The following is a 56,254-nucleotide window of genomic DNA, read 5'->3' on the forward strand; positions in this document are numbered from 1 at the left end:
GTCCTGTCCGCTTCACCGCCATCGATACCTCCAAGGCTTTGCCCTAGGGAATCACAACTGGCGGATTACGCAACAGGCCCCTTGTGGGAGAGGGCAGCGACTCCGGTGGACACAAGCTCGCTCGGGTGAGGGGTCTCTCTCCGCGAGGAACTGTCTCGCAGCAGAGCACGCGGAGAGAGACCCCTCATCCGGCGCTTCGCGCCACCTTCTCCCACAAGGGGAGAAGGGAAGGGGCGCGCGCTATTTCGGAATAATAGCATTATGTCCCTGTTTTGCCCGACAAGTCAAAGCGCGCCATGGCATGCTGGGATAAGCCATTGATTTCGCACGCCCCGGCTACTGTGCATGGGGTTGTTTTCGAGTTTTTTGTTTTGGGAGCCCCGGAACGCCGTCGCGCCGGCCGTCAGCTCTGCCGAAAACCCATCCGGAAGGCGCCCCAACGCTTGCCGCGGATCACGATCGGCGAGGACAGGTCCTTCATCAGCACGAACTGCCCGCCGCCCATGTCGCGGCGGTAGGTCTGGAGCAGGAACGGCTTGGTGTTCGCCGCGACCTTCTGCACCGCGCGATCGTTGAACAGGCGGCGGTTGCGGCAATTGGCGTTGTTCCAGACCGGGTCCTTGCCCTGCGGCAGGCGGTAGTTGGGGTTGTGGGTCGGCAGATAGCCGCCCTTGGCCCAGGCGACGCAGAACACGATGCGGGGATCGGATTTCTGGATCGGATCCTGGATCGCGGGCAGCACGCGGTCGGTGAAGTCGACGTAGTTGGTGAGGTACTGCTTTGGATCGGTGCCGGGAATTTCGCGATACGTCTCGTCCATGAGCTGGTCGAGCGTGATGTCGCCGCGATCGATCGCGGCCTCGAATTCGGTCGAGATCCGCTTCGCGGTCTCGACGACGATTCGGATCAGCGGAGCGTCCGATGTCTCCACGCCGCTGTCGGCGATCATCGCTATCAGGCCTTCGGAGGTGTCGAGCAGCTTTGTCACGCGCTGATCGGCGTTCTTGAGGTCGCGCGAGGAGAGGTCGACGCCCTTGGCGAGTTCGTTCAGCTCGCTGATGACGGTGTCGCAATGTCCGAGATTGGAGGTCGCCGCGCGCGTGACGCTGCCGATCTCCGCCTCCACGGAGGCGAAGCCCTGCTGGACCCGAGAGATGATGCCGGAGATCTGCTGGGCGCCTTCGCCGGCGGTCTTGGCGCGCTGCGAAGCGTCGCTGCTCTCGCCGATCAGGCCTTCGATCTGGCCGTCGAGATCGCGCACGGTGTCGGAGATCTGGTGGGTGGCCTGGCGGGTGGCTTCCGCGAGATTCTTCACTTCGCTTGCCACCACCGCGAAGCCGCGGCCGGCGTTGCCGGCGCGGGCGGCTTCGATGGTTGCGTTCAGCGCCAGCAGATTGGTCTGCTTCGCGATCGCCTCGATCGAGCCGGAGACTTTCGCGACCTGCGCCAGCGCCGAGCCGACGGCGCTGAGGCGCGCCTCGATGCGCTCTACCGCTGCGACGAGCTCGGAGATATGGCTGACCGCGGTGTCGACGGCGCTGCGCGATTGCGCGATCTCGCCGACCGCCGCGGACGTGGTCGTTTGCACGGCCTGCGATGCATTGGCGATATCGTGGTTGGCCGAGACCATCGTCTCGGCGGTCTCCTGGAGATGGTGGAACCGTTCCGACTGGTTTGCGACGCGGTTTGCAACTTCCTGGACGTTGCCGGCGATATCGGCGAGTTCCACGCCGAGGCCGCCGATGCGGTCGGCAAGCTGATCAATCAGCCGTTCGGCCAGCGTGCGATTGGAGCCGGTGTCCATGACTGCAAGTTGTACGACGGACATGTTCGATGAGTCCTCCAGTCAGAGCCGCAACCCGGCTCACGGCGGCATTCCCATTTCAATTCAGCTTAAAAGGATGATTCGCGGCCGGCGTCTTGCCTGAGCGTGCACTCAGGCGCAATTCGCGCCTTATTTCTCTATTCCGCTCGAAAAACTGCGGGACATTTTTTCGGACCAGGCTCTAGAGCTTGTAAGCCGTGCGGAATCCACCCCAGTGCCGGCCCTGCACGCGGATCGGAACGTCGATCTCGCGCATCATCACCGTATTCCCGTTGCCCATGTCGCGCGCATAGCTTTGCACCAGGTACGAGCGCAGGTTGCGTGCGGCCGCCAACCCCGCCGGATCGTTGAATATCCTGCGGTTGCGACTATTGGCTGTGTTCCAGGCGACGTCGCCCGGTCGCTGCGGGTGCGAATAGATCTTGTTGTGCACCGGCAGGAAGCCGTTGCGGTCGACCATGGCGCAGAACGCCATGCGCTGGTCCTTGGCCAGAAAGACCTCCTGGAACGGCGGCAGCGCGCGGTCGGCCCAGTCGAGATATTTCGTGCGGTATTGCTGCGGATTGGTCCCGGCGATTTCGGCGTAGTCGGTGTCGAAGAGGTCGTTGATCCCAACTTCGCCGCGGCCAACAGCCTGCTCGAAGATCTTGGTCAGCGCGTTGCCCGCTTCCATGGCGCGGGTGACGAACTCCGTGTTCTCTTCGTGGATCGACCAGAGCCTGTCCTCGATCTTTTCGCTGAGCCCGGCATTGGGACCAACGAATTGCGCGCGGGCCCCGGCCTTGGATTGCTCGATCACGCGCAGGCGGCAGGCGCCGACGGCTTCGAGGGTGCCTTCGATGATCGCTTGCGGTGCAAGCCGGCCCGCATCCGCGCCACCGATCAGCACGCCGTCCATCGAGATTTCATAGACCGGCATCACGCCGCGCGGGCTCTCGAACTTGAGATGGCAGGGCAGCCGTTCGGTCTTGCGGCGGTCGTCGTGCTCGCTCTGGCGGAGCAGCACGGCGCAGCGCGATTTCAGCTTCTGTGCGAAGGTGGTGACGGCTTTGCCGGCACTGGCGACGTTCTCGCCATGGCTCTCGGCCGCCTTGGTCGCGGCATCGATCTCGGCTGCGCTCTCGCCGACCGAGACGATGAACTCCGAGGCGCTGGCGGCGTTGCCGGAAACTTCGCTGGTGGTGGCGTTCTGTTCGGCGACCGCGCCGTTGACGGTCTCGAAGACCGGGCGGATCGCCTCGATCGCCTGCGAAATGCGGTGCACGGCATCCGCGGAGCCGGCGGCGTCCCGCTGCAGTGCGTCGATCTTCTTCGTAATCTCTTCCGTCGCCCCTTGCGTCTGCACCGCGAGGGCCTTGACCTCGGTTGCGACGACCGCAAAGCCTTTTCCCGCGGCGCCCGCGCGTGCGGCCTCGATCGTCGAGTTGAGCGCGAGCAGCGTCGTCTGCCGCGCGATCTGCGCGATCAGGTTGACGACATTGCCGATGGCGGCGGAGGATTCGCGCAGGCGATCGACATTGGCGCGGGCTTCCTGCGCCGCGGCGCTGGCCTCGTCGGCGAGCTTGCCGGCCTCGCGAACCTGCGCTCCGATCCCCAGCGCCGACTGGGTGAACTTGTCGGCGGCATGGGCGAAGGTGGAGGCAGTCGATTGCGCGGCATTGGTCCGGCCGGTCAGGGCGTCGGTGCGGTCGCGAATGGCGGCAAGCGTCGATGCGGTCGCTTCGGCGCCGCCCGCCACCGAATTGGCGGCGCGCTCGAGCTGGCGGATCATCGCGCCGAGCTCGAGTTCCAGCAATTCCAGGATCTCCCGCGCCGAATCACCTTCGGCTGGGGCGGGCTCGGACTGGGCCACCGGCGGCGCGGCCTCTGCGGCTGCCACGGGCGCGGCCATATCCGGCAGACGCTTCCGAAATAGTCCGAATGCCATCAGGTCTCTCTTGTCGGGGGACGCTCGGAGGTTATTTTCGCAGGCTGGAATGAAGTCAGGGTTAACGATGCTTCACCTCTAGGCAGGAGCCTGTACGGTGTTACCTTAAAGTATCCGAGACCCTTTCATTCCGGTGGGTTGGCGGCCTATAAGGCCGCGTTTCCCACCCTCATTGGCGTACGATTCCAAGAGACCCCCGAGAGACCACGCATGGCCGGACATTCCCAATTCAAGAACATCATGCACCGCAAGGGGCGGCAGGATGCCCAGAAGTCGAAGCTGTTCGGCAAGCTGGCGCGGGAAATCACCGTCGCGGCCAAACTGGGCACGCCCGACCCCAACATGAACCCCCGCCTGCGCGCCGCCATCATCGCGGCGCGCCAGGAGAACATGCCGAAGGACAATATCGAGCGCGCCGTCAAGAAAGCGCTCGGCAATGAGGGCGAGAACTATGACGAGATCCGCTACGAGGGCTATGGCCCCGGCGGCGTTGCCGTCATCGTCGAGGCGCTGACCGACAACCGTAACCGCGCCGCCTCCGACATCCGCTCCTTCTTCACCAAGTCGGGCGGCAATCTCGGCGAAACCGGCTCGGTGTCCTTCATGTTCGATCGCACCGGAATCATCGAATACGACCGCAGCGTGGCCTCCGACGACGCCGTGCTCGATGCGGCGATCGAGGCCGGCGCCGACGACGTCGTCTCCAGCGAAGCCGGCCACGAGATCTACGCCTCGACCGAAGGCTATCGCGACGTCGCCAAGGCGCTGGAAGCCAAGTTCGGCGAGCCGCGCAAGGCCGCATTGATCTGGAAGCCGCAGAACACGGTCGCCGTCGACGACGAGACCGGCGAGAAGCTGCTCAAGCTGATGGATCTGCTCAACGAGCACGACGACGTCCAGCACGTCTACGCCAATTTCGAGGTCTCGGACGCGCTGGTCGCGAAGATGGGCGGCTGAAGTCCACCGTGTCCCGGACGCGCTGCAGCGTGAACGCTGCTGCGCAGAGCCGGGACCCATGACACCTCGAGTACCGGCGACAACTGGGCCCCGGTTCAGCGCCGCACCGCTTTGCGCTGCGTCGCGCCCGGGGCACGAGACCGTCACTTCCCCTGTTTACTTCCGTTCTGTTTCTGTTTCCCCCACGGCAGCCAGCCGCTATCACTGGCCCATGACTGCGCTCCCGATTCGTGGCCCCGTTCGCATCATCGGCATCGACCCTGGCCTCCGCCGCACCGGCTGGGGCGTGATCGAGGCTGAGGGCAATCGCCTGATCTACGTCGCCTGCGGTTCGGTGGAACCGCCGGACGATTTGCCGCTGGCCAGCCGGCTGCTCGCGATCCACGAGGGGCTGGCGTCCGTCCTGTCCGACCACAAGCCGATGGAAGCCGCGGTCGAGCAGACCTTCGTCAACAAGGACGGCGTTGCGACGCTGAAACTCGGCCAGGCCCGCGGCGTCGCCATGCTGGCGCCCGCGATGTTCGGTATCTCTGTCGCCGAATACGCGCCGAACCAGGTCAAGAAGACCGTGGTCGGCGCCGGCCATGCCGACAAGCAACAGATCGCGATGATGCTGAAGATATTGCTGCCCAAGGCCGAGCCGCCGTCCGCCGACGCCGCCGACGCGCTCGCCATCGCCATCACCCACGCCCATCATCGCCAGAGCACGGCGCTCAGGCTGAAGGTGGCGGGACTATGATCGGCAAGCTCAAGGGCCTGATCGATTCCTATGGCGAGGATTTCGTGCTCCTCGACGTCGGCGGCGTCGGCTATCAGGTGCATTGCTCGGCGCGTACACTGCAGCATCTGCCCTCGCCGGGAGAGGCTGCCGTGCTGTCGATCGAGACCTATGTCCGCGAGGACCAAATAAAACTGTTCGGCTTCCGCACCGACCAGGAGCGCGAATGGTTTCGCCTGCTGCAGACCGTGCAGGGCGTCGGTGCCAAGGTCGCGCTCGCCGTGCTCGGCACGCTGGCGCCGTCCGATCTCGCCAATGCCATTGCGCTGCGCGACAAGGCGGCGGTGGCGCGCACGCCCGGGGTCGGGCCAAAGGTTGCCGAGCGCATCGTCACCGAGCTGAAGGACAAGGCGCCGGCTTTCGCCAATGTCGATCCGGCCGTGGTGCATCTCGCCGGCGCCGTCGACGACCAGCGCGCACCGCGGCCCGTTGCCGATGCGATCTCCGCGCTGGTCAATCTCGGCTATGGTCAGCCGCAAGCGGCCGCCGCCATTGCATCCGCATCGCGCAGCGCGGGTGAGAACGCCGAGACGGCGCAGCTCATTCGCCTCGGCCTGAAGGAACTGGCGAAGTGAGCGATCCCAAGGCCAACCGCATGGTCTCGCCCGAGCGCCGCAGCGACGATGTTGGCGACACCGCGCTGCGTCCGCAATCGCTGTCCGACTTCGTTGGCCAGCAGCAGGCGCGCAAGAACCTCTCCATCTTCATCGAGGCGGCGCGCAAGCGCGGCGAGGCGCTGGATCACGTGCTGTTCGTAGGTCCCCCCGGCCTCGGCAAGACCACGCTGGCGCAGATCGTGGCCAAGGAACTGGGCGTCGGCTTTCGCGCGACGTCAGGGCCGGTGATCGCCAAGGCCGGCGATCTCGCAGCTCTTCTCACCAATCTCGAAGAGCGCGACGTGCTCTTCATCGACGAGATCCATCGTCTGAGCCCGGCGGTGGAAGAGGTGCTCTATCCCGCGATGGAGGACTTTCAGCTCGACCTCATCATCGGCGAGGGCCCGGCGGCGCGCTCGGTGAAGATCGAACTGTCGAAATTCACCCTCGTCGGCGCCACCACGCGTGCCGGCCTGCTCACCAATCCCTTGCGCGATCGTTTCGGCATTCCGGTGCGGCTCAATTTCTACACGATTGAGGAGCTCGAAAGCATCGTCAGCCGCGGCGCGCGCGTGCTCAATGTCGGCATGAGCGCCGACGGCGCCAACGAGATCGCGCGCCGTGCTCGCGGCACGCCGCGTATCGCCGGCCGCCTGCTCCGCCGCGTGCGCGATTTCGCCTCGGCGGCCGATGCCGACAAGATCGACCGCAAGATCGCCGACCACGCCCTGAGCGCGCTCGAGGTCGATGCCGCGGGCCTCGACGCGATGGACCGTCGCTACCTCACGACCATCGCGATGAACTATGGCGGCGGCCCGGTTGGCGTTGAGACCATGGCCGCCGCGTTGTCCGAGCCGCGCGATGCGATCGAGGACATCATCGAGCCCTATCTGATCCAGTGCGGCTATCTCCAGCGCACCCCGCGCGGCCGGCTGCTCACCTCGCATGCCTTTCGTCATCTCGGCATCGCCGAGCCCTCGCGCGATGCGGCGGCACAATTCGGCCTGTTCGGCACGGACGAGAGCGACGACTGAGCTGCGCCAATACAGCGCGCTCCTTCTGTCATGAATTTCTGGTAATCTCGTGCAGACGGTCTGCACGAATGCACCCCAATTCCGCTCCAATCGGACCGCATCAACAAGGCGCATCTCGATCGGGTTTCCATGATCACGCGCCGTCATTTCATCCGTTCCATCGGCGGTCTGTCCGCCCTCGGCATCTCGACCGCCGCCTACGGCGTCGGCGTCGAGCCGGTGCTGCGGCTTCGTGTCACCCGCTATCATCCGAAGCCGCGGCAATGGCCGGCGGATTTCCCGCTGAAGATCGCGGCCATCGCCGACATCCACGCCTGCGATCCCTGGATGTCGCTGGAGCGGATCGAGGGCATCGTCGACCGCACCAATGCGCTGAATGCCGATCTCGTCGTGCTGCTCGGCGACTATGTCGCCGGCCTTCACCACGTCACGCGCATGATTCCGGCGAGCGAATGGGCGAGGGCGCTGGCCCGCCTGAAGGCGCCGCTTGGCGTCCATGCCGTCATGGGCAATCACGATTATTGGGACGACAGGACCGTGCAGCAGGCGGGGCACGGACCGACCATCGCGCATCGGGCGCTGGAGGCGGCCGGCATCCCGGTCTACGAGAATGACGTCGTGCGCCTCACCAAGGACGGCCGCCCGTTCTGGCTTGCCGGGCTCGGCGATCAGCTGGCCTTCCTGCCGGCGCGGCGCTTCCGCAGCATCGGCCGCTTCGGCGCCGACGATCTTGCGGGCACGCTGGCGAAGGTTACCGACGATGCGCCGGTCATCCTGCTCGCGCACGAGCCCAACATCGCGCCGCTCGTACCCGGGCGCGTCGCGCTGCAACTGTCCGGCCATACCCATGGTGGCCAGGTTCGCCTGCTCGGCTGGTCGCCGGCGGTTTCGCCCAAGAACGGCCTGCGCCTCGCCTATGGCCACTTCCGCCTGAAATGCGACCTCATTGTCTCCGGTGGCCTTGGTTGCAGCATCATGCCGGTCCGCGTCGGCGTGCCGCCCGAGATCGTCGAGGTGACGCTGGGAAGGACAGGGCTCGCTGTGTCCTAGCTACGCTTGCGCGTCCGGCCGTTTTTGCGCAAAACGGACCTATAGCGACAAGCGAAGAGGCTCGCGACGTGACAGCTCATCTCGACGGCGAGATCCGCGACGGCCGCCACCACATGCAGGTCCGCGTCTATTACGAGGACACGGATTTCTCCGGCATCGTCTATCACGCCAATTATCTGCGCTACATGGAGCGCGGCCGCACCAATCACCTCAGGCTGATGGGCGCCGAGCAGCAGGCGCTGTTCGATCAGGTGGAGACGGAAGGCGCGGGCTTCGCCTTCGTCGTGCGCTCGATGCATCTGGATTTCCTGAAACCCGCGCGGATGGACGACGTGCTCGACGTTGTGACCTGGCCGGTTGCGGTGAAGGGCGCCTCGATCATGCTGGCGCAGGAAGTGCGTCGCGGCGCGGAAGTTCTGGTGAAGGCCGAGGTCCGCGTCGCCTTCATCAGCGGCGGCCGCGCGCAGCCGATCCCGAAATCGATCCGCGCGTTGATGAAGGCCGATCTGATTTCGTGATCGCCCGATAAGTGATCGCCCGATAAGTGATCGCCCGATTTGTGATGGCCTATCGACTCCACAATTTGCGGCGATAGATTGCGGCCCCGACCTACCGATGAGGCCATCATGTCGCGCCCGCCGCTTCCGCCCTTCACCCGTGAGACCGCCGCGCAAAAGGCCCGCATGGCCGAGGACGCCTGGAATTCACGCGACCCGGTGCGCGTCTCGCTCGCCTATACCGAGGACAGCCGCTGGCGCAATCGCTCCGAGGTCTTGCAGGGCCGCGAGGCCATCGTCGCGTTCCTCACCCGCAAATGGGAGAAGGAGCAGGACTATCGCCTGATCAAGGACCTCTGGGCCTTCGACGAGAACCGCATTGCCGTGCGCTTCCAGTACGAATGGCACGACGCGGGCGGACAGTGGTATCGCTCCTACGGCAACGAGCAGTGGGAGTTCGACGAGCACGGGCTGATGAAGCGCCGCGAAGCGTCGATCAACGATATCGCGATTGCGGAGAAGGACCGCCGCTTTCACTGGACCGCGCCCGGGCCGCGGCCGGCGGATGTGGCGGGACTGGGGACGGATCCGTTCTGATGTTCGCGAGATAGCACGGCGAGCGCGTTGCACCCTCTCCCCTTGTGGGAGAGGGTGGCTCGCCGCATAGCGGCGAGACGGGTGAGGGGTATCTCTCCGCGACTCCAACTCTTATTGAATGCGCTGAGACAGACCCCTCATCCGGCGCTTCGCGCCACCTTCTCCCACAAGGGGAGAAGGGAAGAAGAGCAGCCGCGAGTTTCGTCGACTACGGCGCCGTGCGCCTTGCCAGAAACCTCGTAATTGCCCCACCGACCTTCGCATTATCCATCGGCTCGGCCAGCGATGCGCGCGCCGTCGCCACCACGTCATCCGGCGCCTTGCCGTCACGCAGCTCGCAGCACACTTGCGCGAACGCCACGTCGAACTCCGGATGCGGCTGCACCGTCAGCGTGGCGCCGTTGGCGTAGAGCAGCCCGGCATGCGGGGTGAAGTCGGACGACAGGATCGTCAGCGCATCGTTCGGGGGCTCGATCACCTGGTCCTGATGCGAGGCGGCGATGGCGACCGCTTCGCCCTCGACGACGCCGTTCTCAGGCAGCACCTGATAGACGTGCCGGCCGATGCCCCAGCCTTTCTCCGACTTACGCACGGTGCCGCCGAGCGCCTGCGCGATCAGCTGATGGCCGAAGCAGATTCCGACCATCGGCGTCTTGTTGGCGTAAGCGGTGCGGACAAAATCTTCCAGCGGCGCGATCCAGTCGAGCCCGTCATAGACGCCGGCCGCCGCGCCGGTGATCAGCACGGCCTCGAGCTTGCCCGGATCGGGAAGCGCGTCGCCATTCGGGATGCTGACGACGTCCACCGTAGCCGTCGGGTCCTCGGTGCGGACCATGCGTTCGAACATATCCGGGAACGAGCCGTGCTGCTCCCGATATTTTTGCGGGACCTGTCCGGTCTCGATGATGGTGATGCGTGCCATGTGCCCCCAAGAAGGTTGCGAAGCCTCAGTCGCTTTCTGCCCGATATTGCTGGTGTGACGCTGTGCGCTCCAGCAGTGCACTTTCCTTGCGGACCTCGTTGAGAAAGGCCTTGGCCAGGCGCGACAGCGGCTCGGCCTCCGACCATAGCATATAGGCGACCGCGTGCGTCGTCGGCGTGAACGGCCGTACGACAAGGCCGTGGCCACCGTTCTGGCGCGGCGAGAAGGGGTCGACGACGGCGGCGCCGACGCCAGCGGCGGCGAGCACACAGGCCGTGTTGCAGTAGCGCACCTCGACGGTCGGCTGAAACGGCGCGCCGGCGCGGGCAAAACTGTCGCGCACGGCTTCACCCAGCCGCGTGCCGCGTTCGAGCCCGATGAAAGGCAGGCCGGACAGATCCGAAGCCGAGATCATGGGCCTTTCGGCGAGCGGGTGCTGCGGCGGCAGCACGCACACCATCTCGCCGGTGTGCACCACCTCGTGCGCGATGCCGGGATGATGCGTCAGCCCGAGCGCGAAGCCGAGCTCGGCGACGCGGCTGAGCACGCCCTCGATGATGCCCTCGTAGCGGCGCACGTCGAAGAACACGCGCGTTTCCGGGCGGCGGCGCAGGAATCCTGATAGCGCGGTCGGGATGATGCTGTAGGCGAGCGGCGGCGTCGCCACGATGGCAAGATGCCCGGAGCGGTTCTCGCGCAGATCGCGCACGCGACTCTCGAGCTTTGCGTGCAGCGCGAAGATCGCCTCGCTCTCCTTGTACAGCGCCATCGCTTCTGCGGTTGGAAACAGCCGGTTGTTGACGCGCTCGAACAAGGCGAAGCCCGCCTGCGCCTCCATCGTCTTCAGCGCATTGCTGACCGCGGGTTGTGACAGGGCCAGTTCGTCCGCTGCCGCGACTGTGGTGCGATGGCGGATGACGGCGCGCAGGATTTCGAGCTGACGCAGGTTCATATCACTGCCGATTATACTCAGGGCCAAAACATCATAGCAGAACGAATTGATTTTGCAGCCCCGCTCGCCCGTAATGGCAGCGGATTTGCACGTCGCATCAAAGGGTTCATTCGCCCATTGAGGCAGCACTGCGCACAGATTGGAGGCAATCTTGGTTCGTGTCCTTCGCGCCGCCGCAGCTCAAATGGGGCCGACGCAAAAAGCCGATACGCGCGAGCATACGCTGTCGCGGATGCTTGCGCTGCTGGAGGAGGCGGCCGGCCGCGGCGCCAGCCTCGTGGTGTTCCCCGAGCTCGCCTTCACCACCTTCTTCCCGCGCTGGCTGCTCGAGGGTGAGGCGCTCGACCGTTATTTCGAGCGCGGAATGCCGAACCCGGCCGTGGCCAAACTGTTCGATCGTGCGCGGGCGCTGCGCGTCGGCTTCTATGTGGGTTATGCCGAGCAGACCGCGGACGGCCGCCGCTACAATTGCGCCATCCTGGTCGATCGCGACGGCGAGATTCTGGGCCGCTATCGCAAGGTGCACCTGCCTGGTTCGGTGGAGCCGCGGCCGGGCGCACGCTACCAGCAACTCGAGAAACGCTATTTCGAATATGGCGATCTCGGCTTTCCCGCCTTCCGCGCCGGCTCGGCCTGGGCCCACGCCATCATGGGCATGATGATCTGCAACGATCGGCGCTGGCCGGAATCCTGGCGCGTGCTCGGTCTGCAGGGCGTCGAGCTCGTCTGTATCGGCTACAATTCGGCTGCCTACGATCCCAATGGCGGCACCACCGAAGACGGCGCCTTGCGCACCTTCCACTCGACACTGGTGACGCAGGCCAACGCCTACATGAACGCGACCTGGGCGATCTCGGTGGCGAAGGCGGGCGAGGAGGACGGCTCCGGACTGATCGGCGGCTCCTGCATCGTCGATCCCAATGGGCGCATCGTCGCGCAGGCGCAGACGCTCGCCGACGAGGTGATCGTCGCCGACATCGATCTCGATCTGTGCCGCCAGGGCAAGGACAAGATGTTCAACTTCGCCGCCCACCGGCGGCCGGAGCAATACAGGGTGATCACTGAACGTGCCGGCGTCATCGAGCCGGCCGTTCTCGACGCGGATTGAATTCAAACGGCCGGTCGCGGCGCCAGCCAAAGGAGCTGACATGACACGCCTTTCGCATTTCCTCGCCCTTGCAACCCTGGCTGCCGCGACGTCGGCACAGGCGGCCGAGCTTCCCGCGGAGATCAAGCAGGCGGGCACGCTGAAGCTCACGGTCAACTCCACCTACGCGCCGATGGAATATCGCGATCCCGCGACCAATGAGCTCGTCGGGCTCGACATCGATCTGGCGAACGAGCTCGCCAAGCGGCTCGGCGGCCTCAAGATCGTCTGGAGCGAGACGCCGTTCGCCGAGCTGATTCCTTCGCTCCAGACCAAGCGCGCAGATTTCATCATCTCCGGCATCTCGGACCGCGCCTCGCGGCGCGAGACCGCCGATTTCGTCGATTACCTCCAGACCGGCCCGCAATTCTTCGTCATGGCGGACAATGGAGCCAAGGATGCGACCGATCTCTGCGGCAAGAAGGTCGGAACCACCCGCAGTACCAGCTTCCCGGTCGAGATCGAGAAGTGGAGCAAGCAGAATTGCGAGCCGGCCGGCAAGCCTGCCATCCAGTACGTTCCGGGCGAGAACTCGATCGACGTCCGCAACCAGCTCAAGCAAGGCCGCATCCATGCCGCCGTGCAGGGCAGCGAGACGCTGCCTTATGCGCAAACGCAGGAGCCCGGCAAATACCGTGTCGTCGGCGAGCCCTTCGCCAAAGGCTATCAAGGCATCATGTTCCGCAAGGACGATGCCGCCCTGCGCGAGGTCGTGACTGAAAAGCTCGCCGCCATGATCGCCGACGGCTCCTATAAGGCTGTTCTCGATAAATGGGGCTTAGGTGCGAACGCTGTGGCCCAGCCCATGCTCAACGCGGCGCTGCAATGAAGCCGGCGCCGGCACTCGCGGAAGGTTTCCCTGATCTGTCGGGGATGAGCATCGCGCGCGAGCCGCATTGGTTTCGCTGGCTCAGCGCCGCACTGATCATTCTGGTGCTCGCGGCCATTGCGCGCGCGTTTGCGAACGGCCAGATCGAATGGTCCTATGTCAGCCGCTTCCTGACCGCAAAAGTCATTCTCGAAGGCATCGTCAACACCATGGTGATGGCGGTGCTGGCGATGGCGCTCGGCATTGTCCTGGGCATCGTCGTCGCGATCATGCGGCTGTCGCCCAATCCGGTGCTGAAGACGGTGGCCGCCGGCTACACCTGGCTGTTCCGCGGCACGCCGCTGATCCTGCAGCTGCTGCTCTGGTTTAACCTCGCGCTGGTGTTCCCGACCATCGGCATTCCCGGCGTGTGGAGCGCGCGCGCCGTTGACGTCATGACGCCCTTCCTTGCCGCGCTGCTCGGGCTCGGCATCAACCAGGGCGCCTACACCTCCGAGGTGATGCGCGCCGGCATGCTGTCGGTCGACATCGGGCAGTATGAGGCGGCGCAGGCGATCGGCATGGGACGGCTGCGCGCGCTGCGCCGGATCGTGCTGCCGCAGGCGATGCGGGTGGTGATCCCGCCGCTCGGCAACGAGTTCATCGGCATGGTGAAGGCGACCTCGCTCGCGAGTGTCATCCAGTATCCGGAACTGCTGCACAACGCCGAAAACATCTATTACGCCAATTCCCGCGTGATCGAGCTCTTGATTGTCGCCGGGCTCTGGTACCTGCTCGTGGTCTCGATCCTGACGCCGCTCCAGATGCTGCTCGAACGCCGTTTTGCGCGCGGCACATTGCGGCTCGCGCAATGACAAAGCCCCTCGTCGCGATCCGCTCCGTCGCCAAGAACTTTGGTGAGTTCCAGGCTCTCAAAAGCGTCTCGCTCGACGTCTGGCCCGGCGAGGTGATGTGCCTGATCGGCGCCTCCGGCTCCGGCAAGACCACGCTGCTCCGCTGCATCAACCAGCTGGCCACGATCGATGCCGGCGGCATCTGGCTCGACGGCGAATTGCTCGGGGTGCGCGAGCAGGGCGGGCGGCTGCATCGGCTCGGCGAGCGCGAGATCGGGCGGCAGAGGCTGAAGACTGGTATGGTGTTCCAGCGCTTCAATTTGTTTCCGCACAAGACGGCGCTGGAGAACATCACCGAAGGCCCGGTCCAGGTGCAGGGACGCAAGGCCGACGAGGTGCGCACGGAAGCGCTCGAGCTTCTGCGCCGTGTCGGATTGTCCGCGAAGGCGGACTCGTATCCCGCACAGCTCTCGGGCGGCCAGCAGCAGCGCGTCGCCATTGCCCGCGCGCTGGCGATGAAGCCGATGCTGATGCTGTTTGATGAACCGACCAGCGCGCTCGATCCCGAGCTCGTCGGCGAGGTGCTCGCGGTCATGAAGGAGCTGGCGCGGAGCGGCATGACCATGATGGTGGTGACGCACGAGCTCGGCTTCGCGCGCGAGGTTGCTGATCGCGTCGTCTACATGGACCAGGGCGCGATCGTCGAACAGGGCCGCGCATCGGACGTATTGGGCGCCCCGCGCGAGGAGCGCACCAGGGCTTTTCTTTCCGCTGTGATCTGAATGGGAGCGTGTTGATGAAGAGACTTTTGGTTGCGGCGGCGTTCCTCGGCGTCATGAACGCGTCGGTGATGGCGATCGATCTGCCCGCGGAGATCGCCAAGCGGGGCAGCATCAAGGTGGCGTTGGTGCCGAACTATCCGCCGATGGAGTTCCGCGATCCCGCTACCAACGCGCTATCCGGCTTCGACATCGATCTCGGCGAAGCCATCGGCCGCAAGCTCGGCGTCAAGATCGAATGGACCGAGACCAGCTTTGCCGAGTTCATGCCGTCGATCTCGACGGGGCGGGTGGACGCCATCCTGTCCGGCTTCACCGACTATGCCAGCCGGCACGAGATCGCGTCCTTCGTCGATTATCTGCGCAGCGGTCCGCAGTTCTTCGTGCAGCAGTCGCGCAAGGCGGAATTCAAGGACGCCGCATCGCTCTGCGGCAAGAAGGTCGGCGCCAGCCGCCGCACCATGTTCCCGGCGCAGATCGCGGCTTGGAGCGAGAAGAATTGCGGCAGCAGTCCGATTCAGTTCGTCGGCACCGACGGCTCAGCCGACGCCCGCACCCAGCTCAGGCAGGGCCGCATCGATGCCGCCGCCCAGGGCAACGAGACGCTGCCTTACATCATGGACCTTGAGCCCGGCACCTATGCAACTGTGGGCGAGCCCATCGCACAGCAATTCACCGGCATCGCGCTGCCGGTCAAGGAAAAGGCACTGCAGCAGGCCATGCTGGAGGCGGTCGACGCGCTGATCGCGGACGGCACCTATCGCACCCTGCTTGCCAAGTGGAAACTGACGGACAACGCACTCGAGAAGGCGACCATCAATGCTGGACAGTAAAGCACTCCAGAGCATCCCGCTCGTCCCGGCCAACACCGCAGATCCTGCGCCGGACCATCCGTGGCCGAAGCCGTACAAGTCGGCGATGTTCCTGTCGTTCGACGTGGACGCTGAGAGCGCGTGGACCAGCAAGGACGCAAGTCACGCCCAGCGGCTCATCACCATGAGCTATGGCGGTTATGAGGCCCGCGTTGGCACGCCAAAACTGCTGGAGCTGCTCGACCAGCTCGATCTGAAGGCCACCTTCTTCGTCACGGGATGGTCGGTCGATGCGCATCCCGCGATGGCCGAGTCCATCCTCAAGGCCGGCCACGAGATCGGACATCACGGCTATCATCATCTGCTGCCCGATCCCGGCGATCCCTGGATCGAGGAGGAGCTTGAACGCGGTTTCGAGGCGCTCAAGCGTCGGCTCGGCGTGAAGCCGACCGGCTATCGCGCGCCCTATGGCGAGTTCACCGAGGAGCTGCGCGTCGCGCTGGTGCGTCACGGCATCGTCTACACCTCCTCGTTCCGCGACGACGTGCGGCCCTATCGCCATCGTCTTGCCGACGGCAAGCCCGGCACGATCGAGCTGCCGGTGACCGCGAGCTATGACGACTGGATGCATGGTCTCTCCGCCCGCTTCAGCCCGCGCTCGATCTTCCCCAAGGAGCACGTGCTCTCGATCTGGAAGGACGAGCTCGACGAGGTCCGCGACTGGGGCGCGATGGTGACGACGGTGCTGCATCCGCAGTGCAGCGGCCGCCCGATGCGGCTGCGCCTGCTGCGCGAATTTCTGACTTACGCAAAGTCATGCCCTGATGTCTGGATCACGACCGGCGAGAAGATCGCGGAGAACTTTTTGCGCCACGAGGCCGGTAACCGCTAGGGAGCGCCATGACCCGCATCCTTGTCATCAACCCGAACTCCTCGGCGTCGGTAACGGCGGCGATCGACGAGGCGGTCGCGCCGCTGCGGATCGCCGGCGGGCCTGACATCGAAGTGGTCGGCCTTGCCGAGGGCCCGCCCGGCATCTCGTCGCAGCGCGATGCCGACAGCGTCGTCATGCCGCTGGTGAATCGTGTGTCGCGCGACGACGCCGATGCCTTCGTGCTCGCTTGCTTCAGCGATCCCGGTCTGCATGCGGTGCGCGAGGCTGCCGGCGGCCGCCCGGTGCTGGGCATCGCCGAGTGCGGCATTTTTCGCGCGCTGATGCTCGGCGAACGTTTCGGCATCATCGCGCTGTCGCCGTCGAGCATCCGGCGCCAGCAACGGATGGTGCGGGTCATGGGCGTCGACGGCCGCTATGCCGGAAGCTGGTCGGTCGGCGCGAGCGCAGCCGAGACCGCAGCTGCAGATATCCGCGGCCGACTGATCGACGCCGGCCGCGCGCTGGTGACGCAATGCCGCGCCGATGTCGTGGTGATGGGCTGCGCCGGCATGGCCTCGCATCGCGCGGCGATTGCGGAGGCGATACGCGTGCCGGTGGTCGAGCCGGCGCAGCAGGCAGTCGCAGCCGCGATCGGCGCGGTCTTGCTCAACACGTAGAGCGCAATTATGGGACCCCGCTTTTGTGAAACCGCTCTGGCCCCGCGCTCCCTGCAACCTCTCCCGCTTGCGGGGGAGGTCGACGCGCGAAGCGCGGCGGGTGGGGGCTCTCTCCTCTTGGGAGTCCTCGCCTGCGGAGACACCCCACCCCAGCCCTCCCCCGCAAGCGGGAGAGGGAGCAAACTGCCGTTGCGGCAGCCTATGACTACACTTAGGAGCCTCTCGTAATGTCTCTCTCCCGCCGTTCGCTCCTTAGGGCTGCCGCAGCCCTGCCGGCGCTTTCGCTGCCGGGCATCGTGCGCGCCGAATCGCAAAGCACGCTCCGCTTCATCCCCGTGATCGATCTCGCCTTCGTCGATCCCATCTATTCGACCGCGCAGGTGTCGCGGAACCACGGCTTCATGGTCTATGACACGCTCTATGGCATGAGTGCCTCGCTCCAGGTCTCGCCGCAGATGCTGTCGGGCCACGTCATCTCCGGTGATGGGCTGCAATGGGACCTCAGCTTGCGCGACGGCATGTTCTGGCACGATGGCGAGCGCGTGCTCGCGCGCGACTGCGTGGCGAGCATTCGTCGCTGGGCTGCGCGCGACGGCTTTGGCGCTGAGCTGATGGAGGCAGCCGATGAGCTGACCGCCGCCGACGACCGCACCATCCGCTTCCGTCTCAAGCGTCCGTTCCCGCTGCTGCCGCAGGCGCTCGGCAAGGCCGCGATCAATGCCTGCTTCATGATGCCGGAGCGGCTGGCGAGCCAGGATCCGTTCAAGCCGTTGACCGAGGTGATCGGCAGCGGCCCGTTCCGCTACCTCGCCGACGAGCGCGTGCAGGGGGCGCGCAATGCCTACGCCAAGTTCGAGCGCTATCAGCCGCGCACCGACGGCAAGCCGGATTGGACCGCGGGGCCGAAGATCGTGCACTACGACCGCGTGGTCTGGACCACCACGCCCGATGCGGGCACCGGCGTCGCCGCGCTGCAGACCGGCGAGCAGGACTGGCAGGAGACCACGCCGCACGATCTGTTGCCGGTGATCAAGGCTGCCGGTGACATCGAGACGCGCATCCTCGATCCCAGAGGTTACGCCTGCATGCTGCGCCTCAATCACCTGCAGCCGCCGTTCGACAATCCCGCCGTCCGCCGCGCACTGCTCGGTGCGATCGACCAGTCCGCGTTCATGACGGCGGTCGCCGGTGTCGATCCCGCTTTTCAGGTTTCGCCGATCGGTTACTTTGCGCCCGGCACGCCGATGGCGAGCGAGGTCGGGCTCGACGTGTTCCGCGGTCCGCGCGACTACGCCAAGGTCAAGGCCGACCTGAAAGCTGCCGGCTACAATGGCGAGAAGATCGTGGTGCTCGTGCCCACCAATTCGCTGGCGCAGAAGCCGCTCGGCGAGATCGCGGTCGATAGCTTGCGCAAGGCCGGCATGAACGTCGAATATGCCGGGCTCGATTTTGCCGTCGTGTTGCAGCGCCAGCTCAAGAAGGACCCGATCGGGCAGGGCGGCTGGAGCGCGGCGGTCGGCAACTGGCAGGGCATCGACTGGCTCAACCCGGCCGGCAACACCAACATCCGCGGCGAAGGCAAGGTCGCCGGCTGGTATGCGAGCGAGAAGATGGGGGCCTTGCGCAGCCAGTGGCTGGCCGCTTCCGAGCTCGCCGAGCAGCAGCGCATCTGCCGCCAGGTCCAGGCGGTCGCGTTCGAGGAAATTCCCTACATCCCGATCGGCCTGTACAAGCAGCCGACCGCCTATCGCAAAGCCATCACCGGCATTCTCGACGGCACGGCCGTCTTCTGGAACGTGCGCCCCGCATGAGTACGATCGCAATCTTCGGCAGCTATGTGCTGTCACGCAAAGACGGCGCGCAGGATGTGCTGCGCGACCATTGGGTCCTGGTCGAAGGCAAGAAGATCGCCGCGATCACGCGCGACAAGCCGCGCGCGGACGAGGTCTACGACCGCCCCGGCCGCTTCGTTCTGCCGGGTCTCCTCAACCTGCACAATCACTGCTTCAGCGAGGCGGTGGCACGCAGCCATACCGAGGACGGCAACGGCCGCAAGAACAGCCAGAGCATCGTCTACACGGTGCTGCTGCCGCTGACCAAGCGCGGCGCCGATCTGCTGTCGGCGGAGGAACGCATGGCGGTGGCGCGGCTCGGCATCCTCCAGCTTCTCAAGGGCGGCGCCACCACGGTGATGGAGCCGTTCCGCAATTCGATCCCTGAAATGTTCGACGCCGCCGAGGAGATGGGCATTCGCTTTTATGGCGCGCCCTATCTGTTCTCGACGTCGGACGCAAAGGCCGGCCCCGACGGCGTGGTGCAATATTCCGGCGATGACGGCGCCGCCGACATGGCGACGTGGGATGCGCTCTACCAGCGCTGGAACAATCGGGGCGACGGCCGCATCGGCCTCGCCATGAGCCCGCACGCCACCGACACCTGCGGCCCCGATCTCCTGAAAGCTTGCGCCGCGCGGGCGCGCGAGCTCGGCGTGCCCATCACGACGCATATGGCGCAGAGTCGCGCCGAAGTCGAGACCATCGGCAAGCGCTATGGCGGGCGCACGCCGGCGCAATATCTGGATTGGCTCGGCCTGCTCGCGCCCGATTTGATGGCGGCGCATTGCATGTTCAGCAGCGACGACGATCTCAAGCTGATGGCCGCGCGCGGCATGACCGTTCTGAACTGCCCGCGCGTGTTCGCGCGCGCCGGCGTCACCGCGGCCTTCAGCCGGTTCGCCGAGCATGGCGTGCGCACCGTGGTCGGCACCGACGGCTACAACATGGACCTGCTCGGTGAGCTCAATGCGGCGTCGCTGATCTCCAAGACGACGTCGCAGCGCGCCGATGTCGCCAATTCGCCCGAGCTGATCGAAGCGAACACGACTGTCGCCGCCGACGTCATCAAGCGGCCCGATCTCGGCCGGATCGAGCCGGGCGCGACCGCCGATCTGACCGTGGTCGATCTCACCCATCCGCATCTCCAGCCGCTGTTCGATCCCCGCCGCGCGCTGATCGCGCTCGCCAACCGCGCCAATATCGATCAGGTGATCGTCGATGGCCGCGTGCTGATCGATGCCGGGCTCTATCTCGGCGCCGACGAAGCGGCGATCATCGCAGCAGGCAGCGCCGCGATCGGCAAGATCTGGGATCTGCCGGAAGCGCAGGCCGCGTTCAATGGCTGAGGCCAGCGTCGCCCTCGAACTCCATCAGCGCCTTGCGCATGGTCTCCACCAGATCCAGCGCCACCGGCGACGGACTGCGCTGCGCCGGGAAGACGGCGGAGAATTCGAAGTCGATGCGCGGAAGGAAGCGCCGCACGACGACGCCGCGCGTCGCAAATTCCTGTGCGGTGAAGGGATCGCAGATCGAGACCCCGAGCCCTGATGACACCATGCCGCACATGATCTCCGACAGCGTGGTCTCGACCCTGAGCACGCGGCGGACGTCGCTGCGGTGAAAGACCTGGTCGACGAGGTGCCGGCTCGACGATCCCGCCGACAGCGAGATGAACGTCTCGCCCTCGAAATCGCGCGGCTCCAGCACTTCCTTCTCCGCGAGGCGATGTCCGGTCGGCAGCACCGCGACGCGCGCCAGCGCCGGCAGCCGCAGGCTCGGCAGGCCGGAATGGGCAATCGGCACCTCGGCAAAACCGATGTCGCATTGATTGTTCAAGACCCAGTCGACCACGATCGGCGAGATCACGCCGAAGAAGGCCAGGTTGAGGTTGGGCCGTTCCATCAGGAAATGCCCGGCAAGTCGTGGCAGATAGCCGTTCGCCAGCGCCGGCAGCGCGGCGATGCGCAGCGAGCCGGTGCGGCGGCCACGGATTTCTTCGGCCGCAGCCGTGATGCGTTCGAGACCGACGAAGGACCGTTCGACCTCGGTGTAGAGCGCCATTGCCGCGGCAGTCGGCACGAGGCCGGTGCCGCGCCGCTCGAACAGCTCCATTTTCAAGAGCGCCTGGAGATCGCGCAGCAACCGGCTGACAGCGGGCTGCGTCACCACCATCAGCCTCGCGGCCTCGGTGACGCTGCCGGTCAACATCATCGCGCGGAAGGCCTCTATCTGCCGCGAATTGATACGCGCCATTCCAAACCCATCCATAACATTTAGGCATACAGAGGTTGCCATTATTCATTGGACGATGGAAGTATAGGTTGCGATCTTTTTCATCAGGACTGGAGACAGCCCGCTTTTTCGGCAGATTGGAGGGGTTCAAGCCTCCAGATCGCGCCAAAACCCGCCGAATGGGCGCCGGAGCCTGCTTGGAGACGGGATTGCGCGGAAGGAAATGCGGAAGAGGCTTCAGCCAGCGAGACTCGTCGGCACGTCACCTCATTCCGGTATGGAGATCGGTCCACATGAAGACTCTTCGCCTTCTGACCGCGGTCAGCATCGCAGCGCTCATTGCCGCCACCTCAGTCGCTTCGGCCCAGCAAAAGACGCTCTACGTCGCCGGCTATGGCGGCTCGTTCGAGAAGACGATCCGCGACGAGGTGATCCCTGCCTTTGAGAAGGAGAACGGCGTCAAGGTCGAATACGTCGCCGGCAACTCCACCGACACGCTGGCCAAGCTCCAGGCGCAGAAGGGCAATCAGCAGATCGACGTCGCCATCGTCGATGACGGCCCGATGTACCAGGCGATCCAGCTTGGCTTCTGCGGTAAGCTCGAGGGACTGCCGGCCGATCTCTACGACACCGCGCGCTTCAAGGACGATCGCGCCGTCGCCATCGGCATCGTCGCGACAGGGCTGATGTACAACACCAAGGTGTTCAAGGAGAAAGGCTGGGCGCCGCCGACCTCGTGGAATGACCTGAAGGACACGAAATACGCAAAGCAGCTGGTGATCCCGCCGATCAACAACACCTACGGTCTCGAAGCGCTGGTGATGCTGTCGAAGATGAACGGCGGCGGCGAGACCAATGTCGATTCCGGTTTCAAGATCTTCAAGGAACAGATCAATCCGAACGTGCTCGCCTACGAGCCGTCGCCGGGCAAGATGACCGAGCTGTTCCAGTCCGGCCAGGCCGTGATCGCGGTGTGGGGCACCGGTCGCGTGCAGAGCTTTGCCAACACCGGCTTCCCCGTCGACTTCATCTACCCGAAGGAAGGAGCCGCGACGCTGCTGACGACGGCGTGTCCGATCACCAAGCCCAACGCTTCGCCGCTGGCGTCAAGCTTCGTCAAGATGCTGCTCGACCCCAAGATCCAGCTCGTGATGCTGAAGGATTACGGCTACGGCCCGGTGCTGAAGTCGCTGGTGATCCCGCCGGAGCTCGGCAAGATGGCGCCGATCGGCGAGCGTGCGGCCAAGCTCTATAATCCGGACTGGACCGTCATCAACGAGAAGCGCGAGGAGTGGACCAAGCGCTGGAATCGCGAGGTCGAGCGTTGATCTGATCGTCGCAGCGGAGACAGCGTATGGCCTATCTCGAGCTCGATCGGGTCGCCAAGCAATTCGGGGCGCAGACTGTGGTCGACGACTTCAGTCTCGCCGTGGGGAAGGGGGAGTTCATCTCCTTCCTCGGCCCCTCCGGCTGCGGCAAGACCACGACCCTGCAGATGATCGCGGGTTTCCTCGATCCCACCCGCGGCGCCATCCGCCTGGAGGACAAGGATCTGACCGCGATCCATCCGGCCAAGCGTGGCCTCGGCATCGTGTTCCAGAGCTACGCGCTGTTTCCGCACATGACCGCGGCGGAGAACGTCGCCTTCGGTCTCGAGATGCGCAACGTGCCGCGCACTGAAAGGGCCGAGCGCGTTCGTGCCGCGCTCGCGATGGTCGGCCTTGCCGGCTTTGAGGACCGCCATCCCCGCCGCATGTCCGGCGGCCAGCAGCAGCGCGTGGCACTCGCCCGCGCGCTGGTGATCAAGCCGAGCGTGCTCCTGCTCGACGAGCCGCTGTCCAATCTCGACGCCAAGTTGCGCGAGGAGATGCAGATCGAGCTGCGCCAGATCCAGCGTACCATCGGCACCACCACGATCCTCGTCACCCACGACCAGAACGAGGCGATGTCGCTGTCCGACCGCATCGTGGTGATGAGCCAGGGGCGCATCGAACAGATCGGCTCGCCGCAGGAGACCTATGAGAAGCCGGCCTCGGCCTTCGTCTCGCAATTTCTCGGCAAGACCAACGATTTTGCCGCGGCGGTCGATCGGAGCGCCACGTCAGCGCGGGTGACGGCGGGCTCCTGGAGTGCGCCGGCCCCGGCGGGCCTCAGCGGTGCCGTCACCGTCAGCATTCGCCCTGAAAGAATCGGCTTCGGCGATGCCGGCCTGAGCGCAAAAATCGTCACGCGCATCTTCCAGGGCAATCACTGGCTGTTCCAGTGCGACAGCGAATGCGGCCCGGCGATCGTGATCCGCCAGAATGACGGCAAGGCGCAGCCGACCGAGGGCGAGACGGTTCGCCTGACCTGGCGGCCCGAGGACATGAGCGTCCGCGCGAGGGCTGTCGCATGAGCGCGGCCGCCGAGGAGCGCCGCGCGCGTGCGCCCTGGGCGCTGACGGCGCCCGCCCTGATGCTGTTCGTCGGCGTGCTGCTGATTCCGCTGGCGATGACGGTGATGCTGTCGTTCCACGATTGGGGCCAGTACAAGGGCATCGAGCCGGTCTTCATCCTCAAGAACTGGCACGAGATCGCGACCGATCCCTATTACGCCGAGATGTTCTGGCGCACCTTTCGCATCGCGATGCTGACCACGCTGCTCACCGCGCTGCTCGGGGCGCCAGAAGCCTACATCCTCAATCGAATGAGCGGGCGTTGGAAAAGCTTCTTCCTGCTCGTCATCCTCGGGCCGCTTCTGATCTCCGTGGTGGCTCGCACGCTTGGCTGGGCGCTGCTGTTCGGCGGCAACAACGGCCTCGTCAACAAGCTCTTGATGTCGCTCGGGGTGATTAGCTCGCCCATTCCCTTCATGTTCACCGAGACCGGCATGGTCATCGCGCTCGCGCATGTGATGATGCCGTTCATGGTGCTCTCGGTGTGGGCGGCGCTGCAGCGGCTCGATCCGCAGATCGAGAATGCCGCGATGTCGCTCGGCGCCGGCCCCGCGACCATCATACGCCGCATCATCATGCCGCAGATCATGCCGGGTGTACTGTCGGGTGCGATCATCGTGTTTTCGCTCTCGGCCAGCGCGTTTGCGACGCCCGCGATCATCGGCGGCCGCCGGCTCAAGGTCGCAGCGACGCTCGCCTATGACGAGTTCCTCAACACGCTCAACTGGCCGCTGGGCGCGGCGGTCGCGACGCTGCTACTGGTCGCGCTGGTGCTGATCGTCGTCGGCAGCAACGTGCTGATCGAGCGGCGCTACGCGGAGGTGTTCCGATGAGACGGAACGGCCCGCTGGCGCTGATCTTCCATACCTTCTTCGTCATCGTCATGGTGGCGCCGATCCTGGTGGTCTGTCTCGTCGCCTTCACGCCCGAGGGCTTCCTGTCGCTGCCGACCAACGGCTTTTCGCTGCGCTGGTTCAGGACGATCGCGAACTATCCCGAATTCATCCACGCCTTCTGGGTCAGCCTTGGCCTCGGCGCGCTGTCATCGTTCGTGGCGCTCCTGTTCGCAGTGCCGGCGGCACTGGCGATCGCGCGCTATCGATTCCGCGGCCGCGATGCGCTGGCCGCGCTGTTCCTCTCGCCGTTGATGATCCCGCATGTCGTGCTCGGCATCGCTTTCCTGCGCTTCTTCACCTCGGCCGGCCTCGGCGGCAGTTTTGCTGCGCTGATCATCGCGCATGTCATCATCGTGTTTCCGTTCGCGCTGCGGCTGACGCTTGCGGCCGCGACAGGCATGGACCGCACGGTCGAGATAGCCGCGGTTTCGCTCGGCGCCGGCGGCTGGACGCTGTTTCGCCGCGTGACCTTGCCGTTGATCCTGCCCGGCGTCATCAGCGGCTGGGCGCTCGCCTTCATCCAGTCCTTCGACGATCTCACCATGACCGTCTTCCTTGCAGCACCCGGCACCGAGACGCTGCCGGTGCGCATGTTCCTTTATATCCAGGACAACATCGATCCGCTGGTGACGTCGGTCTCCGCCTGCGTGATCGCTGTTACCATGACCGCCCTCATTCTGCTCGACCGCTTCTACGGGCTCGACCGTGTGCTCGCCGGCAAGGGCGATACGGGACGATAGGAGAACTGATGTCCAACGACTATGACGTCGCCGTCGTCGGCGGCGGGTTGCTCGGCTCCGCAATTGCCTGGGGACTCGGCCGGCTCGGCAAGAAGGTCGCCGTGCTCGACGAAGGCGACATCACCAAGCGCGCCTCGCGTGCGAACTTTGCGCTGGTCTGGGTCCAGAGCAAGGGACTCGGCATGCCAGCCTATACGGTGTGGACCGTGCAGGCGTCGCAGGAGTGGGCTCGGCTTGCTTCCGAGCTGAAGCAACAGACCGGCCTTGATGTCTCGCTTCAGCAGAATGGCGGTTTTCATCTCACCCTTGGCGAAGAGGAGTTCGGCCAGCGTACCGAGTTGGTCAAGCGCATGCACAATCAGGCCGGTGCTGCCGACTACAAGATGGAGATGCTCTCCGCATCCGAGGTGAAGAAGTCGCTGCCGCTGATCGGGCCGGAGGTCTCCGGCGGCAGCTATTGCCCGCTCGACGGCCACGTCAATTCGCTGCGCACCTTCCGCGCCTTCCACACCGGCTTCAGGGCGTTCGGCATCGACTATCTTCCGGAGCGGCCGGTCTCGGCGATCAGCAAGAGCGGCGGCGAGTTTCGCCTGACCACGCCGAAGGGCGAGCTGTGCGCGGCCAAGATCGTGCTCGCCGCCGGCAATACCAATCAGATGCTCGCGCCGATGGTCGGCCTCTACGCGCCGATGGGCCCGACCCGCGGTCAGATCGTGGTGACCGAGCGCACCATGCCATTCCTGCCGCATCCGCTGACCACCATCCGCCAGACCGACGAGGGTACGGTGATGATCGGCGACAGCAAGGAAGACGAGCTCGATGATCGTGCGTTGAAACATTCGATCAGCGCCGTGATGACCGATCGCGCCCAGCGCATGTTCCCGCATCTGTCGCGGCTCAACGTGGTCAGGAGCTGGGCCGGCATCCGCGTCATGCCGCAGGACGGCTTTCCGATCTACGACCAGTCGCAGACGCATCCCGGCGCCTTTGTCGCCTGCTGCCATTCCGGCGTAACGCTGGCCTCCAACCACGCCTTCGAGATCGCGCGCATGGTCGCACAAGGCGCGCTCGAGCCGGAGCTGGTCGGTGCGTTCTCCGCCAGCCGGTTCGGCGAGGCAGGCGCTGCGAACAACAGCGGCTATTAGAGATTTCTGAAGGAGCCTAGAGGCATCCCCATGTTTAGACGATCCGAACAGGACAAGCGACCGCAGGTCGAGATCTTCGTCGACGGCGTTGCCGTCGCGGCGCGCCAGGGTGACACCGTCTCGGCCGCGCTACTGGCCTCCGGCCGCGACGCACGGCGTTCTACCGCCGTGAGCGGCGCGCCGCGTCTGCCCTATTGCATGATGGGCGTGTGCTTCGACTGCCTCGTCACCATCGACGGCGTCGGCAACCGCCAAGGCTGCCTCGTGCCCGTCGCCGAGGGCATGCAGATCGAGATTCAGAAGGGCAAGCGGGAGATCGGAAAATGACTGTGGCTCCCAAGCGCGAAGCCTATGATGTCGTGGTGATCGGCGCCGGACCCGCGGGCCTTGCCGCCGCCGCGACATCGGCCGAAGCCGGCCTGTCGACGTTGCTGCTCGACGAGAACATCGGCCCGGGCGGGCAGGTGTTCCGCGCCATCGCGTCCACGCCGGTAACCGATCGCAATCAGCTCGGCGCTGATTATTGGGTCGGTGCCGATCTCGTGCAGTCGCTGCGTGCGACCAGCGCCGAGGTCATCCATCGTGCCACGGTCTGGAGCCTCGACCGCAACCTCGATATCGCCGTCTCGGTCGGCGGCGCGTCCGCCTTCGTCAAGGCGCAGCGCGTGATCCTTGCGACCGGCGCACTGGAGCGACCGTTTCCGATTCCCGGCTGGACGCTGCCGGGCGTGATGACCGCGGGCGCGGCGCAGACGATGCTGAAATCATCGGCGCTGGTTCCGGATGGTCGTACGGTGATCGCAGGGCAGGGGCCGCTGCTCTGGCTGCTCGCCGCGCAGATCCTGCGCCTCGGCGGTCGCATCGACCGCATCCTCGACACCACCGAGCGCGGCAATTACTTCGCGGCGCTGCCGCACGCCTTCGCCTTCCTGACCTCGCCCTATTTCGCCAAGGGCCTCGCGATGATGCGCGAGGTGAAGGCCAAGGTGCAGGTCGTCTCTGGCGTCACCGAGCTCTCGGCGGCCGGCGAGGGCCAGCTCGCCACCGTGAGCTATGTCGCGGGCGGCAAGCGCGAGACCATTCCCGCGGATCTGCTGCTGCTGCATCAGGGCGTCGTGCCCAACGTCAACCTCGCAATGTCCGCTGACGTCGAGCATCGCTGGGACGATCTGCAACTGTGCTGGTCGCCAGTGCTCGACGCGAGCGGCAATTCGTCGGTCGCCGGCATTGCGATCGCCGGCGACGGCGCCGGCATCGGTGGTGCCAATGCAGCCGTGGTGCGGGGCCGCATTGCGGCGCGCGCAGCGGTCGAAGCGTTGGCCCCCGCGGCCGCCGCAAAACTTCGGTCGATGGCAGCGTTGCGTGCCGATCTTGCCAAGGCCGAGCGTGGCCGCGTCTTCCTCGACACGCTGTTCCGCCCAGCGCCGCAGTTCCGGATCCCCTCCGGCGATACCATCGTCTGTCGCTGCGAAGAGGTCACGGCAAAGGACGTTCTCGATTCCGTTGCGATCGGCGCGACCGGTCCGAACCAACTCAAGGCCTATCGCCGCACCGGCATGGGCCCGTGCCAGGGCCGGCTCTGCGGCCTCACCGTCACCGAGCTGATGGCGCAGGCGCGCGGCAAGACTCCGCAGGAGATCGGCTATTACCGGCTGCGCGCGCCGGTGAAGCCGATCACGCTCGCCGAGCTCGCGGCCGTTCCGAAGAGCGAGGCCGATATCAAGGCGGTGGTGCGCGGATGACGAGATGCGTGGATGCGATCGTCGTCGGCGGCGGCATCCACGGATGCTCTACCGCGTTGCATCTGTGCCTCGCCGGCCTTCAACCGGTGTTGATCGAGAAGGATTATGCCGGACGCCACGCCTCCGGCGTCAATGCCGGCGGCGTCCGCCAGCTCGCGCGGCACATCCCCGAGATTCCGCTCTCGATCCGCTCGATGGGAATCTGGGAGAAGATCAAGGATCTCCTCGATGACGATTGCAGTTTCGAGAGCCACGGCCAGGTGCTGGTCGCTGAGAACGAGGAGGAGCTCGCGGTCTGCCGTACGCGCGTGGCCGAACTCAATGCGCTCGGCTTCACCCACGAAGAGCTGATCGACGCGACTGAATTGCGCCGGCTGGTGCCGGCGGTGGCTGAAAGCTGCCCCGGCGGCGTGGTCTCGCGCCGTGACGGCGCCGCCAATCCGGCGCAGACGACGACGGCATTCCGCCGCAAGGCCGAACAGCTCGGCGCGACCGTGCGCGAGGGCGTCGCCGCCAGCAACATCCGATACAGTGATGGCCTCTGGCACGTCGATGTCGGTGCTGAAACCTTTGCCGCGCCGGTGCTGGTCAACGCCGCCGGCGCCTGGGCCGGCAAGATCGCGGCCGCGCTCGGCGAGCCCGTTCCGGTCGAGACCGTGGCGCCGATGCTGATGATCACCTCGCGCGTGCCGCACTTCATCGACCCCGTCGTGATCCTGCGTGGGCGTAAGCTCTCCTTCAAGCAATTCTCCAACGGCACCGTGCTGATCGGCGGCGGCCATCTGGCAACGCCCTATCAGGATCGCAACGAGACGGTGCTGGACTGGAAGAGCCTCGCGACCAGCGCCCGCACCGTGTTCGAGCTGTTTCCGGTGATGCGCAGCGCCACCATCGTCCGGGCCTGGGCCGGGATCGAAGCGAAGATGAAGGACGATATTCCCGTGTTCGGACCGAGCAGCCGTCACAAGGGGCTCTATCACCAGTTCGGCTTCTCGTTGCACGGCTTTCAGCTCGGCCCCGGCGCCGGCGCCGTCATGGCGGAGCTGATCGTGAACGGCGGCACCCAGACCCGCGTCGGTGATCTCGGCATCGACCGCTTCCATCCTTCCACGCTCTAACAATGAGGACATCATGAGCATCACCCGCAGCATCCGTACGCCCATCATGCACCGGGCCGTCGAGGCCAACGGCTTCGTCTTCCTCGGTGGCACCATCGCCGACGACACCTCGGTCTCGATGGGCGACCAGACCCGCAACATCCTCGGCAAGATCGCCGGCTATCTGAAGGAAGCCGGCACCGACAAGAGCCGCGTCGTCAGCGCCTCGATCTTCGTCACGGATCTCTCCAAGAAGAAGGAGATGGACGCGGCCTGGACCGAATTCTTCGGTGACAATCTGCCGACCCGCGCCACGGTCGGCGTCGCCGATCTCGGCGGCAGCGCGCTGATCGAGGTGGTCGTCACCGCGCTCAAGGGCTGATCGCGGCAGGCCGAGGAGGGACGTCGGCGCCGGCCGCGCTGTCGTCTCTCGGCCGCCTTGATCTCGGCCTTCGATGGAATTACTTAGAGAGTTCATCAGCCAGGAACTTCGCAGCCATGGATTTTACCCCGACCGCAAAGCCCATCCGCCTTGCTCACGGGGAATTCCATGCCTGCTTCAATCATCCTGTCGAATCTGTCGCTGTCCACGCCTGACGGCCGTCCTCTTCTCTCAAACATCGATCTGACGTTCGGCGCCGAGCGGACCGGCCTCGTCGGTCGCAATGGCGTCGGGAAGACGACGTTGCTCGCGTCGATCTCCGGGGAGCATCTTCCCCAGGCGGGGCGCGTCGTCGTCAACGGAACCGTGGGTTTGCTGCGCCAGGATGTCCAGCTCCTTGCGGGTGCGACGGTGGCCGATCTGTTTGAGGCGCGAGGTCAGCTCGCGCTGCTTCGCCGGGCCGAGCGGGGAGAAGCCTCGGCCGACGACCTCGCCGAGATCGATTGGACTCTCGAAGTACGCTTACAGGCTGCGCTTGCACGTCTCGGGTTTGATCTCGCTCCCGACACCGAGCTGGAGCGGCTGTCCGGCGGCCAGATCACGCGGGTTCGCCTCGCCGCATTGGTCTTTGCCGAGCCGGACTTCCTGCTGCTGGACGAGCCAACCAATAATCTTGACCAGGACGGCCGCAAGGCCGTGATCGATCTCCTCGCAGCCTGGCGCGGCGGTGCAATCATCGTCAGCCACGATCGGCGCCTGCTCGACACGATGGATGCGATTGTCGAGTTGACGTCGCTCGGAGCCACGCGATACGGCGGCAATTGGAGCAGGTTTCGCGAACAGAAGGCCGTCGAGCTCGCCGCCGTCAGGCACGACCTCGCGCATGCCGAGAGGAGGCTATCCGAGATCGACGGCAAGGCGCAGGAGGCCGCGGAGAAGAAAGCGCGCAAGGACAGCGGCGGCAGGAAGAAGCGCGCCAAGGGCGACATGCCGCGCATCCTGGCGGGGGCGCGCAAGGATCGGAGCGAGGATACCGGCGGCAAGACCGCGCAAATCGCCGAGCGGCAGCGCGCGGAAGCGCTTCAAGCCGTCGACGAGGCACGCCGATGCATCGAAATTCTTCAGCCGCTCTCCGTCAGGCTGCCCGCGACGGGCCTGCCGGCGGGCAGGGAGTTGTTTTGGCTCGACCGCGTCAGCGCCGGCTATCGGCCGGAGCAGCCGGTCTTGCGCGATCTCTCATTCGCCGTCGTCGGTCCGGAGCGCGTCGCGCTGGTCGGGCCCAATGGCTCCGGCAAGACGACGCTGCTGAAGCTCATCGCCGGCGAGCTGCGGCCGCTTTCTGGCATTGTGCGCGTCAGGCCGGATTTCGCGCTGTTCGACCAGAAGGTCAGCCTGCTCGATCCCTCGATCTCCATCCTGGACAATTTTCGGCGTCTCAATCCGAAGGCGGGTGCGAATGAGTGCCATGCCGCGTTGGCGCGGTTCATGTTTCGCGCCGATGCCGCCTTGCAGGCAGCCGGAAGCCTCAGCGGCGGGCAAATGTTTCGCGCGGGCCTCGCTTGCGTGCTGGGCGGGTCATCGCCGCCGTCGCTGCTGATCCTGGATGAGCCGACCAATCACCTCGACATCGAGTCCATCGAAGCGGTCGAAGCAGGCTTGAGGGCCTATGATGGCGCGCTGCTCGTCGTCAGTCATGACGAAGCGTTCCTGCAGGCGATCGGGGTCACGCGGCGACTCGACCTCGCCGCCAAGGTGCTGCGCACTCACGGCGGGATCGTCTGATCCCGCCCGGCAGTCCTGATTTGGCAGTGATTTTCAAAAACCCGACGCCCTGCCCCCAGCGCGTCGGGTAGAAAAAATGAGTATCAATCCGTGATCCCAACGCAACTGTTGTGACGCGTCTCGCAGCAATTGACCACTCCGGGAAACTACCGCGTCGGAACCGCGCTGAGCCGGCTGGTTTGCAACCTACGATGCTGCACTCCCGCCCGGCTCGAGCGCTTCGCCGATCTCGAGCGGATGGGCCATGGTCTCATGCAGCGCCTCGCGGTCGAGCTCGCCTTCGGAGATGCTGATGACCACGCAGGCGACGCCGTTGCCGATCAGATTGGTCAGCGCGCGGCATTCGCTCATGAACTTGTCGATGCCGACCAGGATCGCGATCGACTGGATCGGGATATCGGGCACGATCGACAGTGTCGCGGCGAGCGTGATGAAGCCCGCGCCGGTCACGCCAGAGGCACCCTTCGAGGTGATCATGGCGATGCCCAAAATGCCGAGCTCCTGCCAGATGGTCAGATGCGTGTTGGTCGCCTGCGCCAGAAACAGCGTCGCCAGCGTCATGTAGATGTTGGTGCCGTCGAGGTTGAAGCTGTAGCCGGTCGGAATCACGAGGCCGACCACCGAGCGCGAGGCGCCGAGATGCTCCATCTTCTGGATCATCTGCGGCAGCACCGTCTCGGAGGACGACGTGCCGAGCACGATCAGCAGCTCGTCCTTGATGTAGGCGATGAAGCGGAGGATCGAGAAGCCGGCGAGCCGCGCGATCGCACCTAACACCACGAGCACGAACAGCATGCTGGTGAGATAGAACGTGCCGATCAGGGCGGCGAGATTGATCAGCGAGCCGAGGCCGTAGGCGCCGACCGTGAACGCCATCGCGCCGAAGGCGCCGATCGGGGCGACGCGCACGATGATGCGGATGATGCCGAAGAACATCTTCGCGGCCTTGTCGATCGCGTCCGCAATGGGCTCGCCGGCTTTGCCGAGGAAGGCGATGGCGAAGCCGGACAGGATCGAGATCAGCAGCACCTGCAAAAGATCGCCGCGCGCGATCGCGCCCAAATAGCTGTCGGGGATGATCGCCATCAGATGGGCGACGATGCCTTCTTCCTTGGCTTTGGTGACGTAGGTGGCCACTGATTTCGGATCGATCGTGGCGGGATCGATATTAAAGCCGTGCCCGGGCTGGAGAATCTCGCCGACCAGGAGGCCGACCGCGAGCGCGACGGTCGAGACCGTCTCGAAATAGATCAGCGACTTCAGCCCGACCCGGCCGACGCGCTTGAGGTCGCCCATCGAGGAGATGCCGTGCACCACGGTGCAGAAGATCACCGGCGCGATCATCATCTTGATCAGCGCGATGAAGCCGTCGCCGAGCGGCTTCAAGGCCTTGCCGAGATCGGGGTAGAAATAGCCGATGAGTACGCCGAGCGCGATCGCGATCAGCACCTGCACGTAGAGGATCTTGTACCAGGGCTGATGCCGGCGATGGATGGCTGGCTGGATCGCGACTTGTGTCATAGAGTGGCCCCGGAACGCATTGATTTTGCGTGATTTCGATCTTGCATGGCTTGCATCATGTGATGGTCGCCGCAGAAGCGACAATCACATTTTTGTCTGTTCGCACGAAGATCGGTCGCTGCACCGCAACTGGGGGGAACATGTCGACTTCATCAGGCTCCGGCCGGCAACAGCAAACCTATTTCCCGCGTTGGACGTTGAAGACCTCAGGCGTGATCATGCCGGAGGAGCGGCTGTCGTGGGGCCAGACGATTGTCTCCGGTCTCCAGCATTGCGTCGCCATGTCGGGCTCGACGATCATCGCGCCGCTGCTGATGGGGTTCGATCCCAATGTCGCCGTCCTGTTCTCCGGCATCGGTACGCTGATCTTCTTCGTCATCGTCGCGGGGCGCGTGCCAAGCTATCTCGGCTCGAGCTTCGCGTTCATCGCTGTCGTGATCGCCGCCACCGGCTATGCCGGGCAGGGGCCGAACCCGAACTTGTCGGTTGCGCTCGGCGGCATCGTTGGCGCCGGGGTGCTCTATGGCGTGATCGCGCTGATCGTGATGTGGTTGGGGGTCGGCTGGGTCGAGCGGCTGCTGCCACCGGCCGTCACCGGTGCGGTGGTCGCGGCGATCGGCCTCAACCTCGCGCCCGTGGCGGTCAAGGCAGTAAGCGCTGGCACTTTCGATACGTGGATCGGGCTTGCGACCGTTCTGATCATCGGCGTGGTGGCCGTTGCGGCGCCAGGCCTGTGGCGCCGCCTGCCGATCATCCTCGGTGCGATCGGCGGATATCTTCTGTACTTGCTGATTGCCAACGGCCTCGGTTTCGGCAAGCCGATCGACTTCACTCAGCTTTCGGCCGCGCCGTGGCTCGGCATGCCGAGCTTTACCACGCCGACATTCCAGGCCGATGCGATCTTTCTGATCGCGCCGGTTGCGATCATTCTCGTCGCCGAGAACCTCGGTCACATCAAGGCCGTCGGCGCCATGACGGGCCGGAGTCTGGATGCCTATCTCGGCCGCGCCCTGTTCGCCGACAGCCTTGCGACCATCGTGGCGGCCTGCGGCGGCGGCACCGGCGTCACCACCTATGCCGAGAATATCGGCGTTATGGCGGCGACGAAGGTCTATTCGACATTGCTGTTCGCCTTCGCCGCCATCGTGTCGATCCTGCTTGGCTTCTCGCCGAAATTCGGCGCGCTGATCCTGTCGATCCCGGGGCCCGTCATCGGCGGCCTCTCGATCGTGCTGTTCGGGTTGATTGCGGCGATGGCCGGCCGGATCTGGGTCGAGAACAAGGTCGACTTCGCCAATCCTGCAAACCTGATCACCGTCGCCGTGGCGCTGACCGCCGGTGCGGGCGACCTCACGCTCAAATTTGGCGCGTTCACGATCGGCGGGATCGGCACCGCAACTTTTGGCGCCATCATTCTCTATCAGATTCTGACCTCGCCACTCGCGCGCCGCGCGGAATGAATCCCAGCGATGCACGAAAGGGATGGAACAAAACCCGCCGTCCGTCGATGATGAGACATCCCGGAGAGAACCCATGCCGCAAACCGATCGCTCGACCTCCTTTCCCTCGCGCCTCGTCGGCCAATACGCCCTGGTGACTGGCGCCTCGCAAGGCATCGGTCGCGCCGTCGCCATCCGGCTCGCCCAGGAAGGCGCAACCGTCGCCATCAATTATTTCGAGCACGATGAGCGGGCGGAGGAGACGCTCGCGCTCGCGCGGGCCGCTTCGAGCGATCGCGGCCACGGCGCGCCCGATCATCGCATCGTCAAGGCCAATGTCGGCGACGGGCAAGAGATTGCTGCGATGTTCGAGGCGATCCTTTCGCGCTGGAAGCGTCTCGATTGTCTCGTCAACAACGCCGGCTTCCAAAAGGAATCACCGAGCGAGGCGCTCGACATCGAGACCTATCGCCGGATTATCGACGTCAACCTGAACGGTGCCGTGCTCTGCGCCCAGAAGGCGCTCGCGCATTTCGTGGCGCGCGGAGGAGGGGGCTCCATCATCAACTGCTCCAGCGTGCACCAGATCATCCCGAAACCCGGCTATCTCGCGTATTCGATCAGCAAGGGTGGCATGGCCAATCTGACGCGCACGCTGGCGCTGGAGTTCGCCGGCCGCGGCATTCGCGTCAACGCGGTCGGGCCTGGCGCGATCGACACGCCGATCAACGCGGCCTGGACTGGCGATCCCGAAAAGCGCGGCGTCGTCACCAGCCACATTCCGATGGGGCGTGTCGGCACGCCGGAGGAGATCGCCGCCGTATTCGCCTTCCTCGCCTCGGACGATGCGAGCTACATCACGGGGCAGACCCTCTACGCCTGCGGAGGCATGACGCTATTCCCCGAGTTTCGCGAGAACTGGGCGAGTTGACCTCAGTTTGGGACTGTGAGGATGGCGGTTCGGCCGGGTAGGGGTCTGCGGCGCCGTGTGCTATCGACCGTGGACGACGCTGCCGCTATTGGCAAGCGTCGACACATGAAGGGCTCGTGACCACAACCATCAACATCAATGCCTACAGCGACGCGCTGGTGGTCCTCGGCACGGCCGGTGTCGTGGTGCCGATTGTCCGCCATTGGGGCATCAATCCCGTGCTGGGCTATCTCGGCGCCGGCGCCATTCTCGGTCCGCTCGGGCTCGGCTCGCTCGTTCAGCAGCTCCCGCTCCTGTACTGGGTCACCGTCGCCGACGCGCAGAACGTCGAGGGTATCGCCAATCTCGGCATCGTCTTCCTGCTGTTCCTGATTGGGCTCGAACTGTCTTTCAGGCGGCTCGTCACGATGCGACGCCTGGTGTTCGGGCTTGGCGGCCTGCAGGTGCTGGCGACGTCCGCCATGATTTTCGGCGTGACGCTTCTCTCCGGGCAGAGCTCGGATACGGCCGTCATCCTGGGCGCGAGCCTTGCGCTGTCCTCGACGGCTATCGTGCTCGAGCTTTTGTCCACTGAGAAACGACTTGCGACCACTGCCGGTCGCGCGACCTTCTCGGTGCTGCTGGCCCAGGACCTCGCAGTCGTTCCCATTCTGGTTTTCGTCTCGGTGCTCGGCGCCGGGAGTGACGGCTCCGTCCTGGCGCACATCTCCAGCGCAATCCTGAAGGCCGCGCTGGCCGTCGCTGTCCTCACTCTGCTCGGGCGGCTGCTGATGCGGCCGCTGTTCCAGATGGTTGCAGGCACCCATTCGACGGAGCTGTTTGTTGCCGCGACCTTGTTCGTCATCGTCGGCGCAGGGATTGCCGCGCACCAGGCAGGCCTGTCGATGGCGCTCGGAGCATTCGTTGCGGGACTGATGCTGGCGGAAACGGAGTATGGTAAGGCCATTGAGGCCACCGTCGAGCCGTTCAAGGGCCTGCTGCTGGGCATCTTCTTCTTCACCGTCGGCATGGCCATCGACTTCCGCGTGTTCATGCGCGAGCCTGGTTGGTTGCTGGCCGCGGTCATCGGCATTCTCGTCGGCAAGGCGATCGTGCTCATCCTCCTCGGCCGGCTCTTCAAGCTCTCCTGGGCGACGGCGATCGAGATCGGCTTCCTGCTCGGTCCCGTCGGCGAATTCGCGTTCGTCAGCATCGGAATGGCGGCGGCCGGCGGTCTGATCGAGCCGCGCGTGTCGAGCTTTGCCGTCGCTGTCACCGCCGTAACGATGGCCTTGACGCCGCTTTTGGGCGCGCTCGGACGACGATTGGCCGCGAAGCTGGGTCCTGAGCGCTCGCCCGATCCCGAACTGGCGGTTCGGCCGCCCGGCGATCGGGCGCAGGCCATCGTGGTCGGCTACGGCCGCGTTGGAAAAGTCGTCTGTTCGCTGCTCACCAGCCACGGCCTGAACTACATCGCGGTCGATCACGAGGCAGTCGCCGTGGCGCGCGACCGCCGCGACGGTCACAAGGTCTATTTTGGTGACGCGACAGAGCTCGGTTTCCTCGAAGCTTGCGGCCTGATGCAGACGACCGGTGTGATCATTACCATCCAGTCGCGGCCGGCGATCGATGCTGTCGTCGAGCGGATCCGGGCGGTGCGGCCGGATGTGCTGATCGTTTCACGTGCGCGGGACGCCGACCATGCCCGCCACCTCTATGCGATCGGCGCAACCGATGCGGTGCCGGAAACCATCGAGGCAAGCCTGCAGCTTTCGGAAGCGGCACTGGTCGGCCTCGGAGTTGCGGTCGGGAATGCGATAGCCTCGGTGCACGAGAAGCGGGATGAATTCCGACTGACGCTGCAGCAAGCCGCCCGCATTGCCGGACAAGAGAAAGTGCGTCCGCTCGATCTCACCGGCCGCCGGTCCCCGCGATAGCCGTCCATCCGGGTCGCGATGCGCCGCGGACTGCGATGATCTGGCAAAACCGGCCCGCGCAGACTACATCTGCGCAATGGTAAACGCTCCACGGGCAAGCTCCCCGCTCCAGGATTTCGTCGGCCGGCACGAAAAGCTGTTCGTGCTGACCGGTGCCGGCTGCAGCACCAATTCGGGCATTCCCGATTATCGCGACAGCAATGGCGACTGGAAGCGGACCCAACCGGTCAACTTCCAGTCCTTCATGTCGGACGAGCATACGCGGCGGCGCTATTGGGCGCGCAGCCTGATCGGCTGGCGGCGGTTCGGCCAGGCTCGCCCGAACGATGCGCATCGTGCGCTGGCCCGGCTCGAGGCGAACGGCCGGTGCGGGATGCTGCTGACCCAGAACGTCGACCGGCTGCATCAGTCCGCCGGCCACCGCCAGGTGATCGACCTGCACGGCCGGCTCGATCTGGTTCGCTGCATGGGCTGCGGCCGCAAGACGCCGCGCGATGAGTTTCAGCATGCGCTTGGTCGGGCGAATGCGGCGTGGCTGACGCTCGATGCGGCCGATGCACCCGATGGCGACGCTGATCTGGAGCACGAGGATTTTTCGTCTTTCCACGTGCCCCCTTGCGAAGCCTGCGGCGGCATCCTCAAGCCCGACGTCGTGTTCTTCGGCGAGAACGTGCCCCGCGACATCGTCGCCACCGCGCAGGATCATCTGGCGCAGGCCGACGCCATGCTCGTCGTCGGCTCCTCGCTGATGGTCTATTCCGGATTCCGCTTCGTACAGGCTGCCGCGCAGCGCAATATTCCGATTGCGGCGGTCAATCTCGGCCGCACCCGCGCCGACGATCTCCTGACGCTGAAGGTCGAGGAGCGGTGCGAGGCGGCGCTTGCATTCCTGCTCTGATCGCGCGGGCGGCGAACTCAGCTTGCCTATTGCATAGGTGCCAAGCAGAATGGCCGGGCGCGGCGTTGTCCTTGTCGTCCATGGCATGGAAATTGCTGCGCTTTCGACCTCAGTCTTGACGATCAGCGCGGAGAATTTGGAATGCTTGAGGGAGCCGAGGTGCGGCTTGCCGTCGATATCGGTGGCACGTTCACCGACATCGTGCTGGACGTGGGTTTGGATCGCAAGACGCGCAAGCTGCTGACGACGCCGCAGCGTCCCGAACAGGCCGTGCTGGACGGCATGCGTCTCATTCTCGCAGACGCGCGCGCGCATATCAGCGACATCGACGTCTTCATTCACGGCACCACGCTGGCGACCAACGCCATCATCGAGCGCCGCGGTGCCAAGACGGCCCTGATCGCGACCGAAGGCTTTCGCGACGTGCTCGATATCGGCACCGAGAGCCGCTATGATCAATATGATCTCGGAATCGACAAGCCGAGGCCGCTGGCGCCGCGCAGCCTGCGTTTCACCGTGCCCGAGCGCGTCGACGCCCACGGCGCCGTCCGTCTCGCGCTCGACGAAGCGGCGGTGCGTGCACTCGCGCCGAAATTGCGTGAGCTGGGTGTCCAGAGCGTCGCGATCGCCTTCCTGCACTCCTACGCCAACCCCGAGCACGAGCGACGTGCGGCCGCGATCCTGGCCGAGGAGATGCCGGGCATCTCCGTGACCGTGTCTTCGGCCGTTTGCCCGGAGATTCGCGAGTATGAGCGCACATCGACAGCGGTCGCCAACGCCTATGTGCAACCCCTGATCGACGGTTATCTCGCCCGCATGGCCGACGCCTTGCAGGTCGAGCAGTTCCGCGGCGCCATTTATCTCGTCACGTCAGGTGGTGGCGTCACTTCGATCGAGACGGCACGGCGCTTTCCGGTGCGTCTCGTCGAATCCGGGCCTGCCGGCGGCGCGATCTTCGCGGCCCAGATCGCGGCGCGTCTTGGCGAGAGCAAGGTGTTGTCCTTCGACATGGGCGGCACCACGGCAAAGATCTGCCTGATCGAAAAATATCAACCCGAGACCTCGCGCGTGTTCGAGGTCGATCGCGCCGCACGTTTCCTTAAAGGCTCCGGCCTGCCGGTGCGCATTCCCGTGATCGAGATGGTCGAGATCGGCGCCGGCGGTGGCTCGATCGCCCATGTCGACGCGATGAAGCGCGTCACCGTCGGGCCCGAGAGTGCGTCGTCCGAGCCGGGCCCGGCCTGCTATGGCCGCGGCGGCCAGCGTCCGGCCGTGACCGATGCGGACGTAGCGCTCGGCATGATCGATCCCGATGCGTTCGCAGCCGGCACCATCAAGCTTGACCCGGAGCTGTCGAAGCAGGCGCTGCTGCGTGATGTCGGCGAGCCGCTCGGCTTGTCGGCAGAGACTGCGGCCTATGCCGTGCACGAGGTCGTCTGCGAGAACATGGCAAGTGCGGCGCGTGTCCATGCGGTCGAGCGCGGCGAGATTGTCGGCCAGCACACGCTGATCGCCTTTGGCGGCGCCGCGCCGTTGCATGCGGCGCGCGTTGCCGAGAAGATCGGCGTTTCCCGCGTGATCGTGCCCTCCAATGCCGGCGTCGGCTCGGCCGTCGGTTTCCTCGCGGCACCGATCGCCTATGAGCTCGTGCGCAGCCGACATGTCCGGCTCGATGATTTCGACACTGAAGCTGTGTCGGATCTCCTGCAGGAGATGGTGACCGAGGCGCGCGCGCTGGTCGAGCCTGGCGCTGCCGGTGCGCCGGTGCGCGAGCGACGTGCCGCCTTCATGCGCTATGTCGGCCAGGGCCATGAGATCTCGGTCGAGCTGCCGAACCGGCGGCTGACGGGGGCCGATCTCGCCGGCCTGCGCCAGAAGTTCGAGGCGGACTATTCCGCGATGTTCGAGCGGCCGATTCCGGGCGCTGCCATCGAGGTGTTGAGCTGGTCGGTGCTTGCGACCACCGAGGCGCGCAATCCGTCCACCGTTGCCGCCGTCACACGCAAGCCTGCCGGCAAGGCTATCGGCAGCCGCAAATTCTTCGACGGCCGCGCCGGCGAGGTGATCGAGATCCCGCTCTATCGCCGCGAGGACATGGCGCCGGGGGCGACCATCGCAGGCCCGGCCGTGATCGCGGAGGACGAGACCTCCACCTTCGTCTCCACCAGTTTTGACGCCCATATCGACGGTGCCGGCAGCATCGTCATGGAACGAAAGGCGGCTTGATCATGAGCAAGGCAAGTGGCGCGAGCCTGATCGACCTTCAGATCATGTGGCACCGGCTGATCGCCGTGGTCGAGGAGCAGGCCCAGGTGCTGCTCCGCACCGCCTTCAGCCCGATCGTGCGCGAATGCGGCGACCTCTCGGCTGGCGTGTTCGACCTCAAGGGGCGGATGCTGGCGCAGGCGGTGACGGGCACGCCCGGTCACGTCAATTCGATGGCGGAATCGGTCAAGCACTTCATCAACCACTTCCCGATCGAGACGATGAAGGAGGGCGATGCCTACATCACCAATGATCCCTGGATGGGCACCGGTCATCTCAACGACTTCGTCGTCACCACGCCCTGCTTCAAGGACGGCAAGCCGGTCGCGCTGTTCTCCTGCACCAGCCATCTGATGGACATCGGCGGCATCGGCTTCGGGCCTGACGCCACCGACGTGTTCATGGAGGGGCTCTACATCCCCATGCTGAAGCTGATCGACCAGGGCGTCGTCAACGAGACGCTGATGGCGATGATCCGCACCAATACGCGGCTGCCGATCGATACCGAGGGCGACACCTATTCGCTGGCCGGCTGCAACGACGTCGGCTGCGAGCGCCTGGTCGAGATGATGACCGAGTTCGGTATCGACACGCTCGACGAGCTCGGCGACTACATCTGCGACCGCTCGCGCGAGGCCGTGCTCGCCGAGATCGCAAAGCTGCCGAAGGGCAGCTGGCGCAACACCATGGTTGTCGACGGCTATGATGCCCCGGTGACGCTGGCGGCGACGCTGACGATCTCGGATGCGGGCATCCATGTCGATTTCGACGGCACCTCCGCGGCCTCGAAGTTCGGCATCAACGTGCCCTTGTCCTACACCACTGCCTACACCGTGTTCGGCCTTGGCTGCGTCGTGGCGTCGCAGATCCCGAACAATGCTGGCTCGCTGTCGCCTCTGACGGTGTCGGCACCGGCGGGGGCGATCCTCAATGCGCCGAAGCCGGCGCCGGTCGCCTCGCGCCACATCATCGGCCAGATGCTGCCCGACGTGGTGTTCGGCTGCCTGCGCCAGATCATTCCCGAGCGTGTTCCCGCGGAAGGCACCTCCTGCCTGTGGAATCTCAACGTCCGCGGCCAGACCCGCTCCGGCGTCGGCGGCAATTACGGATTCTCGATGGCGGTGACCTCCAACGGCGGCACCGGTGCGCGCTTCGGCAAGGATGGGCTGTCGGCCACCGCCTATCCCAGCGGCGTGCGCGGCACGCCGGTCGAGATCGCGGAGACGCAGACGCCGCTGATCTTCTGGCGCAAGGAGCTGCGTCCGGATTCCGGCGGGGCAGGGCGCACCCGCGGCGGCCTCGGCCAGATCATCGAGGTCGGCAGTGGCGTCGATGCGCCGTTCGACATCCTGGCGGCATTCGACCGCATCGATCATCCGCCGCGCGGGCGCGATGGCGGCAAGAACGGCGAGGCCGGCTATGTCGGTCTGAAGTCCGGAAAGAAGCTGCGTGGAAAAGGATTTCAGCAGGTGCCGCCGGACGACCGGCTTGTTGTGCTGACGCCCGGCGGCGCCGGCATCGGTGCGCCCACGACGCGCGATCGCGCGGCGGTCAGGGACGACATCGAAAGCGGACTCGTGTCCGCCGACAATGCGACTGCAGTTTATGGGTACGCGCGCTGACGTGTCAGTGCGCTTGATAAACGGAGGGGCTCAATGATCACGCGACGGAACTTCACCGCGGGCGCAGCGACGCTGCTCGCCGCCGGCCACATCTCGACCCGCGCGCGGGCGGCGACGACGAACTGGGACATGTCGACGGTCTGGCCCGACGGCAATTTCCACACTCAGAATGCGATGGCCTTCGCCGAGGAGGTGAAGAAGCAGACCGGCGGCTCGGTCGCGATCACCGTGAAGGCCGGTGGCCAGCTCGGCTTCAAGGGACCCGAGCATTTGCGCGCCGTGCGCGACGGCCTGGTGCCGCTCGCCGACGTTCTCAACATCCAGCAGGTCGGCGACGAGCCCTTCATGGGCGTCGAGAGTATCCCGTTTCTCTGCGGCTCCGTGGACGAGTTGAAGGTCCTGCACAAATATGTGCGGCCCGAATACGAGAAGATCGCTGCACGCAACAACCAGAAGATCCTCTACATCGTGCCGTGGCCGACGCAGTATCTGCACCTCAAGGCAAAAGTCGCCGACGTCGAGGGTCTGAAGAACATCAAGATCCGCGTGCCCGACAAGAATGCGGTCGATATGCTGAATGCGGTCGGCATGGCCGCCGTGATGATCCCCTGGGGCGAAACGATTCCGGCGCTCGCCTCCGGCGCGGTGGCTGGCGTCTCCACCTCGTCGGTATCGGGCGCCGACGGCAAGTTCTGGGAATTCCTGAAATACGTCTACCCGACCAACCACGTCTGGTCGTCGCAGATGCTCACCGTCAATCTCGATTCCTGGAAGGCGCTCTCCGCAGATCAGCAGAAGCTCGTCGCGGATATCGCGGCGAAGATGGAGCCCGGCTTCTGGGCCAACTCGCTCAAGGCCGACGTCGACAGCCTCAACCGCCTCAAGGAGGGCGGCATGGAGGTGGTGCCGGTCTCGGACGCGATGATGACGGATATCCGGGCCAAGACGGCGCCGCAGCTGGATGCCTTCCTCAAGCGCGTTCCGGCTGCGGACAAGCCGGTACGGTCCTATCTCGCTGAAATGAAGCGCGGCTGAGGGCGGAGTGGTGGTGAGCGTTTCGTCCGAAGCACCGCAAAGCCTCAATGCAGCGGCACCAGTGCCGCTGCGTATCTTGCTCGACGGCATCGACCGGCTCGGCCGCCTCGACGGCTGGATCGGCGGCGGATGCCTGTTGATGCTGACGCTGCTGATGCTGTGCGAGGTGGCAACGCGCTTCCTCTCGAATTTCCTGTCGTTCTTTCCGCCGACGATCTCGATTGCCTGGGAGTACTCGTCTTATCTGATGGCGGCGTCCTTCACCTTCGGCGCCGCCATGACCCTGCGTGTCGGCGGCCACATCCGCGTCGTGCTGCTGCTCAAGAACGCGCCGGCACCGGTGCAGCGCGCGCTCGAGATTCTCTCGGCGGCCGCCGGCTTCGCCTTCATGGCGTTCCTGACCTCGGCCATGGCGAAGTTCGCCTTTGCCGCCTACACGCGCGGCCAGGTCTCGACCTCAAGCGATACCCCGCTGTGGTTTCCGGAGGCCGTCGTCACCTTCGGCATGCTGCTGCTGACGCTGCAATTCCTGGCACGCGCGATCCAGGCCGTGCTCGGTCTGCCGCTGGAGGATCATCGCATGAAGGCCTCTCCCGTCGAATGACCGCAGCGCCCGCACCCGGATTCAAGATCGCATGACCATCGAAGTTGTCGCCCTGTTCGCGATCCTGTTTGCGCTGCTGGCCTGCGGCGTGTGGATCGGCCTCACTCTCGCGCTCACCGCGACGCTTCTGCTCGCGATGTTCCGCTCGATCCCGCTCGACAAGCTGTTGCCGCAGTACGCCTGGAACATCCTGACCACGCAGGAACTGCTGGCGCTTCCGCTGTTCATCCTGATGGGCGAGCTGCTGTTTCGCACCCGCCTGTCGCGCTCGCTGTTTCAGGGGCTGGCGCCCTGGGCCGGGCTTCTGCCGGGCCGGCTTCTGCATGTCAACGTGATCGGCTGCACCATCTTCGCGGCGATCTCCGGTTCGTCGGCCGCGACCACGCAGGTGATCGGCCGCATGTCGCTCAACGAGCTGCTGCGCCGCGGCTATTCGCGCGACATCGCGATCGGCTCGCTCGCCGGCGCCGGCACGCTCGGCTTCCTGATCCCGCCGTCCAACATCATGATTATCTACGGTGTGCTCGGCGACGTCTCGATCCTGAAGCTGTTCACCGCCGGCGTGCTGCCCGGCCTGCTGCTCGCCGCCACCTTCATGGGCTGGGTGATGCTGCATACGAGCCTCAAGCCTGCGATGGTGCCGGAAACGGAAGCGAAGCTTTCGCAGGTGCCCTGGAGCGAGCGCTTCGCCGCGCTGAAGGACCTCGCGCCGGCATTGTTCCTGATCGCCTGCGTGCTTGGCTCGATGTATGGTGGGCTCGCGACGCCGTCGGAAGCCGCCGCCGTCGGCGTGCTCGGCGCGGCGCTGGTCGCCTGGGCGCAGGGCTCGATGTCGCAGCAGGTGATGCGCGACGTGCTGATCGGCTCGGTCGTGACCTGCTCGATGATCGCGCTGATCGTGCTCGGCGCCTCGATCCTCGGCAATGCCGCGGCTTTTCTCGGCATCCCGCAGGCGGTCGCCGCCTTCGTGAAGGGCTTGGGATTGTCGCCCTTCATGCTGATCGTGGTGCTGGTCGTCTTCTACCTGATCCTCGGCTGCTTCCTCGACGGCTTCTCGATGATCGTGATGACTTTGCCGATCGTGCTGCCCATCGTGAAGGGGGCGGGATTCGACGAGATCTGGTTCGGTATCTTCCTCGTGCTCGCGGTCGAGATGGCGCAGATCACGCCGCCCGTCGGCTTCAATCTGTTCGTCATCCAGGGCCTCACCGAGGACGGCCTCGGCTACATCGCGCGTGTCACGTTGCCTTATCTCATGATCATGGTTGGCTTCGTGCTGCTGCTGACGCTCTGGCCCGGCATCGTCACGATTTTACCGCGGGTGCTGTACGGGTAGTCGACATCTCGTCGCCGGCTTTTTCGATAGCTCCCAGCCAGGCCGCCCGGCTCTCCCACCTACCATCCGTTGTGGTGTCCGACGGGCAAAACACGCAAGCGCTGGGTCGAGAGCTCCTTGCAAAAATATTCGAATTTACAGAACTTCGGTTTTGCCGTACAAGCCGAAGCATCCCGCCCGCCACAGGGGGCGTTTCGCGATCGTCACGGGACGCGGGCCGGGATGCGGTGGCCGCGACGGCGTCGGCGCGAATGGTGGCTGCAGGGCGGGAGACCGTGAGCAGCGGCAGGCGCGATACGACACGGCGCTGACAGCATCTTCGAATGGCCTCGACGGCGAGCGCACGCCAGCCGTGGAGAACCCAGCGAGGATGTGCGCGGACGGAGAAGTCGTGTGGTCCTGACGCCCGGGGTCTGTGCGTCAAGTCCTGCGGAGATGTGGCGGCCAACCGGCGCGCGCATCGAGCATCTGCAAGGCGACGGGGGCAATAGTGCATCGCTCCCCGAGGAGAGCACGAAGGACACCGTGAAAACCATCGCGCAGGGAAGGCCGGGCGACCGGCATCACCTGTCGTCCACCCCGTGCGCGCTTCTTTAGCACACGCGGGACTTCGGGTGCCAGCCGGCGCCCGGCCTTCCCTGCGCCCTTGCTTTCGAGAGGGCGGAAGAAGCCAGCAAAGCTCGGGCGAACGACGCCGCGAGAGCGCGAAGGTATGTGCAGATGAAACGATGTCGTAGGATGGGTAGAGCCCTTGCGAAACCCATCATGTTTCAACGTGGAAAAGGCGTTGATGGGTTTCGCTTCGCTCTACCCATCCTACGAACTATCGCCAAACAACGGTCTCATGCCCCGGACGCAGCGAAACGCGCCCGACGATGCGAAGCGTCGATGGTTGCAGTGCGCTGCAGAGCCGGGGCCAATGCATCAGCGGAATGTGCGGCCATCTGGGTCCCGGCTCTGCGCAGCAGCCTAAGAACGCTGCAGCGCGTCCGGGACACGAGAGAGGCGCGCCAAACGTTGTCCCGGCTTGTCGACCGGGACGACGTCTTGTGCGAGCAAGAGCGAAGGGGTGTTCAGTTCGGCCTACGCCGCCGCCTTCTTGCGCGCGAGCTCGGCCTTGTACAGCTCGAACTCTTCCGCAACCGCCTTCGCAACTGACGGCCGCTGGCGCAGGCGCTCGTAATAGGCCTTCACGTTCGGCCATTTCGCGAGCTCGATCGGCGGCGTCGCCATGGTCCAGTTGATGACCGTGACCAGATAGGCGTCGGCGACGCTGAAATGATCGAGCAGGAAGTCGCGCCCCTTCAGGTAGTTGTCGAGATAGTCGAGCCGCGACAGGTTCTTCTCGAGGGCATAGGCCTTGGTCTCCTGCGGCGCCTTGCGGTCGAGCAGCGGGATGAAGAGGCCCTTATGAAGTTCGGTGCCGATGAAGCATAGCCATTGATGCAGACGCGTGCGATCGATGCCTGCCGCGGCGCCGAGCCCGGATTGCGGGAAGCGGTCGGCGACGTATTGCAGGATTGCCGCGTTCTCGGTCAGAACCACGCCCTCGTCGGTGCGCAGCGTCGGCACCAGGCCGATCGGATTGACGGCGCGGAAGTCGGAGCCGTCGCTCAGCACGGTCTTGGTCGGCGGGTCGACCTCGAGATATTTCGCCTCGGCACCGGCTTCATACAGCGCGACGCGGGTTGCCATCGAACAGGCGAGCGGCGAGAAATAGAGATCCATCTGTAGCCTCCTTGGGCAATTCCTGAGATTTCGCTCAACCTGGCCAGATTGATTTTTGTACCATCTTGCATAATATGGGGTCGGTCAAGGATTATTTGCGAAATGGTACAAAAATCGAAGCCGCCAGCTGCTGCCAATGAACCCGAGGGCCGCGGCCAACCTAAGCGCCGCGGCCGTCCGCGCGCCTACGAGCCCGACGTTGCACTCGGCAAGGCGCTCGACCTGTTCCGCAGACAGGGTTTTGCCGCGACCTCGCTCGATGATTTGAGCGAAGCGACCGGAATGAACCGCCCGAGCCTTTACGGCGCCTTCGGCGACAAGCGGGAGCTCTACATCAAGAGCTATCAGCGCTACCGCGAGGAAGCGCGGGCTTCGATGGCCGCGATCTTCCGCGAGGAAATGCCGGTGCGTCAGCGGCTGGAACGCATCTTCGCCTCCGCGCTGAACATCTATCTCTCGGGCGAGACCGGTCCGCGCGGCTGCTTTACGGTGGTGACCGCGGCGTCAGAAGCCGTTGGCGATCCCGAGATCCGCGCCATGGTGCTCGACGGTCTCACCGAGCTCGACAAGGCTTTTGCAAACTGCTTCCGCCGCGCCAAGGAGAACGGCGAGCTGCCGGAGAGCGCCGATCCGGTCGTGCTGGCGCAGATCGCATCAGCCACCGTCCACACCATCGCCATCCGCTCGCGCGCGCGCGTGTCGCGCAAGGAGCTGGAGGCGATCGTGAAGGGCGCGATTGATGTCATGGTGGGAGCTAAAAGTTAGGCTGTCTTCCCGGGGCGCGCGTAGCGCCGAGCCCGGGACCCATAACCACAGGGAGGCGTTTGGCGAAGACTGGGAGTTACCAGCTCGCCTAACAACTTCTCCCTGGGGTTATGAGTCCCCGCCCCCGTGCGCAATTGCGCACTAGGCGGGGACGACACCGATGATGAAGCGAGATCGTGGCCACGACTAAGCAGCCCGAATCTGCGCGAGGAAGCGATCCACCTCGTCCCGCAGCCGCTGCGACTGCTTCGACAGCTCGATCGCCGAACCCAGCACCTCCTCGGCCGCCGTGCCCGTTGCGGCGATGCCGGCAGTGACACCGGAGATGTTCTGCGAGACCTCGCCGGTGCGGGCGGCCGCCTGCTGGACGTTCTGTGCGATCTCCTGCGTCGCCGTGCCCTGCTGGCCGACGGCTGCGGCGATCGCGGCGGAGATTTCATCGACCTGCTGGATCGTCGCGCAGATCGACTGGATGCCGTCCACAGCGCCTGATGTCTCGCCCTGCACCGCGTTGACCTGTGCCCCGATCTCCTCGGTCGCCTTGGCGGTCTGGGTCGCCAGTGCCTTGACCTCGGAAGCGACCACGGCAAAGCCGCGGCCGGCTTCGCCCGCGCGCGCCGCTTCGATCGTCGCGTTCAGCGCCAGCAGGTTGGTCTGGCCCGCGATGCCGTTGATGAAGGAGACGACGTCGCCGATCTTCTGCGCAGCCTCAGCCAGGCTCTGCACACGCGCATTCGACTGCCGTCCGTCGCTGGCGGCCTTGCCGACCACCTCGGTCGCATGAGCCAGACGACGGCTGATCTCCGTCATCGAGGAAGATAGTTCCTCGGCCGCTGCCGCGACGGTCTGCACGTTTTCAGAGGCAAGCGCCGAGGCGGACGACACGGCGCCGGTTTGCTGCCGAGACTGCTCGACGATGGCCGACATCGAGCGGGCGGTATGCTCCATCTCGACCGCAGCCGCGGACACCGTGGTGACGACGTCGCGGATGCTGGCCTCGAAATTGTCGGCAAGCGCGGCGAAGGCGCGCCGCTTCTCCGCTTCGGACTGCGCCTTGGCTTCCAGCTGCTCGGCCTGAAGCTTGCCAAAGTTGACGGCGTTGTCGCGGAACACCGCGACCGCCTTCACCATCGCCCCGACTTCGTCGTTCGCCTTGCTGGCGGGGATGGTGACGTCGGTCCGGCCGTCTGCGAGCTCGCGCATGACGGACGTGATGGAGAGGATCGGACGCGAGATGCTGCGGGCGATGAGATAGCCGACGATGGCGGCAAGCACGAGCCCGATCGCGGCGATCGCGATCGCGAGCATCCAGGCGCGGTCGGCCGAGGCCTCGTAATCGGCATTGTCCATCACCAACTCGACGGCGCCGAGCGGCTTTCCGGAAAAATCCTTGATCGGGCCGAGCAGCGCTGCCACCGGCGTGTTGTCGAGCTTGGCCCGCTTCACCGTGAAGCTGCCTGTGGTAGCGCGGCCGTAATCGGCCGCGTCGAAGAAGCTCTTGCCCTTCAGCGTGCCGCCGAACAGCTTGAAGCCCGAGCCGTCGGCGAGGTGGAAGGCGACGTCGACATGGCGGTTGGTCTTGAAATCGTCGAGGAAGGACTGGCCGAAGGTCAGGCCGAATTCGACCGAGCCGAGATGCTTAGCCCCTTGCGCGATCGGCACCACGCCGCGGATGCCGAGCCCGGCGACGCCGCCTTCGAGGCCGACCACTACCTTGCGATCCTGGTTGGCGACTACGACGGTCTTGCGGAATCCGCTGAGGTCGTCGCCGAACTTGGCGGGCTGGTGCACGCGCAGGAACGAGGTCGCTGGCGCCACATGGAACTGGAATTGCTCGACACCGTATTCCGATTTGGTCGCGGCAAAGACCGGCCCGAACAGGGCTATCAGGGCGTTGCGGTCCTGCTTGGCCATCGCATCCTGCGTCGCCGGCATCGCGGCCACGACCGTGCTCATGGCGGCGGCCCGGTGCGATTCCTCGGCGATGCGCGACTGAAGGGCATCATAATGGCTGTGCAGCTCGCGCTGGTCGGCGCGGTCGATGATCCCCGCGATGATCCACATCGCCCCGAGCACCGCAAACAGGGCGGTTGCCGCCGCCGTCACCGCGAGGGCAACCGTGATCCGCATCCTGAGGCCGAGGCTCGCGCGCATGTCCGACTCGTTGTTTGAGCGTTGGTTAACAACGCTTATCAACTTCTCGCTAAGAGAGGGTGAACGGGATACCGGCGGAGCGCGGTGGTTGTGGGGGAGGGGAAGCCATCCGCCAAAACAAAGGCGTCGTCCCCGCGAAGGCGGGGACCCATAATCCCAGGGAGGAGTTTGCCGAAGACTCGTCGTTCGGTACCGCTTCTGTTTGCGATCGAGAGATCACGCGGTATGGATCCCCGCGCCCGTGCGCAATTGCGCACTAGGCGGGGACGACACTGAACATGAGGCGCCAGCGTTCGCAAAATCCCGAGAGCCTCAATAACCCCTGGCCCGGTCCACCACGTTCTCCAGCGCGCCGCCGGCCTCGAACCGTGCGATCTGCTCGGCGACATAGGCCGAGATCGCGTCCGCGTCGGTGTCGGCTGCGTTGTGGGGCGTCAGCACCACCTTGGGATGGGTCCAGAACCGGCTGTCCGCCGGCTGCGGCTCCTGCACGAAGACATCGAGCGAGGCGGCGCCCAGCGTGCCTTCATCGAGGCAGGCGAGGATGTCGGCCTCGTTCTGCAGGCCCCCGCGGCCGGCATTGATCAGCACCGGCGCGCCGAGCGGGCTGTTGCGGTTGAGCTTGGTGAAGACGTCGCGGTTGAGGATGCCGTGCGTGTCGGGCGTCAGCGGCAGCAGGCAGACCAGGATGTCGGTCTTGCGCAGGAAGGCATCCATGCCGGCGGTGCCATGGAAGCATTCGACGCCGTCGATCGTGCGCGGGCTGCGGCTCCAGCCGGCGACGCGGAAGCCGAGCCGGCGCAGCACGTCGGCCGCATCCGCTCCTAACGTGCCAAGCCCCATGATCCCAACCGTGACCGCGCTCGCCGGCCATTGATATTTCGGCTCCCAGCGTTTTGCCCCCTGCGAGTCTCGCAAATAAAGCTCCTGGCGGTGGTGCATCAGCACATGCAGCACGACATATTCAGTCATGCGGTTGGTGAGGTCAGGCACCGCGACCCGGACCAGCGGCACATCGGGCAGGCTCTTGTCCGCCATCAGCGCATCGACGCCGGCGCCGAGATTGAAGATCGCCCGCAGATTGGGGAAGGCGCCGAGATCGCCGGGCACCGGCTTCCACACCGTGGCATAGTGCACCTCGGCGGGATCGAGCGTGGAATCCGGCAGCAGCACCACACGGCGGCCGCCGCAGACAGCATCAAACCGGGCCTTCCAGCGCTCCGGCAACCAGTTCTGCTGCGTGCTGTTGATCAGGACGGCCAGTGTGCCCTTGGTCATTCGAAGTGCCTCGTCGGGTTCCGCTTACGAAAGCTCTCCTTGGCACGATCTGCCGGATTTTTCTTGCAAATTTTTTCCGCAGTCCTGTCGGGGCGGGGCATATTGGCGCGTCTTTAGAACAGACGAGGAAAGTGTCGCCTATGCTTTATGCCATCCTTTGCTATCACGATGAGGACTTCGTCGGCTCCTGGAGCAAGGAGCAGGATGAGGCCGTGATGAAGAAGCTCGCCGTGGTGCAGGAGAAGCTCACCCAGCAGGGCCGGCTCGGGCCGGTCGCGCGGCTGCTGCCGACCACGGCAGCGGCGACCTTGCGGAAGGAAGATCCTCCGCTGGTGCTGGACGGCCCCTATGCCGAGACCAAGGAGCAGCTGCTCGGCTTCTATATCGTCGACTGCAAGAATCTCGATGAGGCGCTCGACGTCGCCCGCGACCTTGGCGCTGCCAATCCCGGCGGCGCCTATGAGGTGCGTCCCGTCGGCGTGTTCCGGCCCGGAGGAAATTTGACGTGAGCGAGACCGACACCGGCTGGATCGAGACCGCGCTGACCTCGGCGCGCCCCCAGGCGGTCGGCGCGCTGCTGCGTTATTTCCGTGTTCTCGACACCGCCGAGGAGGCGTTCCAAAACGCCTCCCTGCGCGCGCTCAAGACCTGGCCGCAGAACGGGCCGCCGCGCGATCCTGCGGCCTGGCTGATCATGGTCGGCCGCAATGCCGCCATCGACGAGGTGCGCCGGACCCGCAAGCAGCAGCCGCTGCCGGAGGACGATCAGGCGATCTCCGATCTCGACGACGCCGAAGGCGCGCTGGCCGAACGGCTGGACGGCTCGCACTACCGCGACGACATCCTGCGGTTGATGTTCATCTGCTGCCATCCGCAATTGCCGGCGACGCAGCAGATCGCGCTGGCGCTGCGCATCGTGTCGGGGCTTACCGTGAAGCAGATCGCGCGCGCCTTCCTGGTGTCGGACGCGGCGATGGAGCAGCGCATCACCCGCGCCAAGGCGAAGGTCGCCGAAGCCGGGACGCCGTTCGAAGCGCCCGGCGCAATCGAGCGCTCCGAGCGGCTCGCCGGTGTCGCGGCGATGATTTACCTGATCTTCAACGAGGGCTATTCGGCGAGCGGCGACACCGCGGAGATACGCAAGCCGCTCTGCGAGGAGGCGATCCGGCTGGGGCGCCTGCTGCTCAGGCTGTTTCCGAGCGAGCCGGAGATCATGGGGCTCACCGCGCTCATCTTGCTGCAGCATGCACGCAGTGCCGCGCGCTTTGCCGCCGATGGCTCGCTGATCCTGCTGGACGACCAGGACCGTTCGCTTTGGAACAGCACCATGATCGCGGAAGGGCTGGCGCTGATCGACAAGGCGATGCGCCACCGCCGCAGCGGGCCCTATCAGATCCAGGCCGCGATCGCTGCATTGCATGCCCGCGCGTCGACGCCGGAGGAGACCGACTGGGCGCAGATCGACCTGCTCTATGGCGCGCTTGAAGTTGTGCAGCCGTCTCCCGTGGTGACGCTCAACCGCGCGGTCGCGGTCTCGAAGGTGCAAGGGCCGCAAGCCGCGCTCGATCTGATCGAGCCGCTTGCGCCGAAGCTCGCCAACTACTTCCATTTCTACGGCGTGCGCGGCGCCTTCCTGATGCAGCTCGGCCGCAACGACGAGGCGCGTGTCGCCTTCGACCGCGCCATCGCACTTGCCAACACGTCCGCAGAGGCGGCCCACATCCGCATGCACATCGATCGCCTGATCCGGGACAGCCAGCCGAAGTCCGGCGCGCGGCAGGGCGCGAAAGTGAAGTGACGCCGCACGCGTCATTCCGGGATGGTCCGAAGGACCAGACCTTAGGTGCGCACTTGCGCACCGGGGAATCTCGAGATTCTCAGGTGCGCAATAGCGCACCATAGTTCACCCTTCGGGTGCCCCGGAATGACGGCAGAATAATTTCGTCGTCAATTGTCGGCCTCCGCCATTCCCGTTCGTCCTAAGCCCGTATCCACGGAGCTCCTCATGCTGAAAGCCGTTGCCATTATCGCCATCCTGCTCGCCGCCGCACTTGTGGGCGTCCTTGCCTTCGCCCTGACAAAGCCTGACACCTTCCGCGTCGAGCGAAGCCTCGCGGTGAAGGCGACGGCCGGTGCGATCTATCCGCAGGTCGCCGATTTCCGCCGCTGGACCAACTGGTCGCCCTATGAGACCCGCGATCCCGCCATGAAGCGCACCTTCGGTGGATCTGAGGGAGGCAAGGGCGCGACCTATGCCTGGGACGGCAACAACAATGTCGGCGCCGGCCGCATGGAGATCCTCGAGGCGACCGGGCCGTCCAAGCTTCGCATCAAGCTCGATTTCGAGCGGCCGTTCGAAGGTCACAACACCGCCGAGTTCACCTTTGTGCCGCAAGGCGATGCCACTCTGGTCACATGGGCGATGTACGGTCCGGCTCCGTTCATGTCCAAGATCATGCAGGTGTTCATCAACATGGACAGCATGATCGGCAAGGATTTCGATGCCGGCCTCGCCAGCCTGAAGAAGCTGACTGAGAAGCAATAAGCCTCACTGCAAACGAAGAGGAGAGAAACGATGCTCAACGCTTATCTGTTCTATCAGGACACCTGCGAAGCTGCGTTCAACTTCTACGCCAAGGTCCTGGGCGGCAAGATCGACGCCATGATGCGGTCATCGGACGCGCCGCCGGACATGCCCGCCGCGCCCGGCCGCGAGAAGATGATCATGCATGCGCGGATGTCGTTGCCCGACGGCAGCGTATTGATGGCCTCCGATGCGCCGGCCGAGCACTTTCACAAGCCGCAGGGCTTCTCGATCTCGCTCACCGTCAAGGATCCCGCAGATGGCGAGCGTAAGTTCAACGCGCTCGCCGAGGGCGGCAGCGTCACCATGCCGTTCAGCAAGACGTTCTGGGCCAAGGGCTTTGGCATGTGCGTCGACAAGTTCGGCATTCCCTGGATGGTGAACTGCCCGGCCGAAGGGATGTGACAGGCGCGACCGCCTGCATGATCAATTGAGTCGCGATCCCCTCTCTCCAGTGTTGCGGGAGAGGGGACGCCTGGATTTATCGCGCGTCATACCCGGATCGGTCGTGAGCTCGCTCAACGGATCGATCCGGTCGCGTCCTCGCTTTGCTGCGGCGACTGAACGCAGCGAGGGCAGATCACGAGCTTGGTGCCGAGCTGCTTGTCGTTCTCGGCTTCGATCTCGTCATGGATCGCCCACCACGCCTCCGAGTATGGCCGCAAGGTGCCGAGCACTCGTTCCCGTTCCTGATTGGGATCAGCTGCCGCGGGCGCGGGGTTCGTCGCGCGCCGCTTTGCGACATGTGGGCGATTCGAGCCTTTGTTGGGGTCCTGGCCGAGGCCATCCCATGCGATCGGGCGGCGCTCCTGCGCCGGTGCGTCTGCACATCCAAGCAGCGCTGTGCAGAAAGTAAGCAAGATGAAGCCGCGTCGTATCATGCCGGACCCAAAGTTCGATGCGCAGTGCGCAAGCTTCCGCACGGGAAACTTGCATCGCGTCGGTCAAATGGAACTTAAGGCAAACGGTTGGCCGGCGTGGCCGAGCAATGAACGCACGATTCGCATCACTTTGCGGGAGCACTGAGGCCGCTTCGTGAAACCATGCGGACTGCATCGCACAACAATTGACGCAATATTGGGCTGTAATCTGCACGTCAGAATCGCTATTGGTGACTCACAAAATCTAAAAAGCTGGGGTGGACGTCACTTGGAAGGGGAGCGACCGATGGCGGCGGCGCTACAGATCAATTTTGCCCTGTGGGGGATGCTTATCTGCGTCAGCATGAAGCTGGGGCCGGTGATCCAGACTCTTTACTGACGGCAGCCAAAGCGTGATGGCGTGGAGACCCCGGTGCGCACATTGGGTGCGAGCACAGGGAACCTGCCGTGTGGCCTCGGGCCGGCCAAGCCAGATGCCTTTGATGTGACGCGACGCGGTTCACAGAACTCATTCACGTCACATGCGTGGCGGCTGCCACATTCGTCAGCGGCAGCGCGGATAGATCGCGGCGAGATCGCGCCCCTTGAGCAAGAGTAGCCGCGAGGTGAGGCCGCCACGGCGGCTGATCCAGTCGCGCACTGGGCCGGGATAGGCGGCAAGCACCGCGACCGATGCTTCCGGCTCGGCATAAAAGCGCCCGCGGCGGTCGACCGAGCGTGCCGCATGGAAGCCGAGCACGGCGCGCTTGGTGACGCAGATGCGCTCGCCCGGCACGATGCTCAGCACCAGGGTGCAGGCAGATAGGCAGGGACCATCGATCACCACGCGCTCGCCGCTCTCGCGCACCTTCTCGAACAAATCGAGGAACGGCCCGACCTGTCCGCCCGGAGACTGGATGATGCGGATTTCAGCGGACGCCGGCGCGGTGGCGAGCAGCGCGAATGCAAGCATCAGGGCGTTGAGCAAAGAGATGCGTCGCATGAAGTCTCCACCTAAATCGGTTCCGTAGGGTGGGTTACGCCCAGCGACCCGCGCAGCGGCAGTGCTAACCCACCCTACACTTTCCGGACCTATCCGTTGCGGCGCTGGCCGCGCAGCGTGGGCAGGCCGATACCTGCCGCATCGAAGCCGCCATCAACGGCCAAAATTTGGCCGGTGATGTAGCTCGCATTTGCCGAGCACAGGAAGTAGATCGCTTCCGCAAGCTCCTCCTCCAGGCCGTAGCGGTTGAGCGGAATGGCGTCGTGATAGTCGGCGCGGATCTCCTTGGTGTGCACCTGCTTCGCCATCGCGGTGTCGACCGGTCCCGGCGCGACCGCATTGACGCGGATGTTGAGGGAGGCGAGTTCGACAGCGAGCTGCTTGGTCAGGTGCGCGAGCCCGGCCTTGCTGGTGCCGTAGGCCGAGCGCAGCGTCGAGGCGCGCACCGCCGAGATCGAGGTGATGTTGACGATGGCGCCGCCATGGCCTTCGCGCATCAAGGGAACCGCGGCCTTGGTGCAGAGGAACGGGCCGGTGAGATTGACCTCGAGCACGCGGCGCCAATCGGTCTCGGACGTCTCCATCAGCGGTGCGAACACCGCGATGCCGGCATTGTTGACCAGTGCATCCAATCGGCCGAACCGGCGCTCGACCGCCTCCATTGCATCGCTCACTGCGGCGGCGTCCGAGACGTCGCAGGTCAGCGCCAGCGTCGCCTCGCTTTGGTCGATTTCGGCGACCGCCCGGCCGAGCAACTCGCCCTCGATATCGAGCAGCGCTACGCGCCAACCCTCGGCCAGGAACTTCTTCGCGGTCGCAAGCCCAATGCCGCGAGCGGCTCCGGTGACGAGAGCGATTTTTTGCGGGGCTTGCGGCATGGGAAATTTGTCCTCGAGTAGCATATGGGCGCAGGAGTGCAGGCTTCTTTTACTGCGCTTTTGTGC

The 56,254-nt window shown here is 65.2% G+C and carries 52 protein-coding genes; 40 read left to right on the forward strand and 12 right to left on the reverse strand.

Annotated elements, in window-relative coordinates:
• Positions 1–403: 403 nt before the first annotated feature.
• Both GA0061098_RS11055 and GA0061098_RS11060 read right to left on the reverse strand, forming a co-directional pair.
• Positions 404–1,828 carry a methyl-accepting chemotaxis protein gene (locus GA0061098_RS11055; RefSeq protein WP_091956374.1) on the reverse strand — a complete coding sequence of 475 codons (1,425 nt, stop codon included), beginning with the start codon at positions 1,826–1,828 and terminating at the stop codon, positions 404–406.
• 178 nt (positions 1,829–2,006) lie between these two features.
• Entirely contained in the window at positions 2,007–3,752 is a 1,746-nt protein-coding gene (locus GA0061098_RS11060; protein ID WP_165637292.1) for a methyl-accepting chemotaxis protein, read from the reverse strand.
• Between the two features lie 210 nt (positions 3,753–3,962).
• On the opposite strand from GA0061098_RS11060, the gene GA0061098_RS11065 reads away from it, so the two are divergent.
• The 7 genes from GA0061098_RS11065 to GA0061098_RS11095 all read left to right on the forward strand — a co-directional run bounded on the left by GA0061098_RS11065 (position 3,963) and on the right by GA0061098_RS11095 (position 9,261).
• A complete protein-coding gene (locus GA0061098_RS11065) occupies positions 3,963–4,709 on the forward strand; it encodes a YebC/PmpR family DNA-binding transcriptional regulator (RefSeq protein WP_091956376.1) in 747 nt (248 codons plus the stop codon).
• Between the two features lie 211 nt (positions 4,710–4,920).
• A complete protein-coding gene (gene ruvC, locus GA0061098_RS11070; protein ID WP_091956377.1) occupies positions 4,921–5,448 on the forward strand; it encodes a crossover junction endodeoxyribonuclease RuvC in 528 nt (175 codons plus the stop codon).
• Positions 5,445–6,062 carry a Holliday junction branch migration protein RuvA gene (gene ruvA / locus GA0061098_RS11075; protein ID WP_091956378.1) on the forward strand — a complete coding sequence of 206 codons (618 nt, stop codon included), beginning with the start codon at positions 5,445–5,447 and terminating at the stop codon, positions 6,060–6,062. The genes ruvC and ruvA overlap by 4 nt, the downstream gene beginning before the upstream one ends.
• A 20-nt stretch (positions 6,063–6,082) precedes the next feature.
• Positions 6,083–7,117, forward strand: a complete 1,035-nt coding sequence (gene ruvB / locus GA0061098_RS11080; protein ID WP_177237050.1) for a Holliday junction branch migration DNA helicase RuvB — start codon at positions 6,083–6,085, stop codon at positions 7,115–7,117.
• Between the two features lie 129 nt (positions 7,118–7,246).
• A complete protein-coding gene (locus GA0061098_RS11085; protein WP_091956379.1) occupies positions 7,247–8,167 on the forward strand; it encodes a metallophosphoesterase in 921 nt (306 codons plus the stop codon).
• A gap of 68 nt (positions 8,168–8,235) precedes the next feature.
• Complete coding sequence (gene ybgC, locus GA0061098_RS11090) at positions 8,236–8,685, forward strand: tol-pal system-associated acyl-CoA thioesterase (RefSeq protein ID WP_091956380.1); 450 nt, start codon at positions 8,236–8,238, stop codon at positions 8,683–8,685.
• Between the two features lie 108 nt (positions 8,686–8,793).
• A complete protein-coding gene (locus tag GA0061098_RS11095) occupies positions 8,794–9,261 on the forward strand; it encodes a nuclear transport factor 2 family protein (RefSeq protein ID WP_091956381.1) in 468 nt (155 codons plus the stop codon).
• 208 nt (positions 9,262–9,469) lie between these two features.
• Here GA0061098_RS11095 and GA0061098_RS11100 read toward each other — a convergent pair whose 3' ends face one another.
• Both GA0061098_RS11100 and GA0061098_RS11105 read right to left on the reverse strand, forming a co-directional pair.
• On the reverse strand, positions 9,470–10,183 hold the full coding sequence (locus tag GA0061098_RS11100; RefSeq protein ID WP_091956382.1) for a type 1 glutamine amidotransferase: 714 nt from the start codon (positions 10,181–10,183) through the stop codon (positions 9,470–9,472).
• A gap of 25 nt (positions 10,184–10,208) precedes the next feature.
• Positions 10,209–11,135, reverse strand: coding sequence for a LysR family transcriptional regulator (locus GA0061098_RS11105; RefSeq protein WP_091956383.1), 927 nt, complete (start codon positions 11,133–11,135; stop codon positions 10,209–10,211).
• A 151-nt stretch (positions 11,136–11,286) separates the two neighbouring features.
• Here GA0061098_RS11105 and GA0061098_RS11110 point away from each other — a divergent pair, with 151 nt between their 5' ends.
• The 9 genes from GA0061098_RS11110 to GA0061098_RS11150 all read left to right on the forward strand — a co-directional run bounded on the left by GA0061098_RS11110 (position 11,287) and on the right by GA0061098_RS11150 (position 20,267).
• Positions 11,287–12,243, forward strand: a complete 957-nt coding sequence (locus GA0061098_RS11110; protein WP_080670082.1) for an N-carbamoyl-D-amino-acid hydrolase — start codon at positions 11,287–11,289, stop codon at positions 12,241–12,243.
• Positions 12,244–12,283: 40 nt separating this feature from the next.
• Positions 12,284–13,111, forward strand: coding sequence for an ABC transporter substrate-binding protein (locus GA0061098_RS11115; protein ID WP_091956384.1), 828 nt, complete (start codon positions 12,284–12,286; stop codon positions 13,109–13,111).
• On the forward strand, positions 13,108–13,965 hold the full coding sequence (locus GA0061098_RS11120) for an amino acid ABC transporter permease (RefSeq protein ID WP_165637293.1): 858 nt from the start codon (positions 13,108–13,110) through the stop codon (positions 13,963–13,965). Before GA0061098_RS11115 ends, GA0061098_RS11120 begins: the two co-directional genes overlap by 4 nt.
• Positions 13,962–14,726 (forward strand): amino acid ABC transporter ATP-binding protein, encoded by a 765-nt coding sequence (locus tag GA0061098_RS11125; RefSeq protein ID WP_091956386.1) that lies wholly within the window; start codon positions 13,962–13,964, stop codon positions 14,724–14,726. Before GA0061098_RS11120 ends, GA0061098_RS11125 begins: the two co-directional genes overlap by 4 nt.
• Positions 14,727–14,740: 14 nt before the next feature.
• Positions 14,741–15,556 (forward strand): ABC transporter substrate-binding protein, encoded by an 816-nt coding sequence (locus tag GA0061098_RS11130; RefSeq protein ID WP_165637294.1) that lies wholly within the window; start codon positions 14,741–14,743, stop codon positions 15,554–15,556.
• A complete protein-coding gene (locus tag GA0061098_RS11135; RefSeq protein ID WP_091956388.1) occupies positions 15,543–16,427 on the forward strand; it encodes a polysaccharide deacetylase family protein in 885 nt (294 codons plus the stop codon). The genes GA0061098_RS11130 and GA0061098_RS11135 overlap by 14 nt, the downstream gene beginning before the upstream one ends.
• A gap of 8 nt (positions 16,428–16,435) precedes the next feature.
• Positions 16,436–17,086: an aspartate/glutamate racemase family protein gene (locus tag GA0061098_RS11140; protein WP_091956389.1), complete on the forward strand. Its 651-nt coding sequence runs from the start codon at positions 16,436–16,438 to the stop codon at positions 17,084–17,086.
• A 227-nt stretch (positions 17,087–17,313) separates the two neighbouring features.
• Positions 17,314–18,897 carry an ABC transporter substrate-binding protein gene (locus tag GA0061098_RS11145; RefSeq protein ID WP_091956390.1) on the forward strand — a complete coding sequence of 528 codons (1,584 nt, stop codon included), beginning with the start codon at positions 17,314–17,316 and terminating at the stop codon, positions 18,895–18,897.
• On the forward strand, positions 18,894–20,267 hold the full coding sequence (locus GA0061098_RS11150; protein ID WP_091956391.1) for an amidohydrolase family protein: 1,374 nt from the start codon (positions 18,894–18,896) through the stop codon (positions 20,265–20,267). The genes GA0061098_RS11145 and GA0061098_RS11150 overlap by 4 nt, the downstream gene beginning before the upstream one ends.
• On the opposite strand, the gene GA0061098_RS11155 is transcribed toward GA0061098_RS11150, so the two are convergent.
• Complete coding sequence (locus GA0061098_RS11155; protein WP_091956392.1) at positions 20,257–21,174, reverse strand: LysR substrate-binding domain-containing protein; 918 nt, start codon at positions 21,172–21,174, stop codon at positions 20,257–20,259. The two genes, GA0061098_RS11150 and GA0061098_RS11155, sit on opposite strands and share 11 nt — an antisense overlap.
• Positions 21,175–21,446: 272 nt before the next feature.
• Between GA0061098_RS11155 and GA0061098_RS11160 the strand changes: the two genes are divergently transcribed.
• From GA0061098_RS11160 to GA0061098_RS11205, 10 genes are all read left to right on the forward strand, one after another.
• Positions 21,447–22,481: an ABC transporter substrate-binding protein gene (locus tag GA0061098_RS11160; RefSeq protein WP_091956393.1), complete on the forward strand. Its 1,035-nt coding sequence runs from the start codon at positions 21,447–21,449 to the stop codon at positions 22,479–22,481.
• 26 nt (positions 22,482–22,507) lie between these two features.
• Positions 22,508–23,548, forward strand: a complete 1,041-nt coding sequence (locus GA0061098_RS11165; RefSeq protein WP_091956394.1) for an ABC transporter ATP-binding protein — start codon at positions 22,508–22,510, stop codon at positions 23,546–23,548.
• Complete coding sequence (locus GA0061098_RS11170) at positions 23,545–24,420, forward strand: ABC transporter permease (RefSeq protein WP_091956395.1); 876 nt, start codon at positions 23,545–23,547, stop codon at positions 24,418–24,420. The genes GA0061098_RS11165 and GA0061098_RS11170 overlap by 4 nt, the downstream gene beginning before the upstream one ends.
• Positions 24,417–25,223, forward strand: coding sequence for an ABC transporter permease (locus tag GA0061098_RS11175; RefSeq protein WP_091956396.1), 807 nt, complete (start codon positions 24,417–24,419; stop codon positions 25,221–25,223). Before GA0061098_RS11170 ends, GA0061098_RS11175 begins: the two co-directional genes overlap by 4 nt.
• Before the next feature lie 8 nt (positions 25,224–25,231).
• Positions 25,232–26,368 (forward strand): NAD(P)/FAD-dependent oxidoreductase, encoded by a 1,137-nt coding sequence (locus tag GA0061098_RS11180; protein ID WP_091956397.1) that lies wholly within the window; start codon positions 25,232–25,234, stop codon positions 26,366–26,368.
• Positions 26,369–26,398: 30 nt separating this feature from the next.
• Positions 26,399–26,695, forward strand: coding sequence for a (2Fe-2S)-binding protein (locus GA0061098_RS11185; RefSeq protein WP_028140357.1), 297 nt, complete (start codon positions 26,399–26,401; stop codon positions 26,693–26,695).
• Positions 26,692–28,110 (forward strand): FAD/NAD(P)-dependent oxidoreductase, encoded by a 1,419-nt coding sequence (locus GA0061098_RS11190; RefSeq protein ID WP_091956398.1) that lies wholly within the window; start codon positions 26,692–26,694, stop codon positions 28,108–28,110. Before GA0061098_RS11185 ends, GA0061098_RS11190 begins: the two co-directional genes overlap by 4 nt.
• Positions 28,107–29,228 (forward strand): NAD(P)/FAD-dependent oxidoreductase, encoded by a 1,122-nt coding sequence (locus GA0061098_RS11195; protein WP_091956399.1) that lies wholly within the window; start codon positions 28,107–28,109, stop codon positions 29,226–29,228. The genes GA0061098_RS11190 and GA0061098_RS11195 overlap by 4 nt, the downstream gene beginning before the upstream one ends.
• A gap of 13 nt (positions 29,229–29,241) precedes the next feature.
• The gene (locus GA0061098_RS11200) at positions 29,242–29,589 is read left to right on the forward strand and encodes a RidA family protein (protein ID WP_027545617.1); all 348 of its coding nucleotides are present in this window, start codon (positions 29,242–29,244) and stop codon (positions 29,587–29,589) included.
• 168 nt (positions 29,590–29,757) lie between these two features.
• Complete coding sequence (locus tag GA0061098_RS11205; protein ID WP_091956400.1) at positions 29,758–31,371, forward strand: ABC-F family ATP-binding cassette domain-containing protein; 1,614 nt, start codon at positions 29,758–29,760, stop codon at positions 31,369–31,371.
• Positions 31,372–31,557: 186 nt separating this feature from the next.
• Here GA0061098_RS11205 and GA0061098_RS11210 read toward each other — a convergent pair whose 3' ends face one another.
• Positions 31,558–32,892, reverse strand: coding sequence for a dicarboxylate/amino acid:cation symporter (locus GA0061098_RS11210; RefSeq protein WP_091956401.1), 1,335 nt, complete (start codon positions 32,890–32,892; stop codon positions 31,558–31,560).
• Positions 32,893–33,032: 140 nt separating this feature from the next.
• Here GA0061098_RS11210 and GA0061098_RS11215 point away from each other — a divergent pair, with 140 nt between their 5' ends.
• The 9 genes from GA0061098_RS11215 (at position 33,033) to GA0061098_RS11255 (ending at position 44,938) form a co-directional block, all read left to right on the forward strand.
• Positions 33,033–34,352, forward strand: a complete 1,320-nt coding sequence (locus GA0061098_RS11215; RefSeq protein WP_091956402.1) for a solute carrier family 23 protein — start codon at positions 33,033–33,035, stop codon at positions 34,350–34,352.
• A gap of 73 nt (positions 34,353–34,425) precedes the next feature.
• Entirely contained in the window at positions 34,426–35,262 is an 837-nt protein-coding gene (locus GA0061098_RS11220) for an SDR family oxidoreductase (protein WP_091956403.1), read from the forward strand.
• Between the two features lie 116 nt (positions 35,263–35,378).
• Complete coding sequence (locus tag GA0061098_RS11225; protein WP_091956404.1) at positions 35,379–37,178, forward strand: cation:proton antiporter domain-containing protein; 1,800 nt, start codon at positions 35,379–35,381, stop codon at positions 37,176–37,178.
• Positions 37,179–37,254: 76 nt separating this feature from the next.
• Complete coding sequence (locus GA0061098_RS11230) at positions 37,255–38,076, forward strand: NAD-dependent protein deacetylase (RefSeq protein ID WP_091956405.1); 822 nt, start codon at positions 37,255–37,257, stop codon at positions 38,074–38,076.
• 141 nt (positions 38,077–38,217) lie between these two features.
• Positions 38,218–40,302 (forward strand): hydantoinase/oxoprolinase family protein, encoded by a 2,085-nt coding sequence (locus GA0061098_RS11235; RefSeq protein ID WP_091956406.1) that lies wholly within the window; start codon positions 38,218–38,220, stop codon positions 40,300–40,302.
• Positions 40,303–40,304: 2 nt separating this feature from the next.
• Entirely contained in the window at positions 40,305–41,963 is a 1,659-nt protein-coding gene (locus GA0061098_RS11240) for a hydantoinase B/oxoprolinase family protein (RefSeq protein WP_091956407.1), read from the forward strand.
• A 33-nt stretch (positions 41,964–41,996) separates the two neighbouring features.
• Entirely contained in the window at positions 41,997–42,998 is a 1,002-nt protein-coding gene (locus GA0061098_RS11245) for a TRAP transporter substrate-binding protein (RefSeq protein ID WP_091956408.1), read from the forward strand.
• A gap of 10 nt (positions 42,999–43,008) precedes the next feature.
• Positions 43,009–43,602, forward strand: coding sequence for a TRAP transporter small permease subunit (locus tag GA0061098_RS11250; protein ID WP_091956635.1), 594 nt, complete (start codon positions 43,009–43,011; stop codon positions 43,600–43,602).
• A 31-nt stretch (positions 43,603–43,633) separates the two neighbouring features.
• Positions 43,634–44,938 carry a TRAP transporter large permease gene (locus GA0061098_RS11255; protein WP_091956409.1) on the forward strand — a complete coding sequence of 435 codons (1,305 nt, stop codon included), beginning with the start codon at positions 43,634–43,636 and terminating at the stop codon, positions 44,936–44,938.
• A gap of 1,083 nt (positions 44,939–46,021) precedes the next feature.
• Here the strand turns inward: GA0061098_RS11255 and GA0061098_RS11265 are convergent.
• Complete coding sequence (locus GA0061098_RS11265) at positions 46,022–46,666, reverse strand: glutathione binding-like protein (protein WP_091956410.1); 645 nt, start codon at positions 46,664–46,666, stop codon at positions 46,022–46,024.
• A gap of 102 nt (positions 46,667–46,768) precedes the next feature.
• Between GA0061098_RS11265 and GA0061098_RS11270 the strand changes: the two genes are divergently transcribed.
• Positions 46,769–47,431: a TetR/AcrR family transcriptional regulator gene (locus tag GA0061098_RS11270; protein WP_091956411.1), complete on the forward strand. Its 663-nt coding sequence runs from the start codon at positions 46,769–46,771 to the stop codon at positions 47,429–47,431.
• Between the two features lie 186 nt (positions 47,432–47,617).
• Here the strand turns inward: GA0061098_RS11270 and GA0061098_RS11275 are convergent, their stop codons facing one another.
• On the reverse strand, positions 47,618–49,585 hold the full coding sequence (locus GA0061098_RS11275) for a methyl-accepting chemotaxis protein (protein ID WP_165637295.1): 1,968 nt from the start codon (positions 49,583–49,585) through the stop codon (positions 47,618–47,620).
• A 312-nt stretch (positions 49,586–49,897) separates the two neighbouring features.
• Positions 49,898–50,863 (reverse strand): 2-hydroxyacid dehydrogenase, encoded by a 966-nt coding sequence (locus GA0061098_RS11280; protein ID WP_091956412.1) that lies wholly within the window; start codon positions 50,861–50,863, stop codon positions 49,898–49,900.
• Positions 50,864–51,003: 140 nt separating this feature from the next.
• On the opposite strand from GA0061098_RS11280, the gene GA0061098_RS11285 reads away from it, so the two are divergent.
• From GA0061098_RS11285 to GA0061098_RS11300, 4 genes are all read left to right on the forward strand, one after another.
• Positions 51,004–51,372 (forward strand): YciI family protein, encoded by a 369-nt coding sequence (locus GA0061098_RS11285; protein ID WP_028140339.1) that lies wholly within the window; start codon positions 51,004–51,006, stop codon positions 51,370–51,372.
• On the forward strand, positions 51,369–52,661 hold the full coding sequence (locus GA0061098_RS11290; protein WP_091956413.1) for an RNA polymerase sigma factor: 1,293 nt from the start codon (positions 51,369–51,371) through the stop codon (positions 52,659–52,661). The genes GA0061098_RS11285 and GA0061098_RS11290 overlap by 4 nt, the downstream gene beginning before the upstream one ends.
• Before the next feature lie 207 nt (positions 52,662–52,868).
• Entirely contained in the window at positions 52,869–53,408 is a 540-nt protein-coding gene (locus GA0061098_RS11295) for an SRPBCC family protein (protein WP_091956414.1), read from the forward strand.
• 30 nt (positions 53,409–53,438) lie between these two features.
• Positions 53,439–53,852 carry a VOC family protein gene (locus GA0061098_RS11300; RefSeq protein ID WP_091956415.1) on the forward strand — a complete coding sequence of 138 codons (414 nt, stop codon included), beginning with the start codon at positions 53,439–53,441 and terminating at the stop codon, positions 53,850–53,852.
• A gap of 113 nt (positions 53,853–53,965) precedes the next feature.
• Here the strand turns inward: GA0061098_RS11300 and GA0061098_RS11305 are convergent, their stop codons facing one another.
• From GA0061098_RS11305 to GA0061098_RS11315, 3 genes are all read right to left on the reverse strand, one after another.
• A complete protein-coding gene (locus tag GA0061098_RS11305; protein ID WP_091956416.1) occupies positions 53,966–54,328 on the reverse strand; it encodes a hypothetical protein in 363 nt (120 codons plus the stop codon).
• A 544-nt stretch (positions 54,329–54,872) separates the two neighbouring features.
• A complete protein-coding gene (locus GA0061098_RS11310) occupies positions 54,873–55,310 on the reverse strand; it encodes a hypothetical protein (protein WP_018317756.1) in 438 nt (145 codons plus the stop codon).
• 89 nt (positions 55,311–55,399) lie between these two features.
• Positions 55,400–56,188: an SDR family NAD(P)-dependent oxidoreductase gene (locus GA0061098_RS11315; RefSeq protein WP_091956417.1), complete on the reverse strand. Its 789-nt coding sequence runs from the start codon at positions 56,186–56,188 to the stop codon at positions 55,400–55,402.
• Between the last annotated feature and the right edge of the window lie 66 nt (positions 56,189–56,254).

Origin of the sequence: Bradyrhizobium shewense (assembly GCF_900094605.1) — a bacterium.
GTDB lineage: Bacteria > Pseudomonadota > Alphaproteobacteria > Rhizobiales > Xanthobacteraceae > Bradyrhizobium > Bradyrhizobium shewense.

What these genes read in the sequence shown, in the direction of transcription:
- GA0061098_RS11055 (WP_091956374.1), bottom strand. Translation starts at nt 1,828, where the DNA reads ATGTCCGTCGTACAACTTGCAGTCATGGACACCGGCTCCAATCGCACG.
- GA0061098_RS11060 (WP_165637292.1), bottom strand. Translation starts at nt 3,752, where the DNA reads ATGGCATTCGGACTATTTCGGAAGCGTCTGCCGGATATGGCCGCGCCC.
- GA0061098_RS11065 (WP_091956376.1), top strand. Translation starts at nt 3,963, where the DNA reads ATGGCCGGACATTCCCAATTCAAGAACATCATGCACCGCAAGGGGCGG.
- ruvC (WP_091956377.1), top strand. Translation starts at nt 4,921, where the DNA reads ATGACTGCGCTCCCGATTCGTGGCCCCGTTCGCATCATCGGCATCGAC.
- ruvA (WP_091956378.1), top strand. Translation starts at nt 5,445, where the DNA reads ATGATCGGCAAGCTCAAGGGCCTGATCGATTCCTATGGCGAGGATTTC.
- ruvB (WP_177237050.1), top strand. Translation starts at nt 6,083, where the DNA reads ATGGTCTCGCCCGAGCGCCGCAGCGACGATGTTGGCGACACCGCGCTG.
- GA0061098_RS11085 (WP_091956379.1), top strand. Translation starts at nt 7,247, where the DNA reads ATGATCACGCGCCGTCATTTCATCCGTTCCATCGGCGGTCTGTCCGCC.
- GA0061098_RS11095 (WP_091956381.1), top strand. Translation starts at nt 8,794, where the DNA reads ATGTCGCGCCCGCCGCTTCCGCCCTTCACCCGTGAGACCGCCGCGCAA.
- GA0061098_RS11100 (WP_091956382.1), bottom strand. Translation starts at nt 10,183, where the DNA reads ATGGCACGCATCACCATCATCGAGACCGGACAGGTCCCGCAAAAATAT.
- GA0061098_RS11105 (WP_091956383.1), bottom strand. Translation starts at nt 11,135, where the DNA reads ATGAACCTGCGTCAGCTCGAAATCCTGCGCGCCGTCATCCGCCATCGC.
- GA0061098_RS11115 (WP_091956384.1), top strand. Translation starts at nt 12,284, where the DNA reads ATGACACGCCTTTCGCATTTCCTCGCCCTTGCAACCCTGGCTGCCGCG.
- GA0061098_RS11120 (WP_165637293.1), top strand. Translation starts at nt 13,108, where the DNA reads ATGAAGCCGGCGCCGGCACTCGCGGAAGGTTTCCCTGATCTGTCGGGG.
- GA0061098_RS11125 (WP_091956386.1), top strand. Translation starts at nt 13,962, where the DNA reads ATGACAAAGCCCCTCGTCGCGATCCGCTCCGTCGCCAAGAACTTTGGT.
- GA0061098_RS11130 (WP_165637294.1), top strand. Translation starts at nt 14,741, where the DNA reads ATGAAGAGACTTTTGGTTGCGGCGGCGTTCCTCGGCGTCATGAACGCG.
- GA0061098_RS11135 (WP_091956388.1), top strand. Translation starts at nt 15,543, where the DNA reads ATGCTGGACAGTAAAGCACTCCAGAGCATCCCGCTCGTCCCGGCCAAC.
- GA0061098_RS11140 (WP_091956389.1), top strand. Translation starts at nt 16,436, where the DNA reads ATGACCCGCATCCTTGTCATCAACCCGAACTCCTCGGCGTCGGTAACG.
- GA0061098_RS11145 (WP_091956390.1), top strand. Translation starts at nt 17,314, where the DNA reads ATGTCTCTCTCCCGCCGTTCGCTCCTTAGGGCTGCCGCAGCCCTGCCG.
- GA0061098_RS11150 (WP_091956391.1), top strand. Translation starts at nt 18,894, where the DNA reads ATGAGTACGATCGCAATCTTCGGCAGCTATGTGCTGTCACGCAAAGAC.
- GA0061098_RS11155 (WP_091956392.1), bottom strand. Translation starts at nt 21,174, where the DNA reads ATGGCGCGTATCAATTCGCGGCAGATAGAGGCCTTCCGCGCGATGATG.
- GA0061098_RS11160 (WP_091956393.1), top strand. Translation starts at nt 21,447, where the DNA reads ATGAAGACTCTTCGCCTTCTGACCGCGGTCAGCATCGCAGCGCTCATT.
- GA0061098_RS11165 (WP_091956394.1), top strand. Translation starts at nt 22,508, where the DNA reads ATGGCCTATCTCGAGCTCGATCGGGTCGCCAAGCAATTCGGGGCGCAG.
- GA0061098_RS11170 (WP_091956395.1), top strand. Translation starts at nt 23,545, where the DNA reads ATGAGCGCGGCCGCCGAGGAGCGCCGCGCGCGTGCGCCCTGGGCGCTG.
- GA0061098_RS11175 (WP_091956396.1), top strand. Translation starts at nt 24,417, where the DNA reads ATGAGACGGAACGGCCCGCTGGCGCTGATCTTCCATACCTTCTTCGTC.
- GA0061098_RS11180 (WP_091956397.1), top strand. Translation starts at nt 25,232, where the DNA reads ATGTCCAACGACTATGACGTCGCCGTCGTCGGCGGCGGGTTGCTCGGC.
- GA0061098_RS11185 (WP_028140357.1), top strand. Translation starts at nt 26,399, where the DNA reads ATGTTTAGACGATCCGAACAGGACAAGCGACCGCAGGTCGAGATCTTC.
- GA0061098_RS11190 (WP_091956398.1), top strand. Translation starts at nt 26,692, where the DNA reads ATGACTGTGGCTCCCAAGCGCGAAGCCTATGATGTCGTGGTGATCGGC.
- GA0061098_RS11195 (WP_091956399.1), top strand. Translation starts at nt 28,107, where the DNA reads ATGACGAGATGCGTGGATGCGATCGTCGTCGGCGGCGGCATCCACGGA.
- GA0061098_RS11200 (WP_027545617.1), top strand. Translation starts at nt 29,242, where the DNA reads ATGAGCATCACCCGCAGCATCCGTACGCCCATCATGCACCGGGCCGTC.
- GA0061098_RS11205 (WP_091956400.1), top strand. Translation starts at nt 29,758, where the DNA reads ATGCCTGCTTCAATCATCCTGTCGAATCTGTCGCTGTCCACGCCTGAC.
- GA0061098_RS11210 (WP_091956401.1), bottom strand. Translation starts at nt 32,892, where the DNA reads ATGACACAAGTCGCGATCCAGCCAGCCATCCATCGCCGGCATCAGCCC.
- GA0061098_RS11215 (WP_091956402.1), top strand. Translation starts at nt 33,033, where the DNA reads ATGTCGACTTCATCAGGCTCCGGCCGGCAACAGCAAACCTATTTCCCG.
- GA0061098_RS11220 (WP_091956403.1), top strand. Translation starts at nt 34,426, where the DNA reads ATGCCGCAAACCGATCGCTCGACCTCCTTTCCCTCGCGCCTCGTCGGC.
- GA0061098_RS11230 (WP_091956405.1), top strand. Translation starts at nt 37,255, where the DNA reads ATGGTAAACGCTCCACGGGCAAGCTCCCCGCTCCAGGATTTCGTCGGC.
- GA0061098_RS11235 (WP_091956406.1), top strand. Translation starts at nt 38,218, where the DNA reads ATGCTTGAGGGAGCCGAGGTGCGGCTTGCCGTCGATATCGGTGGCACG.
- GA0061098_RS11240 (WP_091956407.1), top strand. Translation starts at nt 40,305, where the DNA reads ATGAGCAAGGCAAGTGGCGCGAGCCTGATCGACCTTCAGATCATGTGG.
- GA0061098_RS11245 (WP_091956408.1), top strand. Translation starts at nt 41,997, where the DNA reads ATGATCACGCGACGGAACTTCACCGCGGGCGCAGCGACGCTGCTCGCC.
- GA0061098_RS11255 (WP_091956409.1), top strand. Translation starts at nt 43,634, where the DNA reads ATGACCATCGAAGTTGTCGCCCTGTTCGCGATCCTGTTTGCGCTGCTG.
- GA0061098_RS11265 (WP_091956410.1), bottom strand. Translation starts at nt 46,666, where the DNA reads ATGGATCTCTATTTCTCGCCGCTCGCCTGTTCGATGGCAACCCGCGTC.
- GA0061098_RS11270 (WP_091956411.1), top strand. Translation starts at nt 46,769, where the DNA reads ATGGTACAAAAATCGAAGCCGCCAGCTGCTGCCAATGAACCCGAGGGC.
- GA0061098_RS11275 (WP_165637295.1), bottom strand. Translation starts at nt 49,585, where the DNA reads ATGCGCGCGAGCCTCGGCCTCAGGATGCGGATCACGGTTGCCCTCGCG.
- GA0061098_RS11280 (WP_091956412.1), bottom strand. Translation starts at nt 50,863, where the DNA reads ATGACCAAGGGCACACTGGCCGTCCTGATCAACAGCACGCAGCAGAAC.
- GA0061098_RS11285 (WP_028140339.1), top strand. Translation starts at nt 51,004, where the DNA reads ATGCTTTATGCCATCCTTTGCTATCACGATGAGGACTTCGTCGGCTCC.
- GA0061098_RS11295 (WP_091956414.1), top strand. Translation starts at nt 52,869, where the DNA reads ATGCTGAAAGCCGTTGCCATTATCGCCATCCTGCTCGCCGCCGCACTT.
- GA0061098_RS11300 (WP_091956415.1), top strand. Translation starts at nt 53,439, where the DNA reads ATGCTCAACGCTTATCTGTTCTATCAGGACACCTGCGAAGCTGCGTTC.
- GA0061098_RS11305 (WP_091956416.1), bottom strand. Translation starts at nt 54,328, where the DNA reads ATGATACGACGCGGCTTCATCTTGCTTACTTTCTGCACAGCGCTGCTT.
- GA0061098_RS11310 (WP_018317756.1), bottom strand. Translation starts at nt 55,310, where the DNA reads ATGCGACGCATCTCTTTGCTCAACGCCCTGATGCTTGCATTCGCGCTG.
- GA0061098_RS11315 (WP_091956417.1), bottom strand. Translation starts at nt 56,188, where the DNA reads ATGCCGCAAGCCCCGCAAAAAATCGCTCTCGTCACCGGAGCCGCTCGC.